This is a genomic window from Lacrimispora sp. (genome assembly GCF_036758025.1).
Lineage (GTDB): Bacteria > Bacillota > Clostridia > Lachnospirales > Lachnospiraceae > Lacrimispora.
This window is the reverse complement of sequence record NZ_DAIOXM010000002.1, coordinates 1-57671: the sequence shown is the minus strand read 5'-3', so window position 1 is coordinate 57671 and position 57671 is coordinate 1. Positions and strand designations below refer to the sequence as shown.

Annotated in this window: 45 protein-coding genes and 3 pseudogenes (1 of these 48 running past the window's edge); 41 read left to right on the top strand and 7 right to left on the bottom strand. The window is 39.6% G+C overall.

Features of this window, described 5'->3' with window-relative positions:
- From V7M78_RS02585 to V7M78_RS02505, 17 genes are all read left to right on the top strand, one after another.
- Positions 1–456, top strand: partial view of a glycosyltransferase family 2 protein gene (locus V7M78_RS02585; RefSeq protein ID WP_333646626.1) — the 3' portion only. It extends 240 nt beyond the left edge of the window; the window shows 456 of its 696 coding nt (coding positions 241–696); the start codon falls outside the window, past its left edge; its stop codon occupies positions 454–456.
- Positions 457–474: 18 nt separating this feature from the next.
- The gene (locus tag V7M78_RS02580) at positions 475–849 is read left to right on the top strand and encodes a DUF2304 domain-containing protein (protein WP_333646141.1); all 375 of its coding nucleotides are present in this window, start codon (positions 475–477) and stop codon (positions 847–849) included.
- Positions 830–2434, top strand: a complete 1605-nt coding sequence (locus V7M78_RS02575) for a DUF2142 domain-containing protein (RefSeq protein ID WP_333646139.1) — start codon at positions 830–832, stop codon at positions 2432–2434. The genes V7M78_RS02580 and V7M78_RS02575 overlap by 20 nt, the downstream gene beginning before the upstream one ends.
- 20 nt (positions 2435–2454) lie before the next feature.
- Positions 2455–3417, top strand: a complete 963-nt coding sequence (locus V7M78_RS02570) for a glycosyltransferase family 2 protein (RefSeq protein WP_333646137.1) — start codon at positions 2455–2457, stop codon at positions 3415–3417.
- 95 nt (positions 3418–3512) lie between these two features.
- Positions 3513–4067, top strand: coding sequence for a dTDP-4-dehydrorhamnose 3,5-epimerase (rfbC, locus tag V7M78_RS02565; protein ID WP_333646135.1), 555 nt, complete (start codon positions 3513–3515; stop codon positions 4065–4067).
- A gap of 23 nt (positions 4068–4090) precedes the next feature.
- Complete coding sequence (locus V7M78_RS02560; protein WP_333646133.1) at positions 4091–4903, top strand: ABC transporter permease; 813 nt, start codon at positions 4091–4093, stop codon at positions 4901–4903.
- 21 nt (positions 4904–4924) lie between these two features.
- Entirely contained in the window at positions 4925–6250 is a 1326-nt protein-coding gene (locus V7M78_RS02555) for an ABC transporter ATP-binding protein (RefSeq protein ID WP_333646131.1), read from the top strand.
- 176 nt (positions 6251–6426) lie between these two features.
- Positions 6427–7206 (top strand): class I SAM-dependent methyltransferase, encoded by a 780-nt coding sequence (locus V7M78_RS02550; RefSeq protein ID WP_333646129.1) that lies wholly within the window; start codon positions 6427–6429, stop codon positions 7204–7206.
- Complete coding sequence (locus V7M78_RS02545) at positions 7193–10306, top strand: glycosyltransferase (RefSeq protein WP_333646127.1); 3114 nt, start codon at positions 7193–7195, stop codon at positions 10304–10306. The genes V7M78_RS02550 and V7M78_RS02545 overlap by 14 nt, the downstream gene beginning before the upstream one ends.
- 141 nt (positions 10307–10447) lie before the next feature.
- Positions 10448–11155, top strand: coding sequence for a nucleotidyltransferase family protein (locus tag V7M78_RS02540; RefSeq protein ID WP_333646125.1), 708 nt, complete (start codon positions 10448–10450; stop codon positions 11153–11155).
- Positions 11152–12222 (top strand): GHMP family kinase ATP-binding protein, encoded by a 1071-nt coding sequence (locus V7M78_RS02535; RefSeq protein WP_333646123.1) that lies wholly within the window; start codon positions 11152–11154, stop codon positions 12220–12222. Before V7M78_RS02540 ends, V7M78_RS02535 begins: the two co-directional genes overlap by 4 nt.
- 61 nt (positions 12223–12283) lie before the next feature.
- Positions 12284–12862, top strand: coding sequence for a D-glycero-alpha-D-manno-heptose-1,7-bisphosphate 7-phosphatase (locus V7M78_RS02530; RefSeq protein ID WP_333646121.1), 579 nt, complete (start codon positions 12284–12286; stop codon positions 12860–12862).
- Positions 12863–12866: 4 nt separating this feature from the next.
- A complete protein-coding gene (locus V7M78_RS02525; RefSeq protein WP_333646119.1) occupies positions 12867–13502 on the top strand; it encodes a D-sedoheptulose-7-phosphate isomerase in 636 nt (211 codons plus the stop codon).
- A 35-nt stretch (positions 13503–13537) separates the two neighbouring features.
- Positions 13538–15346 carry a hypothetical protein gene (locus tag V7M78_RS02520; protein WP_333646117.1) on the top strand — a complete coding sequence of 603 codons (1809 nt, stop codon included), beginning with the start codon at positions 13538–13540 and terminating at the stop codon, positions 15344–15346.
- A gap of 17 nt (positions 15347–15363) precedes the next feature.
- The gene (locus tag V7M78_RS02515) at positions 15364–16749 is read left to right on the top strand and encodes a hypothetical protein (protein ID WP_333646115.1); all 1386 of its coding nucleotides are present in this window, start codon (positions 15364–15366) and stop codon (positions 16747–16749) included.
- A 15-nt stretch (positions 16750–16764) separates the two neighbouring features.
- Positions 16765–19041: a sodium:solute symporter gene (locus V7M78_RS02510; protein ID WP_333646114.1), complete on the top strand. Its 2277-nt coding sequence runs from the start codon at positions 16765–16767 to the stop codon at positions 19039–19041.
- Between the two features lie 19 nt (positions 19042–19060).
- Positions 19061–19996: a glycosyltransferase family 2 protein gene (locus tag V7M78_RS02505; RefSeq protein ID WP_333646112.1), complete on the top strand. Its 936-nt coding sequence runs from the start codon at positions 19061–19063 to the stop codon at positions 19994–19996.
- Positions 19997–20155: 159 nt separating this feature from the next.
- Here V7M78_RS02505 and V7M78_RS02500 read toward each other — a convergent pair whose 3' ends face one another.
- The 3 genes from V7M78_RS02500 to V7M78_RS02490 all read right to left on the bottom strand — a co-directional run bounded on the left by V7M78_RS02500 (position 20156) and on the right by V7M78_RS02490 (position 25118).
- Positions 20156–21895, bottom strand: coding sequence for a GH25 family lysozyme (locus V7M78_RS02500; protein WP_442914619.1), 1740 nt, complete (start codon positions 21893–21895; stop codon positions 20156–20158).
- 171 nt (positions 21896–22066) lie between these two features.
- Positions 22067–23173, bottom strand: a complete 1107-nt coding sequence (locus V7M78_RS02495) for a cell wall-binding protein (protein WP_333646107.1) — start codon at positions 23171–23173, stop codon at positions 22067–22069.
- 118 nt (positions 23174–23291) lie between these two features.
- Complete coding sequence (locus V7M78_RS02490) at positions 23292–25118, bottom strand: phosphotransferase (RefSeq protein WP_333646105.1); 1827 nt, start codon at positions 25116–25118, stop codon at positions 23292–23294.
- A gap of 438 nt (positions 25119–25556) precedes the next feature.
- Between V7M78_RS02490 and V7M78_RS02485 the strand changes: the two genes are divergently transcribed.
- The gene (locus V7M78_RS02485; protein WP_333646103.1) at positions 25557–27227 is read left to right on the top strand and encodes a cell wall-binding protein; all 1671 of its coding nucleotides are present in this window, start codon (positions 25557–25559) and stop codon (positions 27225–27227) included.
- A 127-nt stretch (positions 27228–27354) separates the two neighbouring features.
- A complete protein-coding gene (locus V7M78_RS02480; RefSeq protein ID WP_333646101.1) occupies positions 27355–28893 on the top strand; it encodes an O-antigen ligase family protein in 1539 nt (512 codons plus the stop codon).
- A gap of 184 nt (positions 28894–29077) precedes the next feature.
- Here V7M78_RS02480 and V7M78_RS02475 read toward each other — a convergent pair.
- A pseudogene (locus V7M78_RS02475) lies at positions 29078–30200 on the bottom strand (ISL3 family transposase).
- Positions 30201–31119: 919 nt separating this feature from the next.
- On the opposite strand from V7M78_RS02475, the gene V7M78_RS02470 reads away from it, so the two are divergent.
- The 21 genes and pseudogenes from V7M78_RS02470 to V7M78_RS02370 form a co-directional block, all read left to right on the top strand.
- A complete protein-coding gene (locus V7M78_RS02470; protein WP_333646099.1) occupies positions 31120–32535 on the top strand; it encodes a sugar transferase in 1416 nt (471 codons plus the stop codon).
- 17 nt (positions 32536–32552) lie between these two features.
- Entirely contained in the window at positions 32553–33695 is a 1143-nt protein-coding gene (locus tag V7M78_RS02465; RefSeq protein WP_333646097.1) for a hypothetical protein, read from the top strand.
- Positions 33692–34873 (top strand): glycosyltransferase family 4 protein, encoded by a 1182-nt coding sequence (locus V7M78_RS02460; protein ID WP_333646095.1) that lies wholly within the window; start codon positions 33692–33694, stop codon positions 34871–34873. The genes V7M78_RS02465 and V7M78_RS02460 overlap by 4 nt, the downstream gene beginning before the upstream one ends.
- Before the next feature lie 9 nt (positions 34874–34882).
- Positions 34883–35794: a glycosyltransferase family 2 protein gene (locus tag V7M78_RS02455; RefSeq protein ID WP_333646093.1), complete on the top strand. Its 912-nt coding sequence runs from the start codon at positions 34883–34885 to the stop codon at positions 35792–35794.
- A gap of 14 nt (positions 35795–35808) precedes the next feature.
- Positions 35809–36771 (top strand): glycosyltransferase, encoded by a 963-nt coding sequence (locus V7M78_RS02450; RefSeq protein WP_333646091.1) that lies wholly within the window; start codon positions 35809–35811, stop codon positions 36769–36771.
- Positions 36740–38194: a flippase gene (locus V7M78_RS02445; RefSeq protein ID WP_333646089.1), complete on the top strand. Its 1455-nt coding sequence runs from the start codon at positions 36740–36742 to the stop codon at positions 38192–38194. Before V7M78_RS02450 ends, V7M78_RS02445 begins: the two co-directional genes overlap by 32 nt.
- A 10-nt stretch (positions 38195–38204) precedes the next feature.
- Positions 38205–39509 carry a hypothetical protein gene (locus V7M78_RS02440; RefSeq protein WP_333646087.1) on the top strand — a complete coding sequence of 435 codons (1305 nt, stop codon included), beginning with the start codon at positions 38205–38207 and terminating at the stop codon, positions 39507–39509.
- 18 nt (positions 39510–39527) lie between these two features.
- Positions 39528–40724, top strand: a complete 1197-nt coding sequence (locus tag V7M78_RS02435) for a hypothetical protein (protein WP_333646085.1) — start codon at positions 39528–39530, stop codon at positions 40722–40724.
- Positions 40725–41063: 339 nt separating this feature from the next.
- Positions 41064–42482: a sugar transferase gene (locus tag V7M78_RS02430; RefSeq protein WP_333646083.1), complete on the top strand. Its 1419-nt coding sequence runs from the start codon at positions 41064–41066 to the stop codon at positions 42480–42482.
- Between the two features lie 62 nt (positions 42483–42544).
- Complete coding sequence (locus tag V7M78_RS02425; RefSeq protein ID WP_333646081.1) at positions 42545–43951, top strand: hypothetical protein; 1407 nt, start codon at positions 42545–42547, stop codon at positions 43949–43951.
- Positions 43952–44185: 234 nt separating this feature from the next.
- Positions 44186–44746 (top strand): dTDP-4-dehydrorhamnose 3,5-epimerase, encoded by a 561-nt coding sequence (gene rfbC / locus V7M78_RS02420; protein WP_333646079.1) that lies wholly within the window; start codon positions 44186–44188, stop codon positions 44744–44746.
- Between the two features lies 1 nt (position 44747).
- Positions 44748–45755, top strand: a complete 1008-nt coding sequence (locus tag V7M78_RS02415; RefSeq protein ID WP_333646077.1) for a glycosyltransferase family 8 protein — start codon at positions 44748–44750, stop codon at positions 45753–45755.
- 10 nt (positions 45756–45765) lie between these two features.
- Positions 45766–46731 carry a glycosyltransferase family 2 protein gene (locus V7M78_RS02410; RefSeq protein ID WP_333646075.1) on the top strand — a complete coding sequence of 322 codons (966 nt, stop codon included), beginning with the start codon at positions 45766–45768 and terminating at the stop codon, positions 46729–46731.
- 13 nt (positions 46732–46744) lie between these two features.
- Positions 46745–47890: an EpsG family protein gene (locus V7M78_RS02405; protein ID WP_333646073.1), complete on the top strand. Its 1146-nt coding sequence runs from the start codon at positions 46745–46747 to the stop codon at positions 47888–47890.
- A 9-nt stretch (positions 47891–47899) separates the two neighbouring features.
- Positions 47900–48946, top strand: coding sequence for an SGNH/GDSL hydrolase family protein (locus tag V7M78_RS02400; protein WP_333646071.1), 1047 nt, complete (start codon positions 47900–47902; stop codon positions 48944–48946).
- Positions 48947–50047 (top strand): polysaccharide pyruvyl transferase family protein, encoded by a 1101-nt coding sequence (locus V7M78_RS02395; RefSeq protein WP_333646069.1) that lies wholly within the window; start codon positions 48947–48949, stop codon positions 50045–50047. It begins immediately after the preceding gene.
- Positions 50034–51152 (top strand): radical SAM protein, encoded by a 1119-nt coding sequence (locus V7M78_RS02390; RefSeq protein ID WP_333646067.1) that lies wholly within the window; start codon positions 50034–50036, stop codon positions 51150–51152. The genes V7M78_RS02395 and V7M78_RS02390 overlap by 14 nt, the downstream gene beginning before the upstream one ends.
- A 4-nt stretch (positions 51153–51156) precedes the next feature.
- Positions 51157–52566 carry a lipopolysaccharide biosynthesis protein gene (locus V7M78_RS02385; protein WP_333646065.1) on the top strand — a complete coding sequence of 470 codons (1410 nt, stop codon included), beginning with the start codon at positions 51157–51159 and terminating at the stop codon, positions 52564–52566.
- A gap of 668 nt (positions 52567–53234) precedes the next feature.
- Entirely contained in the window at positions 53235–53609 is a 375-nt protein-coding gene (gene tnpA, locus V7M78_RS02380) for an IS66 family insertion sequence element accessory protein TnpA (protein WP_158418560.1), read from the top strand.
- Positions 53603–53959, top strand: a complete 357-nt coding sequence (gene tnpB, locus V7M78_RS02375) for an IS66 family insertion sequence element accessory protein TnpB (RefSeq protein WP_333646059.1) — start codon at positions 53603–53605, stop codon at positions 53957–53959. Before tnpA (V7M78_RS02380) ends, tnpB (V7M78_RS02375) begins: the two co-directional genes overlap by 7 nt.
- Before the next feature lie 87 nt (positions 53960–54046).
- Positions 54047–54241: pseudogene (locus tag V7M78_RS02370) on the top strand (IS66 family transposase); the annotation flags it as partial.
- Between the two features lie 56 nt (positions 54242–54297).
- Here V7M78_RS02370 and tnpC read toward each other — a convergent pair.
- From tnpC to tnpA (V7M78_RS02355), 3 genes are all read right to left on the bottom strand, one after another.
- Positions 54298–55911: an IS66 family transposase gene (gene tnpC / locus V7M78_RS02365; RefSeq protein ID WP_333646057.1), complete on the bottom strand. Its 1614-nt coding sequence runs from the start codon at positions 55909–55911 to the stop codon at positions 54298–54300.
- A gap of 270 nt (positions 55912–56181) precedes the next feature.
- Positions 56182–56541, bottom strand: coding sequence for an IS66 family insertion sequence element accessory protein TnpB (gene tnpB, locus V7M78_RS02360; protein WP_333646055.1), 360 nt, complete (start codon positions 56539–56541; stop codon positions 56182–56184).
- Positions 56531–56887, bottom strand: coding sequence for an IS66 family insertion sequence element accessory protein TnpA (gene tnpA, locus V7M78_RS02355; protein WP_333646053.1), 357 nt, complete (start codon positions 56885–56887; stop codon positions 56531–56533). Before tnpA (V7M78_RS02355) ends, tnpB (V7M78_RS02360) begins: the two co-directional genes overlap by 11 nt.
- Before the next feature lie 81 nt (positions 56888–56968).
- On the opposite strand from tnpA (V7M78_RS02355), the pseudogene V7M78_RS02350 reads away from it, so the two are divergent.
- Positions 56969–57671, top strand: a pseudogene (locus V7M78_RS02350) (IS66 family transposase); the annotation flags it as partial.

Sequence of the window (57671 nt, the reverse complement as noted above, 5' to 3'; positions counted from 1 at the left end):
CGGTATGCGGTACAGTTTGACGGAGATGGACAGCACCGCCCTGAATACATTCTCCCTATGAGGGAAAAAATGGATGAAGGATATGATATTGTCATCGGCTCCCGGTTTGTGTCTGAGAAAAAGCCGTTTTCCATGCGGATGCTGGGAAGTTCCATTTTAAGCGGTGCTATCTGGCTCACTACAGGGGTGAAGGTGAAAGACCCCACCTCCGGTATGCGCATGTTCAGTCATAAGATGATCAAGGAGTTTGCCGATGGGCTGAATTACGGGCCGGAACCGGACACCATTTCCTATCTGATCAAACAGGGGGCCAAGGTTTCTGAGATTCCAGTTACTATGGACGAGCGGATTCTGGGCGAGAGTTATTTAAATCCTGTCAATGCAGCCCGGTATATGGGAAAGATGCTGTTTTCCATTTTGCTGGTACAGAGCTTCCGCATTCGGAACCGGGGGTAGAAGAAGGGAGAACGAAAGATGACAGTTGCACTTCGAGCCGTTTTAATATGCGTTTCCATATTGCTCACATGTTATGTAATCAGGAAAATACGCCATTCCAAGATGAAAATAGAGGATTCCATCTTTTGGGTGATGTTTTCCCTGCTTTTAGTCGCATTCAGTGTATTTCCATGGGTGGCGGATATCCTTTCCCGTCTGGTTGGAACCTACTCCACCGCCAACTTTATCTTTGCCTTTATGATCTTTATTCTGCTGATCAAGGTATTTTCCCAGTCCATGAAGATATCCCAGCTGGACAGGAAGGTCACAGAGCTGGTTCAGCTTTTGGCTTTGGACCGGGAGGAGCTGGAGGCGGAAAAGGAGGGGAAAAAGCGTGAAGTCCATCATAAATAAAAAGGGATTGGCTTTAGTGGCAGGAACGCTGCTAGTTCTTGTCCTCCTGTTTTTTAAAACCTTTCCGGAAATCATTGTAAGAATACCCTCTCCGGAATATGAATCAGTACGGCGCCTTTACCGGTGGCTGCTTCTCTTTGGCAGCGGATTTCTCCTTTGCCAGGGAATCGCCTTATGGGTCCTGCCAAAGACGGGACAATGGCTGTTTCCCCTGACTGTGATTGCTCTGGGAGTGTTCTATATGTTTGTTCTTCCGCCTTTTTCTGCTCCTGATGAAGCGGTTCATTTCACCAGTGCTTACCGCCTTTCCAGCCAGCTTATGGGAAAACCGGCGGTGGCGGATGAGGAATTTCTGGCCCAGGCCAGTGAAGAGGAAAAGAAACGGATCAGCCGGGGAGCTAATGTTCTGGTCCGAAGCGGAGACGATGAATTTGAGTTTTATACCGAGGTGGGAAAAAATGCCTATAATCAGGTTTTCACCGGATTATTTTCCATGGATAAAAGCCAGGGGCTGACGGTCCGGTATGAAGTGCCGGTAAACACCATGCCTCTTGTATACCTTCCCCAGGCTGTAGGAATCAGCCTTGCCCGTCTCTTTCACTGGGGATACGTTCCCCTGATCTATATGGGAAGACTGATGAACCTGGTCTGCTTTGCGGCCATGGGCTTTTTGGCTGTCCGGATTATGCCCTTTAAAAAAGAGCTTTTTATGACAATTTCCTGTCTGCCTATGACCCTTCATCTGGCTGCTTCCTTTTCTTATGATACTGCATTTATCGGCCTTTCCATGATATTTCTGGCGTGGTGTTTCTATCTGGCATATGAAAAGAAAGAGGTAACTGTTAAGGATACCGTTATGTTAGGCCTGCTTCTCGTTCTTTTGGAGCCTGGAAAGATCGTATATCTGCCCGTGGCGGGGATTTGCCTTCTGATTCCGGCTTCTAAGTTCAGCACAAAGAAACGTTATTGGATTTCCGTGATTACGGTTGCTTCTGTTATGCTGCTGGCTGTATTTTTAGTGAACCGTCTGGTTCTTTCCGTGTGGGCTACGGAAACAGAAGGATATGTAAGCTGGAATGAGGCGGCGGGATATACCTTGCAGGATGTCTTTAATTGCCCTTATGAAATCTTTCAGATGTATTATGAAACTCTGGTCACTCAGCTTGACTACTATCTCACCACCATGGTGGGCGGCTATCTGGGGAATTTAGACAGCAGCTTGTCGGTTCCGTTCTTCTGCCTTTTGATTCTTTGGTACGGGCTGTTTGTCAGTGCCATAAGGAGGGAAGGAGAACCGGCTCCTATGACAGGAGGACAGAAGCTGTGGGTTCTGATTTTAGTATTCCTCAGTGTCTGTCTGATACTGGCCTCCATGCTGTTAGGCTGGACGCCAAGGGAGATGACATATATTACAGGCGTTCAGGGAAGGTATTTTATCCCTCTGCTGCCCCTTGTGCTGCTGGTGCTATTTGACAAGCGGCTGTCCACCAGCCTGGATTTGAGGAAAAGCGCCTGGTATCTGGAGTGCTTTGTGAGTATTTATGCCCTGATCCGCATTTGTTCGTCTGCGGTTCTGCGCTATTGATGGAAAGTAGAGGAAATGTGATGGAAGAGAAGATACAGGAAAGCCGGACAGTGGATGTGATCATCCCTGTCTATAAGCCGGGAAAGACCCTGAGACGCCTCTTAAAATGTCTGGGGGAGCAGTCCTATCCCGTAAGGCGTATCATTGTCATGAATACGGATAAATCCTATTGGAAGGAAGAGGATTACACCTGGGTTCCCAATCTGGAGGTCCATCATGTGACAAAGGCGGAATTTGACCATGGGAAGACCAGAAACCAGGGAGCCGGGTATTCGGAAGCGGATATTATGGTATTTATGACTGACGATGCGGTTCCGGCTGACAGGAATCTGATCGGTGCGCTGGTAAAGGGCTTTGATCAGACCGGAAGTCAGGGTGAAATGGTGGTCATGGCCTATGGAAGACAGCTTCCCAACCAGGATTGCGCCATGGCGGAGAAGTACACCCGGTCCTTTAATTATCCGGAAGAGAGCAGGGTTAAGACAAATGCAGATTTGACGGAACTGGGTATCAAGACCTTTTTTGCTTCCAATGTCTGCTGCGCCTATGACCGGGAGGCCTTTTTAGAGGCAGGCGGTTTTATTAACCGGACTATTTTTAACGAGGACATGATTTATGCGGGAAATGCCATAAGGCAAAGGGGACAGGCAGTTGCCTATGCGGCTGATGCAAGGGTATATCATTCTCACAATTACGGCTGTATTGCCCAGTTTAAGCGGAATTTTGACCTGGCCGTATCCCAGGCAGACCACCCTGAGGTATTTAAGGGCATCCGTTCAGAAAGCGAAGGAATCCGGCTGGTGAAAAAGACCTGTGCATGGCTTGTGGAACAGAAAAAACCATGGCTGGTGCCGGGCGTGATTGTAAAAAGCGGGTTTAAATATATGGGGTATCTGATGGGGAAGCGGTATAAAAAGCTGCCGGACTGGCTGATCTTAACATGCACCATGAATCCCATGTATTGGAAAACGGAAAATAAATAGAAATCCAAAGAAAATTGTGGTAAAATGCTACAAGTAAAAGTATGCACCAAAATATGCTGTTATTTAAAGAATGATTAAGAAAGAGGAAACTAATTATGGGAAAGATAAAAGTAACAGAATGTGGAATTGAAGGTCTTTATGTAATTGAGCCTACGGTATTCCCTGATTCCAGGGGATATTTTATGGAAACCTACAACCAGAATGACTTTAAAGAAGCCGGACTTAACATGGTCTTTGTCCAGGACAACCAGTCCATGTCAATTAAGGGCGTACTGCGGGGACTTCACTTCCAGAAGCAGTTTCCCCAGGGAAAGCTGGTGCGTGTGGTGAGAGGAGCGGTATTCGATGTAGCCGTAGATCTGCGTTCCTCTTCTGAAACCTATGGAAAGTGGTTCGGCGTGGAGCTTTCAGCAGAAAACAAGAAGCAATTTTACATTCCCGAAGGCTTTGCCCATGGATTCCTTGTATTGTCCGATGAGGCAGAATTCGCTTACAAGTGCACCGATTTCTACCATCCCGGAGATGAAGGCGGAATTTTATGGAGCGATCCTGAAATCGGAATTGAATGGCCGGTGGAGGAAGGCATGGAGCTGATTATTTCTGATAAGGACCAGAAATGGAGCGGGATCAGAGATACCTTCAAATTCTAATGAAATAGTGAGAGGAGAAAACCGTGAATTATCTGGTTTCCTTATTAAAAGAAATTATTACAAAGAGAAAATTAATACTGGATTTGTCAAAAGCTGATTTTAAGAAACGGTTCGTAGGCTCTTATTTCGGTATTGCTTGGTTATTTCTTCAGCCGTTAGCGACGATCATGGTATATTTTTGTGTGTTCCAGCTTGGATTTAAAAGTGCCCCTCCAGTACCGGGTTACCCCTATGTGCTGTGGTTGATTCCCGGTATCGTTCCATGGTTTTACTTCAGTGAATCATTGAACCTGGGAACAGGCTGCCTTCAGGAATATAATTATCTGGTGAAAAAAGTGGTGTTCCGGGTTGAAATCCTTCCGGTCATTAAGATGATTTCCTGTCTCATGGTTCATGGAATATTTGCAGTGGTAATGATTGCAATATTTCTTCTTTATGGCTTTATGCCAAGGATAAGCTGGCTGCAGATTATCTACTATTCCTTTGCATCCTCTATGCTGTCTCTGGGAATCACTTATTTCACCAGTGCCGTCAATGTCTTTTTTAAGGACATTAGTCAGATCGTAGGAATTTTTCTTCAGTTTGGCATTTGGATGGTTCCCGTTATGTGGGATCCGGATATGTTTCCGTCTGCACCGGCCTGGCTGTCTTCTGTATTGAAGATCAATCCTTTCTATTATATAGTGGCAGGATACCGCGACAGCATGCTGACCGGAAACTGGTTCATAGAAAGACCTAAGCTGGGCCTGTATTTCTGGGCCGTAACCATTGTCTTGATGCTTGCAGGATTAAAAGTATTTAAAAGGCTGCGTCCGCACTTTTCTGATGTGCTGTAATCGGCTTAAATGGAGGATTCAATGTCCGTAGGAATAAACAAGAATGTAATTTCTGTTAATAATATAACAAAGATTTATAAATTATACGACAAGCCCATTGATCGTTTAAAGGAGTCTTTAAGCCTGTCCCATAAGAATTTCCACCGTGATTTCTATGCCTTAAACGGCATATCCTTTAACGTGGAAAAAGGTCAGACCGTGGGAATCATCGGTACCAATGGTTCCGGCAAGTCCACTATATTAAAGATCATTACCGGAGTTCTGACCCCTACCACCGGGGAACTGGAGGTAAACGGAGTTATTTCTGCTCTTTTGGAGCTGGGAGCCGGGTTCAATATGGACTACACGGGAATTGAGAATATTTACATGAACGGCACCATGATGGGCTTTTCCAGAAAGGAAATGGATGAAAAGCTTCAAGATATTTTGGATTTTGCGGATATCGGAGACTTTGTCTATCAGCCTGTAAAAACATATTCCAGCGGTATGTTCGTCCGTTTGGCTTTTGCCCTTGCCATTAACGTAGAACCTGAGATTCTCATTGTAGATGAGGCTCTGTCCGTAGGAGACGTGTTCTTTCAGGCCAAATGCTACCGCCGCATGGAGGAAATTCGGAGAAACGGCACCACCATTTTAATGGTTACCCATGATATGGGAGCCATTATCAAGTACTGTGACCAGGTTGTAGTACTAAATAAGGGGAATTTCATTGCAGAGGGAGAGCCTGGAAAGATGGTGGATCTCTATAAGAAAATTCTGGCTAACCAAATGGATGATTTAGGGGAAGAACTGGAAGAAATCCGGGAAGGAACCTTAAACGATTTTTCCGGGGAACAGGCTGAACAGCGCCAGGAAGGCTTTATGAAAGACCGCCTGACCATCAATCCCACCCGTACCGAATACGGTGACAAGAGAGCAGAAATCGTGGATTTCGGGCTTTTAGATGCCAAGGGAAATGTGACCAACCTGTTGTTAAAGGGAGAACGGTTTAGTATTAAGGAACGGATTCACTTTAACACTGAGATTGAGACTCCCATTTTCACCTATACCATCAAGGATAAAAGAGGAGCCGATTTAACCGGCACCAACACTATGTACGAAGCTTCCGAGGTGAAGTCTGTGAAAAAGGGCGACGAGTATGAAGTGGAATTTAACCAGAAGATGACCCTCCAGGGAGGGGAATATCTGCTTTCCATGAGCTGTACGGGCTTTGAAAACGGAGAACATGTGGTTTACCACCGCCTTTATGATATTGCCAATATTACGGTCATTTCCAATAAAAATACGGTAGGAATTTATGATATGGAATCAAAAGTCAGTTTAAAGCTCTCCAGAGCAGGAGAGTAAAGCAAAATGCCTGCGGGTATACCATTATGTCCTGAAAATCTGGACGAGAAAGCGGAAGCACCCTGCGGGTATACCATTATGTCCTAAAAACCTGGACGAGAAAGTTGAAGCACCCTGCGGGTATACCATTATGTCCAAAAAAACTCGGACAAGAAAGTTGAAAGGAGGAAACGAACATGAATGATATCACTCCTGAAATCAGGAAACTGTTTCTTAAATATAACGGGGATATAAAAACACTGCTCCAGGAAAATCCCAATGTGGATTATTTATATGCTCTGTCAGATATCCGTGAAAATCTGCTGGAATGGTATGAATTTGACCAGAATGCCTCCCTGCTTCAGGTAGGCTCCGACTATGGCGCCTTAACCGGCTTATACAGCAGAAGGGTAAAGGAAGTGACTGTTCTTGACCCCAATGACAACGATCTTTCCTTTAACCGCTTAAGAAACCAGAAGCAGGAGAATATCCGTTATGTGGCCGGAGAGCTGGAAGCCTTTGAAGAAGAGGGCTTCGATTACGTGGTCATGGTTGGCTCCCTTAAGGCACCTTATGAGCAACAGATTCAAAAGGCAAAGTCCCTTTTAAAACCGGAAGGAAAGCTGATTCTGGCTCTCTGCAACCGTCTGGGTCTTAAATATCAGGCAGGAGCCATCCCGGATCAGGTCCGCTTATCCAGGGCAGAGGTTCTGGAGCTTTTGTGCGGTGCGGAAGGAAACAGGGGAAAGGCAGAGTTTTACTATCCTATGCCTGACTACCGCAGCGCTATGGCACTGTATTCCGACCATTATCTGCCGGGCAAGGGAGACTTGACCCACGCCATTTTAGCCTACGACTATCCCAAGTATTTGAGGTTTGATCTGGGTAAGATGTATGATGAGGTATGCGAGGGAAAACAGTTTGAAACATTTGCCAATTCATTTTTAACCATATGGAGCCGCCATGAAGAAAATTAATTTTGTAAAATACAATAAGACCCGCAGGGAAGAATTTCAGATCCGCACCAGCATTGTGGAGGCGGATGGCAGGCCCTTTGTGGAAAAAACAGCTTTAAGGGAAGAGGGAATTCCCCATATCAAATCCCTTGGAGAAAAATACATCCGTTTAAAAGACCAGAGTCAGAAGCTGAAGGTTGCGGAGGTTTCCATAAGTCCGGATGGCCGAACTGCCCGGTTTGATTTTCTCAAGGGGGAAACCTTATCGGAGCTTCTTGGAAGGGAAATCCAAGATGGAAGGGTTTCGGTTTCTCATATGGAAGACGGAATGTCCATGATTTTAAATGTCAGGGAAGATCATATGATTCCCTTTACCCTGACGCCGGAATTTGAAAAAGTGTTCGGAAATCTTGACCGGGCCGATGAGAGCGTTAAAAAAGATTGGGCTTTTCAGACTGCCAACATTGACTGTCTTTTTGAAAATATTATGAAGACCGAAGACGGATATTATTGTCTGGACTATGAATGGGTATTTACCTTTCCGGTTCCCATGACATTTATAAAATACCGTGTCCTCTATTATTTTTATGAGCAGTATAAAAGCATTTTATCCTATGATTCCATGGAAGAATTCATGGAAGAAATGGGAGTGGAGGCGGAGCGCCTGACCGTTTATGAAGATATGGAGCGCCATTTCCAGGAATACGTTCACGGTGAGAACCAGCAGATATACCTGGTCAACTACATGCACGAAACCTACGCCCTGCCAGGGGATATGTATGAGGTATCCCAGATCATCGATGATGCCAAGGAGCGTATATCCAACCTGGAACTGGAGGTACAGGAGCGGGATGTGACCATCACCAAGCAGCAGGAGGAAAAGCGGCTGACTGATAACCATGTGAGCAACCAGACTGCCATCATTGAAACCCTCCGAAAAGATTGCCAGGAAATGCAGGGGATAATGGAAACCCTTCAGGGCCATCTGTCATTTACTTACCGGGTCAGGAGAAAGCTAAAACGGATCTTTGATGAGAAGTTTCCCCAGGGAACCAGAAAACGTAAGATATTCTCCTATACAAAAGATGCAATCATTCACCCCATCCGCTCTATCCGCCTCTACACCACGGAAGAGGGGAAGAATCTGATCGAAGGAGATATGAAGATCGGAGAGATATACCGGACCCACGGAAAGCTCCGTTTTGTAAAAGAGGGAGCCCCCATGGTATCCATCATTATTCCGGTATATAATCAGATTCATTATACCTATGCCTGCCTTGTTTCTATCCTTGAGCACACAAAGGATGTATCTTATGAGGTGATCATTGCCGATGATGTTTCCACCGATGCCACAGCAGAGCTTTCCAAGTTTGCTGAAAATCTGGTGATCTGCCGCAATGAAACCAACCAGGGCTTTTTGCGCAACTGCAACCAGGCGGCTAAGGCTGCCAGGGGAAAATACATTATGTTCCTTAACAACGACACCCAGGTGACGGCTGGCTGGCTCAGCAGCCTAGTGCATTTGGTGGAATCAGACCCCACCATCGGAATGGCAGGCTCCAAGCTGGTATACCCTGATGGACGTCTCCAGGAAGCCGGAGGAATCATCTGGAGTGACGGTTCCGGCTGGAACTACGGGCGGCTGGATGATCCGGACAAGCCGGAGTATAACTATGTGAAAGATGTGGACTACATTTCCGGTGCGGCCATCCTCTTGTCCAATGATCTGTGGAAGCAGATCGGCGGCTTTGATGAGCGGTTTGCTCCTGCTTACTGCGAGGACTCTGACCTGGCTTTTGAGGTGAGAAAAGCAGGGCTTCGGGTGGTTTATCAGCCTCTTTCCAAGGTCATTCATTTTGAAGGCGTTTCCAATGGAACCGATGTTAACGGTACGGGTCTAAAGCGCTATCAGGTGGAGAATGGAAAGAAACTGAAAGAAAAATGGGCTGATGAATTTAAGAAGCAATGTGAAAACAATGGAAATCCCGATCCCTTCCGGGCAAGGGAGAGAAGCCAGGGCAAGGATATGATTCTGGTTATTGACCATTATGTGCCTACCTATGACCGGGATGCCGGTTCCAAAACCACCTTCCAGTATTTGAAAATGTTTCTGGAAAAGTGCTATGTAGTAAAGTTTCTCGGGGATAATTTCCTTCATGAAGAACCTTATTCCACCGCATTGCAGCAGTTGGGGATTGAAATTCTCTATGGCAGGGATTATGAAACCAAGATATGGGATTGGTTAAAGGACCATGGAAACGACATTAAGGTGGCTTACTTAAATCGGCCTCATATTGCGGCAAAATATGTGGACTTTATAAAAAACAACACAAACATGAAGATGATTTATTACGGCCATGATCTTCATTTCCTGCGGGAAGGCAGAGAATATGAGCTGACCGGTGACCCGGAAAAAAGGCGGTCTTCCGAGTATTGGAAGTCAGTGGAGCTTCGCATTATGAGAAAGGCGGCAGTATCCTATTACCCGTCCTATGTGGAGCGGGATGCCATTCATCAGCTTGAACCTGCCATGACCGTAAAGGCTATTGTGGCTTATGTTTTTGAACAGTTCTTAACCCGTATTTCTGATGATTTTGAGAAGAAGGAAGGGCTGCTGTTTGTAGGCGGTTTCGCCCACCCGCCTAATGCAGATGCTGTTTTATGGTTTGCAAAAGAGATATTCCCTCTCATCCGGGAAAAGCTTAAGGTTAATTTTTATATCGTAGGTTCCAAGGTGACGGAAGAAATCAGCGCTTTGGAGCAGCCGGATAACGGAATCATTGTAAAAGGCTTTGTTTCAGAAGAGGAATTGTCAAGGCTTTATGAACAATGCAGGATTGTAGTAGTTCCTCTCCGCTATGGAGCTGGAGTAAAAGGCAAGGTCATTGAAGCTCTTTATTACGGTGCTCCAGTGGTTACTACCTCCATCGGAGCAGAAGGAATTGCCGAAGCAGAAACTGTCATGGAAATCCGTGATAACCGGGAAGAATTTGCCCGGGAAGTGGTATCCCTTTACGAGGATACAGACCGGTGCAGGCAGATGTGCAGAGCGGCTCAGGATTATATCCGCAGATATCACAGCATTGATGCAGCCTGGGAAGTAATCGGAGAAGATTTTTAAGATTTGGGCAGGAAGTCAGGAAAAATGACTCCCTGCCTTTCCGATTTATGCCGAATATAGTGGATTATTGCAAAGGGTATATGTTATAATAATGACGTTTGGATTATTTACAGGAAAGACAGAACCGGGAGGACATAAAATATGCAGGCAGTTTTACTGGCAGGCGGTCTTGGAACCAGGCTTCGTTCCGTGGTAAGCGACAGGCCAAAGCCAATGGCGCTGATCCAGGACAAGCCCTTTATGGAATATGTAATTATGGAATTAATCAATCATGGAGTGAATCACGTGATTTTTGCAGTGGGATATAAAGGCTCCATGGTGGAAGAATATTTTAAAGACGGATCAGCTTGGGGAATTCAGGTTTCCTATGCTTATGAAGAAGAGCTTCTGGGAACAGCAGGAGCCATTAAAAATGCAGGAAAACAGGTGACAACGGATCGTTTTCTGGTGCTCAATGCAGATACTTTTTACCAGCTTGATTACAGCAGACTGACCGCTTTGAGCCAGGAACGGGATCTTGACATGGCCCTGGTGCTTCGGCAGGTAGAGGATGTATCCCGGTACGGACAGGCAGTCCTGGAAGACGGCTGGCTTACCTCATTTGACGAAAAGACGGAAGAAACGCAGAGAGGAACCATCAACGGAGGCGTTTATTTAATGAACCGCACCTTGTTGGAGGACATCCCCGAAGGAAAGGTGTCCTTAGAGCACGACATGATCCCTAAATGGCTTCTGGAAGGAAAAAAACTTGGCGGCTTTGTCAATGACGGATACTTTATTGATATCGGAGTTCCGGAAGATTATTACCGGTTTATAGAAGATGTGGAGAAAGGAAGGGTAGTCATATGATAATCAGAGGACGCGCACCTCTAAGGGTGAGTTTTGGCGGCGGCGGTACGGATGTGGCCCCTTTCTGCAACCAGCAGGGAGGAGCGATTATCGGCAGTACCATTAATAAATACGCCTATTGCTCCATTGTTCCCCGCGAAGATGACCATATCACCGTTCACTCCTTAGACTTTGACATGACAGTCAAATACAACACAAAGGAAAATTATGTATACGACGGACGCCTGGATCTGGTGACTGCGGCCTTAAAGGCCATGGATATCAAACAGGGCTGCGAGGTATATTTACAATGCGACGCACCTCCGGGATCGGGCCTTGGAACCTCTTCTACAGTTATGGTGGCTCTTTTAACTGCCATGGCAAAATGGAAGGGAATAGAACTGGACGCCTACGCCATGGCAGATTTGGCCTATAAGGTGGAGCGGGAGGATTTAAAAATCGACGGCGGATACCAGGACCAGTATGCCGCAACCTTCGGAGGCTTTAATTTCATCGAATTCCACGGACGCAATAACGTGGTAGTCAATCCCCTCCGGATCAAAAAAGAGATCATTCACGAGCTGCAATACAACCTGCTGCTCTGCTATACCGGAAACATCCACGTTTCCGCCAACATCATCAAGGATCAAGTGAAAAATTATGAAAAGAAAGACCCCTTTGATGCCATGTGCGAGGTAAAGGCCTTGGCCTATGCCATGAAAGATGAACTTTTAAAAGGAAACTTATACGGCTTTGGAAAGCTTCTGGACTACGGCTGGAAGAGCAAAAAGCGGATGAGCAGTAAGATCACCACTCCCCAAATTGATGAACTTTACGAAGAGGCATTGAAAGCAGGAGCCTTAGGAGGCAAGCTTTTAGGAGCCGGCGGCGGCGGATATCTTCTGATCTACTGCCCATATAACGTACGCCATAAGGTAGCGGCCCGGCTGGAAGCGGCAGGAGGCCAGCTGACAGACTGGAACTTTGAATTGCGTGGAGCCCAGGCGTGGATCACCGATGAAAAGCGGTGGGATTACCAGGAGATAAAGGTTGCTATTCCGGACGGAGAATACCGCTTTCAATTATAAAGAGGAAGCGCCCTCCGGGCATACCATTATGCCCAAGGTACAGGGCAGGAAAGTTGAAAACATGGATAAAATTGTATTTTTAGACCGGGACGGCACCATCAATGAGGAAGTGGAATACTTATACCGTCATTCAGACCTGATCCTTCTTCCCGGTGTGGCGGAGGAATTAAAGAGGCTTAAGGATCACGGCTTTAAGCTGGTGGTTGTGACCAATCAGGCAGGAGTAGCGAGAGGATATTATAAAGAAGAAGATGTCATATCCCTTCATCAATACCTAAACAGCCTTCTTTCTGAAAAAGGTGCTGAAATTGATCGCTTTTTCTACTGTCCCCATCACCCGGTCCACGGAATTGGTGAATATAAAAAAGAATGCAATTGCCGGAAACCGGAAACAGGAATGTTTGAAATGGCCGAAGGATTTTTTCAAGTGGACAAGGCTCATTCCTATATGATCGGTGACAAGGTTCTGGATACAGAAGCTGGAAGGCGTTACGGAGTAAAGGGGATTTTAGTGGGAACCGGATACGGAAGGGAACTATATGAAGCCATGACCGGGGAAGAGAGAAAAGAATCCTTAGATGCCTATGCCCCCACCATGAAAGAAGCGGTGGACTGGATACTGACAAGAGAAGGAGAATGAAAAAATGGACCCTATGAAATACTTAGATGAATTGTCAGACCGTTATCCCGTACTGGAGGAAGTAAAGCCCCAGCTACGGGCGGCCTATGAAATTTTGGAACAATGCTATGAAAACGGCGGAAAGCTTTTGGTGGCTGGAAACGGCGGAAGCTGCGCCGATGCAGAACACATTGTAGGCGAGCTGATGAAAGGCTTTGTAAAGCGCCGCCAGGTTTCAGAGGAATTTGCAAAGGCTCTTTATGAGGCCGATCCGGAGAGAGGCGAGGAGTTAGCCCAGAAGCTTCAGGGCGGACTACCTGCTATTTCCTTAAGCAACCATCCGGGCCTTTCCACCGCATATTTAAACGATGTGGACGGAAATCTGATCTATGCCCAGCAGACATATGGATACGGGAAAAAAGGAGATGTATTTTTAGGCATTTCCACCTCTGGAAATTCTAAAAATGTCATGTATGCCCTGGCAGCTGCAAAAGCTCTTGGCATGAAGACCATCGGCCTGACCGGCCAAAACGGAGGCCTTTTAAAGGCGGCCGCAGACGTGACCATCAGGGTTCCGGAAACAGAGGTGTTTAAGATACAGGAACTTCACCTCCCTGTCTACCATACCTTGTGCCTGATGCTGGAAGAACGCTTTTTTTAAGAAACAGACCACCCCGGAAAGGAGACCAAAGAGAGATGGGAGAAAAACAATGGAAAAATGAGCTGATTGCCGCCGCACTTTTGCTGGTCTTCGCTTTTTTTATAAACAGGGGAATTGAGATCAAAGGTCTTTATATGGACGACCTTTATCTCTGGTCCTGCTATGGGGAACAGTCCTTTACCCAGTTCGTATTCCCCCTGGGAAGCACCAGATTCCGCTTTGTTTATTATCTGGCGGCTTGGCTGGAGCTTATGGTAACCGGAAGTCGGATCGGCTGGTTCGTTCCCATTAATATTTTGCTTAACACCTGCATTGCCTACACAGTTTACCGTTTTGGGAAGCGTTTGTCAGACCGGTGGCTGGTGGGATTTTTATGCGGCATTTTATATTTGCTTTCCAGAATGTCTTACTACCAGATCAGCCAGGTCTATGGCCTTATGGAAAGCCTGGCCCTATGGGCTGCCATAGGAATCCTTTACTGCCTCTATCGCTATTTGTCGGGAGAAGAGACAAAGAGGCTCTTGCCCTGGGCATCGGTTCTGTATTTTTCCGTCTGCTTCATCCACGAACGGTATATGGTACTGCTGGTTCTGTTTTACGGAGCCTTTCTCATGAAAAAGGAAAAGCGCAGACAGCCCTGGCTTCATGTGACTGCTGCATTTCTGGCTGTCCAGGCTATCCGCCTTCTCACTATCGGATCCATATCTCCGGCAGGAACCGGAGGGACCAATGTGGCAGATACCTTCCGGATTTCGGATACCTTCCGTTATGCATTCAGTCAGGTGCTTTATATCTTTGGAATTAATGCAGGCCCCGATCACTTAAGCGGCTTAAGCTGGGGAGCGTCCCCTGCCTGGGTCCGGGTTTTTGTCATAGCTTCAAACCTGTTTCTGCTTGCAATGACCGTGATTTTCCTGGTCAGGCTTTTAAAAGAGAAGGAAGCATTAAAAGAACGCCTTCCCGTTATCGGCCTGTTTTTGCTGTTCATCGCCTTGTGCATCGGCTCCTCCAGTGTCACCATCCGGGTGGAAACCAGATGGATCTATGTGTCCATGACGGGAGCGTGGCTTCTGGCTGCCTATATGTGCGGGATCGCAGCCCCAAAACAGGAAACGGGAGTCCGGATTTCCTGGCCTCTTCTTTACTGCGGCCTGTTCCTGATTTACGGAATCATTATGTTTCCGGTGGAGAGCTTTTACCGGGGAAAATACGAAAACCTGTATTACTGGCCCAATCAGCTCCGGTATAATTCCCTTGCAGAAGAAACCTATGGGAAGTATAAGGATGGAATATTCGGAAAAAAGATTTATATGATCGGAAACTCCTACGAAATGAGTGATTTTACAGCCCAGACCTTCTTTAAAACCTTTGATAAGAAACGAAAGGCAGAAGGCACAGAGGTCTACTTCATCGATTCCATTCACGACATCGGACTGGTGAAACCCAACATGCTTATTTTAAGAGAAGAACCGGCCCATAACCGGTTCCAGGATATAACGGATTTTGTAAAACGGATTAAATTAGAGCCGGTTTATGGCTGCTATGAAGACGGCTGGCTGGATGAAAGCGCCAGAATGCGGGTCATGACGGGAAAAGAAGGGAAGATCGGCCTGAAATTCTATTATCCTGGAAATATTACAGGCTTGGAAACCATCACTGTAACCATAAATGGAAACAAAAAGCAGATCATTCCCATAAATTCCTCCACTGTGACCGCAGAAATCACTGGAGAGCCCTCCCAGATCAAGGAATTGGACTTTGAATGCAACTTTTATTATGAAAGTGCATCAGAACAAAGAGGAGAAAAGCACCTTGCTGTGGTTGCTGAAATAACCGCAGATTAAGTGACAGGGAGGAATTTATGAAACGCAGTTATTTATATTACTTGTTTCCTGTTTTGGGGACATTTTTCTGCCTCTGGTATATCTTTGCCTCCACCAGTGAGGGAATCTATACCGATTATATACGTCTGGTAAACAGCTACCTGCCCGACATATGGAATCCGGCCAAATTTTTTGTGCCTGATATCTTTACGAGAATTCCCGTCAATTACCTGGGAAGAATTATCAATGTTGTCCTTTTCAGCTATTCCACTATGTTTGACCGGGTTCTGGGAGTTCTGGCCCTGGGCCTTTCCGGAATCGTCCTGACGAGATACTGTCTCAGAAAAAGGCTTTCCCTCATCTGGACTGTTGTCTTAACGGCGGTGGTTTTCAGCCTCAACAAATGGGAAATGCTGACCAACGGAAGCGGCTGGGCCCATTTCCTGTCCTTTGTCTGCTTTTATTACCATTATGATTTGCTGGACAGAACATGGAACGAAGAGGAATGGCCCCGTGATCAGATAAAGCTGATTATACTCCCCTTTTTCACGACCCTTTTGGTGGCAGGCCCTTATTGCGCCATATATTCCGTAACGGTGGTTCTTGCCTGCTGCTTCCTGTTTTTCCTGGCAAAGAAGGGAGAAAGGGTGAAATATGGCGTTTATGGACTAAGTGCCCTGGTTCCATTTCTTTTATATATGTGGAGTAATTCTTATGCAATAGAGGACCACGCCGCCCCGGCAGAAGTGTCCCTGCTCACCCAGTTAAAGGATACTCCTAGCTTTTTTGTCCGTTTTTTGGTAAAATCTTTTTCTTCCATGGTCGTAGGTGGAGAAGCAGGGGAAAGTATTTTTTCCAGTAATGCCCCATTCTTCATTCTCGGCCTTCTGGTAATGGTTCTGTACCTGTTGGCGCTTTGGCTTTATATGAAATACCGTCTCTATAAAGATTCCATCCTTCCCCTTATGCTCATGGTATCAGGTGGAATGAACCATGTGCTCATACTGGTTTCCAGATGGATATTCCTTAATGAAAACTACGGAATCAGTTCCAGATATGCCCTTCAGTTTCAGACTGGAATCCTGGGAATCCTGCTCACATTTGCACTTCTGATGAAGAAAAAAAGGATAAAAAGCAGATTTTCAGTGCGTCTTGCCGCTGTCGGAGCCTGTATGCTGTTCCTGGTGGGAAATGGTTACACAACCTATGAGGAAATTAAAAAAGCCCCTAACCGAAAGGAACACTTTGAAAAACGGGTAGAAATAGCCCTTAATTTTGAACAGTACACAGACGACGAATTGAAGGATAATTTTGAATACCGCCCCTCCAGACCGGACAGCGGTGCCAAGGTGAGGAACGCCTTGACAATATTAAAAGAAAATGGATACAGTATTTTCCGAAGTGATTTTACAGAGGAAAAATGACATCCGGAGGTTTTTATGAAACAAGCACAAAAGCAGAGGTATGGGATTTGGCTGTTTTTGCTGGTTTTTGCAGCAGGAATCCTGCATTCCCTGGAAGGCATTCTCCATCAGGAGACCTTCCAGTGGATCATGAACCAAAACGAATATAGAACCATGTTGGCAGAGACAGCAGGACTGTTGGCTGCCTTCTGTGCTTTTGGCCTCCTGATTCCCGGAAGGCGGCAGAGAATAGGGGCAGCAGCCCTTCTCCTGTCAATCTTTTTATGGGCCCATCAGGTTTTCTTCCCGGTTCTGGTTTCCGGATTGTATATGGCTTACCTTGTGTTTGCAGGCAGGCTTTTAAGAAATGTTTTATGGAAGCTTCCGGAAGAAGACGGAATTGGTGCTGATTTTCTCACCGGAGCTGCCTTTCTCATTGCTGTTTTCTGCCTCATGTCCGCTCTGGGTATTGGAAGCATTCCATATCTGACTGGATTTGTTTTAATCAGCGGGGCAGCAGTATTGATTGCCTGGAAACTCCATTCCAGCCGAAATTATCCACAGAAAATGGGAGAGGCAAAAAAGCAGCCCTGGAACCGCAGGGAAGTTATCCTTCTGGCCTTTCTCATGGCAATGATATGCCTCCAAGCCGGCCGGCTTAATATCTCTGTGGATTATGACAGCCTATGGTACGGTATTAGATCAGGATACATCCTGAATAATGGCCGTGGGATCTACGAAAACATGGGTACAATCGGGATTGTCTATACCTATTCCAAAGGCTTTGAAGTCCTGACCCTGCCACTATCCCTGCTTCCATCCTACAGCTTTTTAACCTCCGTCAACTTATGGCTGGCAGGAGGTGTCCTCTATATGGGTTACCGGATAGGAGGGCTTTACATGAACCGGGAACGGTCTGTCTTCCTGGCCGCCTTGCTTTCCGCAACCCCCGGCATCATGAACATGGCGGTGACAGCTAAAAGTGATATGATGACTCTTCTTATCCAGGAGATTATGATTTACTATCTGCTTTGCTACATCAAAGCAGGCCCCCGGTCTTGGCGCCATTTGTGCTATGGAATCTCAGCCTTTTTCCTCAGCCTGACCTTAAAGCCCACGGCCCTGGTTTTTTCCACCGCTGTTTTCGGAATGACCTTTCTATACATTTTTGGAAAGGGCTTCCTTCCTCAGTTAAAATCAAGAACACAAAACACGGGCTCCCTGGCAGTCCTGGCTGCATCGGTATTGGCTCTGGCAGGAATATGGGCAAGAACCATGGTGATTACGGGCCTGCCCCTTACCTCCGTATTTTCCTCCCTGTTGACAAGACTTGGATTTCAGATGAAATACCCCTTTGAAGTCAATACCATACCCAATTCCGCTCCAACCGGGTCAATAAAAGAACAGGCCCTTCACCTGGCAAAACGGATTTATGGATTCTTTCTTTCCCCCACAGGCAGGGATATGGATCATGTAATTCTGGCCTGGGGTGGATTTGTGCTGTATTTCCTGTTCCTTTTGTGGATTATCAGCCGTTTTTACGGCAAGGATGTGGATAGAGTCAGTAACCGGAACCTATCGGCCCTGCTGGCAATGGTTTATATCCCATTTCTGCTGGTGAATCTGGTGAGTCTGGTCATGCTCCATCAGGTAGATGGAAATTACTTTATGCTTTTTTATGTGCTTACAGCGGTCTATGTACTGAAAACCGCTTCAAAAACAGGAGAAAAAGCGGTATGGAAGGCGGCCGTGGGAGCCGGAACCGGAATTTTCCTCTTTTCCCTGTTCATCACTTCCATGACAAACTGGAGCTGGAGCGTTGGATTTTCCCCTCCTTCCTTTCGTCATAAAGGGTACTATAACCACCAGGAGGCAGCCAGACAGGACATGACTTTCAAGGGAAATGAAAGGATCTGGGACATTCTGGCCTCTGATCCCCGGACCCGGCTCATTGCCGTGGGAGACCATCCGCAAGTATTGTCCTTCCCCTGCAGCGCCCAGTCATATGATGACATTACCGGGGTATGGGGAAATGTAGTTCTGGTAAAGAAAATGGATTATTTTGTGGAATTCATGGATTATGCAAAAACCGATTACGTCTACGTCCAGGCAGGCTATACAGGAGGGGAACTGCGTTCCTACACTCTGGTAAAAGATTTGATTGAATGGGGAAAGCTGGTTCCGGTATGCTACGAGAAGGGAAACCTTCTGGCGGCGGTAGATATAAACGGAGGACACAGCCAGGCATCGGTCCAGGCATCGAAAGAATTTGAGCAATATTATTTAAAAAAGGAAGCAGAGGAACAGCAATAGCATGAGGAGTACAGAACATATGGGAAAAACATTGTCAGTCGTTGTATCCTGCTACAATGAGGAAATGGCCTTGGAACAATTTTATAAGGAAACAGCCGGAATTTTAAAGAAACTCCCCTGGAGCTATGAGCTTATTTTTGTAAATGACGGAAGCCAGGATGGCACCATGAGAGTCCTTGACCTTCTGGCCAGCCGTGATGAGAAAGTAAAAGTCATCAGCTTTTCCAGAAACTTTGGTCACGAAGCTGCTATGATCGCAGGGTTGGACTACAGCAGCGGTGATGGAATCGTCTGCATGGATGCAGACCTTCAGCACCCCCCTGAGTATCTGTCCCAAATCCTTGAAAAATTCGAGGCAGGCTATGATGTCATAAATATGGTGCGGACGAAAAATGAGTCGGCCGGCTGGTTTAAGAACCTGGCTTCCTCTGCCTTTTATCATCTGATCAACCTGCTTTCCGATGTGAAATTTGAACCAAATGCTTCCGATTTCTTTGCCGTATCCGGTAGAGCCGCAAAGGTATTAAAGGAAAGTTATAGAGAAAAGGTCCGTTTTCTGCGAGGCTATGTACAAAGCATTGGATTTAACCGGACCACCATTGAATATGAAGCCCGAACCAGAGTGGCGGGAGAGAGCAAATACAGCATTAAGAAGCTGATTACCCTTTCCTTAAATACCATCATGTGTTTTTCCAACCTGCCTCTAAAGCTTGGAATTTACGCCGGAGCCGGAGCCGGACTTTTGGGCGTACTGGTGATGATCTACACCATATGGAGCTGGGCCAGAGTGGGAACGCCAAACGGCTATGCCACTACCATTGTGCTGATCTGCTTTATGTTTGCGGTTTTGTTCCTGATTGTGGGAGTGATCGGCAATTACATTGCCATATTGTTTGCAGAATTGAAAGACAGGCCCATTTATATTGTGGGAGAGACGAAAAACTTTAAAGAATAAATTTATCATAAAAAGGTACCTTGAAAGGCTTTTGCTCATGTGACCTCCAATAAGTCGGATTTTTAGTCTAACTTATTGGAGGTCAGTTCATGTAAGCCAATCGAGGTACCTTATTCAATGTTTTAAATTTCTTTTAAAGCTGTTTTGCTGAGCAGCTCATCAGCGGATTCCAGGACCGATTTCCTTTGTAGGATTTGTAGTGGATTCCTGTGTAGGAGAATCAGTAGCCGCCGGAGTGTTCTGATCTCCCTGTTGGCTCTGCTCCGTTTGCTCCGGGGCCGCTTCCGGGGTCAGGGTGCAGACACCGTTTGAATCAGCAGTATAGGAAACCCCGTCTAACGTAAATACCGTAGATGCTGCCATCTTTCCGTCAGATGGATTCAAATAATACTGCTGGCCATCAACCTGGGTCATACCAGTCACCATGGCACCGCTTTCACCGAAGTAATACCAGCTTCCGTCTACTTGTCTCCAGCCTACGGTCATTTTACCGGAGGAATTGCTTAAATAATACTTTGCTCCCCGCTCTTCCAGCCAGCCGGTCTGCATTTTTCCGTCTGTTCCTATGTAATACCAGCTTCCATCCGGATTCACCCAGCCAGATGCTGTGGCTCCGTTTGGATTAAAGAAGTACCAGTCATTGTCAAGCTGCTTCCAGCCTGTAGAAACAGCGCCGTTTTCGCCCAGATAATATCTGGAAGCACCGTCAGAATGCCAGCCCGTAGCCATGGAACCGTCATTGTTTAAATAATAGCGGGAACCGTTGTGATCCACCCAGCCCGTAGCCATGACGCCGCTGTCCTGGAGGAAATACCGTTTTCCGTTGATGTCCTTCCAGCCTGTTGCCATTTGACCGGAGGAGGGATCTAAATAGTAATACTGGCCGTTTAAGTCCTGCCAGCCTGTTGCCATGGTACCGTCAGAACTCAAATAATACTTCTGTCCGCCCTCTGAGAGCCAGCCCGTATTCATGGAGCCGCCTGCGTTGAAGAAATACCATTTTCCGTCCAACAACTTCCATCCTGTATCCATCCGTCCGGTGGTTTCATTGAGGAAATACCGGAGTCCTGACTTATCCAGCCAGCCCTTCATGGTCAGCCCTTCTTCGTTCATATAAAACCAGCCGGTACCGTCATTGATCCAGGTATCCTTTTGCATGGAATAATTCTGATAATAATAAGTCTTTCCGCCAATGGTTCTCCACATATTTCCCGGAAGTCTTGGAGTCAGGTCCTTATAGAGAAAGTCAATGTCAACATTTCCAGTGATTCCGTTAATGGAGCCGGTACTGGTAACCTGCCACATAACAGGATCAGGATAAACGTGCTTCGCCTCATATCTGGCCACCCACACATCATATTTCATGGTAGATAAATCAATTTTCTTTGACAGCCAGTAATCATTGGCATAAACAATGGGATAATACCCGGCTTCTTCCACCCGCTTGCAAAATGCATTGATCACCTCGCTGACCTGGGAGGGCGAAAGAGTACCAAGTGTGGCGTTGTCTTCCGCATCAAAGGCAATTGGGAATGAAATAGGATAATCCTTCAGCAGATTCAGCATAAAATCCGCCTCTTCCCTTGCCATATCAGGAGTGGTAGCTAAAGAATAAATATAAGCCCCCACCTTCAGTCCTGCGGCTGTTGCTCCCTGGACATTAGTATGAAAATAAGGATCAGTCACGCCCCTGGATCTGGCTCCAAGCATAACAAAGCTGACATCATCTGCCGCCACAGCCGGCCAGTTTATATTCCCCTGCCATCTGGAAACATCAATTCCCCTGGCAATGGCTTCCTTGATCACAGTGCCGTCCCTCATCTGATAATACCCGTTTACTTTTTCATACCCCGCCGCCTGGGAAGTCATGACCGGGTAAAGCCCTGAGGTCATACCCATAACGGCACATAATACCGCTGCAGCCAACTGCCTGCAAACCTTTTTGTGTCTCAAAATCGTTTCCTCCTTGTCCTTCATGGTTTATAGAATCATGAGTATCTCTTATGTCTGCGTAAAAAATGGACATCCGCAACCAGGTGCGGATGCCCACACAGATACAAAATAACCTTATCAGCCAGGTCCCGTTGTAAGTCCGGGCTCCAATTGGTATACTCCGCTGCCGGAAGAACCGGAAGATCCCGAAGGACTGCCAGGAGTATCATTGGAAGAACTGCCAGGAGCGCCGCTTAAATCATTTCCACCGGAGGAGGAGCCTCCTGGCCCGCTGGAGCCTGATGGGGTAGAGCTGCCGCTTCCGCCGGGAGTTGTAGTTCCTGAAGATGACCCTCCCGGAGCGCTGACGTCCGTATTTGCAGAAGGAGTGCCAGAGCCATTTTCCTGATAAGCCCCGTTGGAGGCAAACGTATAATTCTTTCCGTCAATGGTAAGAGTGGTGTTGGCCGCCATCTTGCCGGTAGAAGGATCAAGATAGTAATAAACTCCGGAAAGCTGTATCCAGCCTGTCATCATATGCCCGGATTCATTGAAATAATGCCATGAGCCTTCGATCTGCTTCCAGCCATGAGCCATTTTACCGCTGCTTTCCATGTAATATTTGTTGGTTCCGTCACTGAGCCAGCCCGTCATCATTCGTCCCAGAACAGAGTTGGAATCAGCATTTAAATAGTAATAGGCGTTGTCCACCTGTTTCCATCCAGTAGCCATCTTTCCGTCGGAGTTGAAATAAAACCAGTCATTTCCAACCTGTCCCCAGCCAAGGGTGCACTTTCCGTTTTCCTTAAAATAATACCAGCCGCCGTCCATCTCCCGCCAACCGGTAGACATGGAGCCGTCGCCCTTCATATAATAATAATCGTTTCCGATCTTTAACCATCCATTTACGAGAACACCGGTATCATCCATGAGGTAATAATACTTTCCCCCAACCTGGACCCATTTGGTAGCCATGGCGCCGTTGGAATGAAAATAATACCACTTTCCATTAATCTGTTTCCAGCCTGTTGCCATATAGCCGGTGGAAAGATCCAGAAAGTAAAATGTTCCGTCAGAAGTTTTTACCCAGCCCTTATGCACTGAGCCATCCTGATCTATGTATTTCCAACTGGATCCCTCCGAAACCCAGCCCGTAGCTGCCCAGGCCGTGTGGGTTGGTATCAGAGTGGCGGTCCCGATCAGTCCTGTCAGCAGCAGCGCAGCCGCTTTTTTTCCGTATCGCATGCAGTTTTTCTCCTCCTGTTCCAGCTAAGCTTTATTCATATATATGGTAATTATAGCATAGTACGGGTAGGAATGCATAAATAATTTATTACGATTTGCGGACATTTTTCCAAAGAAATCATATATTGGAAATTTCAAGGCACTTTTTGTAGTAATTCTTTGCATAGCGGTACATGATGATGGTGTATTCTCCAAACTCCTCACCCAGGGAAGCCTTGTAAACGGCCCAGAGAGCCCATAAAAATCCGCCGAGAGCCATATAGGCGTAAACGGTAAACCGTTCTTCATCGGTAGATTTTCTCTCCAGGTAGATTTCTATAAGGTCGTCTGTCTCCTCCTGAGTGTAGTAGGAATAAATTGCGCACATGGAAATATCAACCAAAGGATCACACATGCCTGCATATTCCCAGTCAATCAGGCGGGTATCACCTGAGGGAAGAATTAAAAAGTTATCCACGTTGGGATCGATGTGGGAGAGTACTTTTTCGTGGTTTAAGGAGTCCAGTTTGTTTATAAGATCGTCCATCTGTTTACGGATGTGGTGATAATCTTCAAATAAGGTGTCTCCGTAAGTTTTGCAGAGATTTTCATGGAAATCAATCCGTTCTTTGAGATCAAAAGTATGGTCTACCTTAAGCCCGGATTGGTGGAATCTGCGAACGACATCCATGCAACGTGCGATTTCTTCACGGTTATGTGGATCTGCATTGTGAGCACCTTCGTAAAACTCTGAGATTTTATATCCTGTTTCCCCGTCAAAGTAGATTACATTTTCTGAAATATCGTATCCGGACAGGGCATCGTAAACGGACTTCTCCTGCTTTCTGTCGATCAAAAGTTCTGTCCCCGGCCCGGGGATGCGGCAGATGTAGTGGCGGTCTTTTATTTTAAATAGGAAAGACTTGTTGGTCATCCCGGATTTTAGGCAGCGGATTTCTGTGATTTCAGACTCTTTTACCTGGAAGATCTGGGAAATCAGCTTCATGGCCTGATTGTCAGAGGTGTGCTGGTATTTTATATCAAAACGGCGCAGTTCTTCAAGGTTTTCGAATTCATATACCTCGTGAGGTGGCCTGCGGTTTATGAACATCTCAAGTTCAAGATTGGCCTCCGGTAGTTGAGGAAGCTTTTTGGTGGCTTCGCCTGATAACATCTCCATAAAAACATTTTCCCAGTAAAAAGGTTCGGTTCCGGGGAGATTATAATATGCCTCCAGGACCGGGAGGAATTGTTCTGAAAAGGATTTGGAGAAAAACACGGGTCCGTACATAACCCATTGGTCGCAGCCACCTACGGATACATTGAGGATACGGCCCTTTTTATTATAGTCCAGACACCATTCAGAAGTTTCCCCTTCCATATAAGAAGAAGAATACCAGGCACCGCCTTCATAGGCGTGGTACATATTGTGGCGCATCCAGTTGTCGGAGGAGAGTACGTACATGTTCCGGCCTTGAAGGACTTCCTTGGCGTGGTAGATGGTAGCCAGGGTGTTTTTGTGGGAGTATTCCGGGTTGTAGAGGAGTTTTACATGGTATTTGTCGATGAGGTATTCAAATTTTTCTTTTAAATAGCCTACTACGATGGTGATGTCTGTGATTCCGACTTCATGAAGCTGACGGATCTGACGCTCGATCATGCGCTCTCCTAATACTTCTAAAAGGCCTTTGGGAGTTTCAAAGGTGAGGGGGACGAAACGGGAGCCAAAGCCTGCGGCTATGATGAGGGCTCCATCAACCTTGTGCTGGTCCAGCAGGGCTTGGCCTGCTGGGAGAAGAGTGTAGGAGTCGTTTTTATTTTCAACTTCAAAATAACTTTTTTCTATGCATTCTTTCATTAAGTTATTAACGGTTCCTAAGGAAACGTTGAGTTCCTTTGATAAATCTCTTTGTGTTACAGCCGGGTTTTCCAGAATGGAACGGCAGATAATGACGTTACGATCCATAATTTTATGACCTCCGTGTGGTTTTTGGATGATAGAAAGATGTTCAAAAATACCAATATTTAATATGTTGTGAACATTATATCATTAAAATGGTGGGGATGCAATGTGGAGATTATGTGTTTAAGGAGGTTTGAGAAGAATTTTTTAAATATGTTACTATATAAATAGGGAAAGAAGAGTCTTTCGTAATAATTCTGTAAGAAAATGAACAGATAAATGTTATAGCATTTTGCTAAAAAATGTATTATACTGTTCCATGTGATGGAGGAGTTGAGAGCTTCTTCCGGAAATGTAAATATTTTTTGTTTTTTGAAGAATATTCAAAAAAAGTAAAAAAAGTATTGATTATTTCCAATATAGGAAGTATAATTACCTCGTAATGCAATTAGGAATTTCAGAAAAAATATTTCAAAAAGAAAAAAGGAGAGTGCATTAATTATGAGAAAGCAGACAAAGTTAGTTGCTGTATTATCTACAGCAGCACTGCTGGCATTAGGTGCTTCCATGTCTTCTTTCGCAGCAGTAGGCTGGGCGGAAGAAAATGGTACATGGGTGTATTATGACAAGGGCGGCGACGCAGTAACAGAAACATGGGCAAAATCTGGAGATAACTGGTTTTACCTGAATGATGATGGCGAAATGGCTACAGATGCTATTGTTGAGTACAGAGATAATTTCTACTATGTAGATGTTAATGGTGCTATGGTATCTAATACATGGGTTTCCATCGAAAATGAAGATTATGATGGTGAAGATGAGCCGACAACACTTTGGTATTATTTCGGTTCTAACGGTAAAGCTTATACCGGCAGCAGCGATAAAGCTACTTTCAAGACCATTAATGGTAAGAAATATACCTTTGATGAGGACGGCCGTATGCAGTTTGGCTGGCTTGATGAAAACGGCAAGAGAAGTACTGCTGATGATGCTTGGAAGACTGCTGACTATTACTGTGGAGATGAGAACGATGGTGCACAGTCTGTAGGTTGGAAATTCCTTGAAGTCGTTGATGAAGATTTCGATACAGATGACATGCTTCCTAACTGGTCCAGCAACAATGTGTTTGATGATGAAGACCAGACTCGTTGGTTCTACTTTAAGGCTAACGGAAAGAAGGTTTGGGGCAAAGATGGAGAAACCATCAACGGAGCTAAATATAGCTTTGATGATTTTGGTAGAATGAATGCAGAATGGATTACCAAGAAAGATGCAACACCAGGTGAAGCATCTGCCAGTGATTGGAGATATTTCCGTTCTCCTGAGGAAGGTGCCAGAGTAACTAAGGGATGGTTTAAGGTAACTCCTGATGAGAGACTTGATCCCGAGGACTATGATGATGATGCAGACTCCTGGTTCTATGCAGATGGCAAGGGAGCTCTCTATGCTGATAAGATTAAAGAAATCAACGGAAAGAGATATGCATTTGATTCTGTAGGCAGAATGAAGAGTGGATTTAGACTTATTAAAATAGGTAATAGCTCCAGTGATATTGCAGACATCCGTGGCCTTGATGGAAAGATTAACGGTGTAGGTGATAAAATTTTAGTTGACACAGAAGAAGATTTCCTGAATAACATCAATACTTGGCTGCAGGCTGGATATAAGCTGTATAATTTCGGCGGTGGCGAGGATGGATCTATGAAGACTGGAAAACAGACTCTGTCTCTTGATGGCGAAAACTTCACCTTTAGCTTCGGAAAATCTGGTGCTACTAGAGGAGCTGGTAAGAACGAGATTGATAGTGATAAAGTTTATCAGGGTGGTATGCTGTTAAAGGCTGACAAGGATGAAAAATATGCAGTTGTTATGATTGAAACTGTAGCTGATGATGAAGATGAAGATATCGTTGGTGGTAAGTACTACACCCTTTTAGATTCAGAAACCTTTATTAAGAACTACACTGATGAAATAACTGATCCTGAAAAATTGCTTAAGAATGAAGAAACAGCATATGTTCTTAAGTCTGCTACTGATCTTGCAGGTAAAGAATTCAAGTTGATTAATACTTCTGGTGCAATTCAGTCTACTAAGTCATCTGCAAAAGATGGTGAAGACAACGTTTACACAGTAAAATCAGAAAAGATCGAAAGAATTTCTATTAAGAAATAATTTTTGAATCAGCTTAATATGGTTTTATAATGAGATTAAGGTGAGATTCTTAGGAATCTCACCTTAACTTTATATAAATAAAAGTTTGATTATTGGAAAGAATAATGAGGGGAGGAAGAGATAAAAGATGAATGGAAAAAAGACTGGAGAAAGTACTCCTTTTTTATCAATAATTTTGGGGATATATGTGTTACTAATTGGACTGGGACTTCCAATTATTATTAGAAATCAATATTTTGATATACTTTTTACCAAGTACTATTTTTATTGGATTTGTACAACTATTATGATTGTCTTATCAATTATCTATATTTCTGTAAAAGATATGACTGCACTAATTGAAAGTATTTGGAATAAACTGACGGTGCAAGACTATGCAGTTCTCATCTTTATTCTAACAGTATTTGTATCCACTTTATCATCGGATTACTTGTATGAGTCTTTTTGGGGAAATGAGGGACGGTACACAGGACTTTTTTTACTGAGTTTATATGTATTATCTTACTTTTTTGTAAGCAGATTCTTTGTATATCAAAATTATTATATTGATGCTATGCTTATTGTTGGAATGCTGGTATGTGTATTCGGTATTACTGATTATTTTCAAATGGATATTTTCCATTTTAGGGTTGGTGTTTTGATTGAACAACAACATATATTTACATCCACAATAGGGAATATTAATACCTATACTGCTTATGTAGGGATGATAGTGGCTATGAGTTCTGTTCTTTTTGCTGTAAGTGCTGGAAAGAAAAAGATTTATTATTATTTTTGTATGATTATTAGTTTCTTTGCTATTATTATGGGAGTTAGTGATAATGCATACATTTCTCTTGCAGCTTTATTTGGGTTTTTGCCTTTGTATTTATTTTCTAATAAAAATGGGATCAGAAGATATTTGGTGATTTTGACCACCTTTTTCTCTGTAATTCAAATAACTACATGGATTAATATTTGTTTTAGAGATATTGTATTGGGAATTGATAGTGCATTTAATATTATTGCAAATTCTGAGATGTTGTTTTATATGATTGTTGGACTTTGGCTTCTGGTTGGCGTGTGGTATATGATAGATCATAAGAGAGGTTTGGAATCAGAATCAAAAGAATATGGAAAAAGGCTTCAGTACATGTGGTTGGTACTGATTTTGTTGATAGTTTTTTTGTTGATATATATTCTGTATGACTGTAATGTGTCAGGTAATGTACAAAGGTATGGTTCGTTTAGCAATTATCTTGTATTCAATGACGAATGGGGAACTCATAGAGGATATATTTGGAGAAATGCAATTGAACGGTTTTCTGAGTTTTCTCTATGGAAGAAACTGGTGGGATTTGGTCCAGAAACCATTAAGATGTTGTTAATGCATAAAACCTATAATAACCCCTATAATGAAGTTTTTGATGCTGCCCATAATGAGTATCTACAGTTTTTGCTTACGACCGGAATTGTTGGGGTAACTGCCTATGTAACGTTTATATTGGCTTATATAAAGAGATGCTTTAGTTGTGAGAATAAAAATCCATATATGATTGCAATGGTTTTTGCAGTAATCTGCTACAGTATCCAGGCTTTGGTGAATCTCAATGTGCCTACAGTTACTCCATTTTTCTGGCTGTTGCTGGGTATGAGTTCTGCTTTATCGTTAAAAAGGGTTAATTAGAGTGAAAAGCCAGTGGATTCTATATGATTTCGTTGGCTTTTTAAATTTTTGGCTCTTTGCCAATAGTTGGGGGGATTCTCTGAATCCTGCTTCTTTCTTGCGTTTAGAGCTGTTTCAATGGTTCCTTCTACTGTGTGCTGTTTTAGGGGATGCCAAATAAGCCTCAATATCCCGACCATTTTTCCTATGATGTACAATGAAGTATCCGTGTCCGGAACCAGTTAAAATTCCGAATTCTATAAGAACTTCGTTTTAATACCTTAATCTTATTATTGAATCCTTCTGTAACACCGCTTGTAATGCCATACTTAAAAGCATTTAAGATTTCTTTTTTCCAGGACCGGAACGTTTTTGTGCATTTTTCGAATTCTAAAATACCGCATCCTTTGGCATTGGAAATCCAATCATCGAATTCCTGTTGCTGGCTGCAATAGGACTCCATCTGGCAGATGCCATAAAACCATTCTTTCATTATATGGGCCAAACGCAGATCATCATTATACTGGAGCATTAAATCACAGGCCTGCTTGTTCTCATCTTTCAGCTTTTTATAGCGGGTCAGAATCAGCTTCCGGCTCCGCTTATAGTATTTTCGGAGAGAAACCGGCATATATTTTTGGAACTGTTTACGGATGTTTTCAATAGCCCCAGGTGACTTGACGAATGAAATTATACTTGTTTACGATGATTTTTGCATTCGGAAAGAAAGTCCTGACCAGTTCTATATAAGGAAGCCACATGTCACATATAAAAAACTTTACTTTCAGCCTTTCCTTTCTGGGAATGATTCTCCAGTAATCAGCCAAATGGCTCTGAGTGCGGTCCGGTAGTATATCTAAAATCCTGTGCTTTTTGAGATCAACGAGGATACACTGATATTTCCCAGTAGAAGCATCACCTTTAAATTCGTCAATAGAAATAGCCTCAGGCAGTTTGTCCGGTGCTGCATAATGGAGGGTATCCAAAAGTCTACAGATCGTTGGGACAGAAACACCAGTAAGGAGCGAAACCTGCTTGAGAGAGAATGTCTGGCGAAGGAGTGAAATAACATAAAAAGCTAGTCTCCTAGTTCTACGGTGATAGGAAGGAAGAAAAGATTAGAGTTCCAAAAACCTTTTTCCGCAGGAGGTACATAGATAACGTCGTTTCCGAAAGACCAGTGTGACTGATTTTCCCTGAAAAGGGAGGTCGTTAATTTACTGGTTTTGGTAATCATGGACTCTTTTTGTTTTGCGGCCACAACAAGGACAGACTTGTTCAGAAGGCCTGGTTTCAATGAAAACCTTGAGGAAAAAATCTGCCTGAATTACTTTTTTTACAAAAACATCTTAAAAGTCTAAGAAAGCCTTACTATAATTAGGGTACATTTATGAGAGGTCACCTCCGCTAACATCGAACTTTGGTCGGGGATATGTATTTAGGAGACTTCTTATAAATGTATTTTATTACAACAAAAAGAATGTTGGAAGTGTGCTTTTCAAGCTCCCCCCAACATTCAGTATAGAACCTTTTTTTAATCAGGTTGATAAAAAATTAAAGTTTTGACAATAGAATTTTAAGGTTATCAAGTTGCTTAACTTTTTATTCAATGATATACTAGGAAATGTAATTGGACTTTAAGATCGTTGTTGCAAACTGAAATATAGAATGAAGAGGGCATACAGACAGACTTTATTTTTTGTTGTATATTTGGTATAATTGCAATACAGAGTAAGGTGTTTGAATTTGAATCGTGAATTATTGAATTGTTTCTGACCTCAGAAATAGAAAAGTATATCAGTTACCAACCCTGTTGTATTTACTTTATTAGTGGCAAGACTTGTAGTAGCAAGAAATGCATCTGATGAATCAACTCAAAATTATTAGTACGCTTAATAAAGAGGAGTGTGCATTTGCTGACTTGTAGCGTTATCTTTTTCGCTCTATCTAAGATAAGGATGATTTAGCAAAATCATAGAAAATTTCAGCTTCTAAAATATGAAAAATGATAAACAAGAAGGTCAAAATTCTTATAAAACATATATTATAAGATTTTGGCCTTCTTAAATATTAAAAGATTTTTAGTGACTTTTGTTTCTTGGAAAGTGTTGGTTTATTTTCCAACCTCGTAAAGTTGCGTTATTGGATAGCAAATGTTATACTGTATAAGACATTAGATAAATATTGGTATCTTGATAGCGACTCCGGTTTTATCGCAAGAATAGTGATTGGAGCAATTGCAGTTATATGATTAAGACGAATAATTATGAACAGTATAAGAGAGTAGTGCGTTTTACAGCAGGGTTGATTTTAATGATCATAGAAACCTTGTTTTTTGCCTATGTTTGGATAACGATGTATAATCCTAAAATGGAATGGCCATATATACGTATGGGACATTATTTTATTGCGGCTGTATATGCTTTTGCTCTTTTTGTATTCAGTAATATGTATGGAGCACTGAAACTTGGTTATATGAAAACTTATGAAGCGGTTTATGCACAAACGCTGGCATCAATATGCACCAATGCTTTGATGTATATCCCCATTGTTCTGCTGACTAAACACTTTCAGTCAATAGTACCGCTTCTTTGGATGACGGTTGCTGATTTTTTTGTTATTGCAGTGTGGAGTTTTTTTGCCATAAAGCTGTATCGAAAAATTTACCCTCCCAGGAATGTGCTTTTAGTATATGGAGAGCGTCCGATATCTGTATTTATGGACAAAATTAACGATAGGACAGATCGGTTTGTTATTGGTGAAGCATTGCATATATCAGCAGGAGAAGACGCAATTTGTAAGAAAATAAAAGAATACGAAGGCGTTGTAATTTGTGATATTCCATCGCATATACGTAATTCTATTCTCAAGTTTTGTTATGGGGAATCTATAAGAGTATATGCCACCCCTAAGATATCCGACATTATAATCCGTAGTGCAGAAAATTTGCATTTTTTTGATACACCGTTGATATTAGCGAGAAATGATGGATTAACCTTTGAACAAAGATTCGTAAAACGAATGATGGATTTGCTAATATCAGTTGCTGCTTTGATTTTTTTATCACCTGTCATGATAATAACTGCCTTAGCGATTAAACTATATGACAAAGGGCCGGTATTTTTCTTTCAGGACCGCTGTACCAAAAATGGAAAGGTTTTTTCTATTTGTAAATTTAGAAGCATGATTGTTGATGCAGAAAAAAATGGAGTATCCATTCCAGCTACAGATAGAGACCCCAGAATTACCCCTATAGGCGTGTTTATTCGAAAGTATCGTATTGATGAGCTTCCGCAGTTGTTCAACATTATTACAGGAAATATGAGCCTTGTAGGCCCTAGACCGGAGCGCATTGAGCATGTAAAGCTTTATACAGAGGAAATTCCGGAATTTGGCTACCGAATGAAAATAAAAGGGGGACTGACAGGACTTGCTCAAGTATATGGTAAATATAACACATCTGCATATGATAAGCTGAAACTGGATTTGATGTACATACAAAACTACTCCCTCCTGCAGGATATAGAAATTATATTTAAGACCATTAAAATTTTATTTATAAAAGAAAGTACAGAAGGTTTTTCAGCAGAGGCAGCAACCAGGATCATTTGTGAAACAAATGATTTAATCCCCTCAAATGAAGATAATGATATTAATGAATAGGTTAGAAAAGAGAATATATGAGGATAGCAATTGTCACCAATTCTTCAAGTTATGAGCCTCGTGTTTATATGGCAGCCGATTTCTTTGTGAGGCAGGGGCATCAGGTTTTTATGATTTTATCGGATTTTATTCATAGGGAAAAGATTAAGGGCAGACCTGCAAAAGAAAATGCAGTGTTTATAGATACAATTCCCTACAAGCGTAATATATCATGGAAAAGGCTGTACTCGCATTATGACTTTTCAAAAAAGGTTTATGATTACATACAGAATGAAGATTTTGATCTGCTCTATGTTCTGATACCAGCCAATTCATTGGCAAAGTATGCGGCGTTGTACAAAAGGCATTATAAAAAATTGCTGATCATAGATATTCTTGATTTATGGCCGGAGTCCCTTCCGATTGATTTTTTGAAAAATGTTTGGCCTATCAGTATTTGGTCTGCAATTCGAAATAATAACTTGAAATATGCAGATTTAGTTATAACAGAATGCAATTTATATCAAAAGAAGTTGGAATGTTATTTAAAGCATTCCCAAGTAATAAATGTGTACTGGCCTCGGGAAACAGAGAAAAAGGTTGTTCTGAATGCAAGGGATAATGATGGTCGGATTCATATATGCTATTTGGGATCAATCAATCATATTATTGATATTGATTTTATAATCAAGCTGCTCAGTTGCATTCAAAATCATAAAATGATAGATCTTCATATTATAGGCGATGGAGAAAGTAGAGAAGAGTTACTTAAAAGGTTGGATATGGCAGGTATTAAAACAACTTTTTATGGTTCTGTTTACGGTGAATCTGAAAAAATGAAAATACTCTCTTCCTGCGATTATGGATTAAATATTATGAAGAATTCTGTCTGCGTTGGTGTTACGATGAAGTCTGTGGACTACTTATACGCCGGGTTAAAGCTACTTAACAATATTAAAGGTGATACTTGGCGGTTGATTGAGAATAATGGTGTTGGATATAATTGCAGCTATGAGAATATGAGTATTATTACACAGAAAATTGTACAGGAGACAATAACGGAAGAAGATAAACTTACTGCCCATCAATGTTACCTGCATAACTTTTCCAGAGGTTCTTATATAGATTCAATGGAAAGATGTTTGAAAATGATTGAAAAAATACAGGAGAGATTAGAATGAATATACTGCATGTCTCGCCCTATTATCCTTCTTTGGAAACAAACCATGCAGGTGGAGTATGTATGGGCAAGGAAATAGAAAGTCTTGAAAAAAAAAATAAAGTTTATGTGTTGACATTTGTTGCTTCGGATTACGATAAAAAGCTGGCAGTCTCTGAGGAGAAAGCGCATCGCAGATACGTTGTTATTCATAAATGGAATAGGATTGCACACGTACTTTTAGAACCATTTCTTCCTGCTTATTTTGCAGCCAGGACCTCGTTTCGATATGCAGCCATGCTGATCTATTATTTGAAAAAGTATGATATTGAAGCAGTACACATGGAATATTCCTCCATGGGCCAATATATATGGCTGATCAAAAAAATATTTCCTAATGTAATAATTCATTTGGTAGAACATGATGTTACTATTCAATCTTACGAGAGAAAAAAAGAAAGCAGTAAGGGAATCACACGCTGGTACTATGGGCGGGAATGCAAGAAGATAAGGAAACAGGAAGGGTATTACTGCAGAAAAGCAGATCAAATTCTGACTTTTAATCAAAAGGATTGTCGATTGCTAAAAGAAATTTATAAGGTTCAAAATGTACAGGTGATAAATCCTTATTATGGAATTGATGATATTTATTATGAGATACCAGATAATAAAAGAAAAGCGGAATATGCCAATATATGTTTTTTAGGGCAAATGGGAAGGGAAGAAAACCATCTGGCAGCTCAAAGATTGATAAGGATTGGATATAAAGTTAAAAAGATAATTCCTGAGTTAAACATATATATTATTGGCAACCAACCTTCTGAAGAACTAAAAAAGGAACAAAATGAATTTATTCATATAACAGGATTTGTCGAGGATGTAGATGAGTATTTACAGAAAGCCCAGATAGCAGTATTTCCATTGACATTAGGAGCAGGGATTAAAGTAAAGGTATTAAGAAGTATGGCTCTTGGAATTCCCGTTATTACAGGCAGTGTGGGGGCGGAAGGTATTGATGAGAGTGGAGAGGTAATTCAGCTTACAGAGAGTGATGAGGATTATATCAGTAATATATCAGAACTGGTAAGAAATGAGGAAAGATGTCTGGAATTATCTTATTTAAGCCAGGAATATGTGAGAAGAAACTTTAGCTGGAGAAAAAGCGAGGAAGTTCTGCAGCGCCTATATGAAAGAAAATGAGTTGTGTAAATGATGGAAGAGGCATTCATAGGGATTGTATTAGTTAATTATAATGGTGTAAAAGATACTATAGAGTGTATTGACAGCCTAAAGAAAATGACGTATAGCAATTATAGAATTATAGTAGTTGATAATAATAGCTCAGATAATTCTTTGAAAATATTGCATGAGAAAAAGGAAGAAATCGATTTTGAACTTCTAGAGTTAAATGAGAACAAGGGATTTTCGGCAGGGAACAATGCTGGCATTCGTTTGGCCTTTGAATTAGGAGTCAAATATATTCTCCTTCTCAATAATGATACATTGGTGGAACCTGATTTTCTGAAAAAGCTTATGGTGGCAGAAAAGAATATCCTGGTGAATTCCGTAATGACTAGTACGATTCTTTATGCAGATAATAAAGAAAAGATATGGTATGCAGGTGGTTCTTATGATTTAAAGACTTCAAAGGTATCGCAGTGGGGAATGGGAAAGCAGTGGTTTCCAATGCGGGATAAATGGGTGGAAGTCACATTCATAAGCGGTTGTTGTATGTGCATTCCGGTTTCTATTATCCCCAATATAGGGTTTCTTGATGAAGACTATTTCCTATATGAAGAGGATACGGATTACTGTATTCGCATACGGCAGAAAGGGATAAAACTCTATTACGTGCCGAATGCTGTTATCTATCATAAAGTAAGCAGCAGTACGTCAAAAGCGGAGAAAATGTCAGGTACTACCCAATATTATATGGTAAGAAATAAATATTTTCTTATTAAAAAGTATTATAAAGGCCGCTATAGAATAATCCCTTATATCCATTCTTTTATGATGTATTCTTATTACTGCCTTAGATATGGCATGGAAATGAAGTATATTATGTGGGGGATTTATGACTTTTGGCGGGGAAAGATGCATAAGACAAACAGAAAGCTATAATTTTTGAGGTGATTATGGACATTGGGGTTATTATTGTAACGTATAATAGAATAGAAAAATTGATGGAGACTTTGGAACAGTTTTCCAAGCAGACAAAAAGTCCGTTATATGTAGCGGTGGTCAATAATGCCAGCACTGATCAAACAGAAGTGTTTTTGGAATCCTGGCAAAATGAGCATGAAGGTTTTGAGAAAGTTATATTGAACTTGAGTGAGAATACTGGTGGGAGCGGAGGCTTTTATGAAGGACTTAAAAAGAGCCTGACTCTAGCGGCAGAGTGGGTCTGGGTATCTGACGACGATGCGATGCCGGAGGTTGATGCACTGGAAAATGCCTATAGATACTTGGAGAAGAATATGGAGCATTTGGATAGTATATCTGCTATTTGTGGTCAAGTGATAAATGGTGGAAAAATAGACACAAATCACAGGAAAAATTATATTAGCAGGGGAATTCGTATTTTGGAGCAGCCCATTCCGGAAGAAGAATATTTAAAGGAAGAATTTGAAATAAATGCATTTTCCTATGTGGGGACAATCATCAGCCGTGATAAAATGAAAGAAGTTGGTTTAACTTTAAAAGAGTACTTTATCTGGTGGGATGATACAGAACATAGTCTTCGTTTAAGTAAGGCAGGGCGGATCATATGCGTTCCTGCTATTCGGATTCATCATGATGTTGGCTGGAGTGAATTTGAGGTGAGCTGGAAAACATATTATGGTTTTCGTAACATGATTGATATGTATAAGAGGCACATGCCTGGACCGTGTTTTATATATTTTTCTTTGAAGATCGTTGTAAAAATCATACTTTTTTCAATTTTAAGAAAAAATGTAATGGAGATTACTATACTGAAAAAGGCATTTTTAGATGCTATAAATGGAAGATTCGGATTAAATTTGGTGTACCGTCCGGGTTGGAAATATAATAAAGAAAGCGAGTTTTATGGAAATAAAGGTAAAATCAATAAAGTATAACTTTATAATGAATGTAATTCTGACGCTGTCTTCTCTCGTATTTCCACTTATAACATTTCCATATATTACCAGGGTACTATTGCCAGAAGGTATAGGAAGGATTGCGTTTGCTAATTCTGTAGTCTCGTATTTTTCCATGTTTTCTATGCTGGGGATTCCTATTTATGGAATCAGAGCATGTGCAAAAGTAAGAGATGATAGGGATGAGCTTGCCAGAACTGTGCAGGAAATATGGTTTATAAATGTTGTTATTACAATAATTGTTTGCTTTGTGTTCGTGATAGCAGTTTTGAGGGTTCAAGTGCTGAGACAGGATATGTATTTGATGCTAATCAGTGGGTTATCCATAATTATGAACACATTTGGAATGGAATGGCTGTATAAAGGTATGGAGCGCTATACTTATATCACTATTCGATCTATTCTATTTAAGGCAGCCGGAACTATTTTTATGTTCTTAATGGTACATAAAAGTTCGGATTATTTGATTTATGCTTTTATAGCAGTGCTGGCGAACACAGGGTATGGAATCCTGAACTTTTTTCATGCAAGTTCCTATTTATTTGGAAAAAAAAATAGAAAATATAATTTTAGACGCCATCTTAGGCCAATTATCATCTTTTTTACTATGTCAGTTGCAGTTGTTATTTATACAAACCTTGACATAGTTATGCTTGGGGTTTTGAAAGATTCGGAAGAGGTAGGGTATTATGATATTGCTGTAAAGATAAAAGTGATTTTGGTTAATATAGTGACAGCATTAGGAACTGTTGTTTTACCTAGAGTTTCTTACTATATAGAGAAAAAAAGGTGGGAAGATTTTTATGATATAATATCTAAGGCTTTTGAACTGGTAGCTGTAATTGCTATTCCTCTCACAGTATATTTTACTATTATGGCAAAAAGCAGCATATTAGTTTTAGCTGGAAATGGATATTTATCTGCAGTCCCAGCAATGAAGATGATAATGCCTACCCTTATACTTATCGGCTTTTCCAATCTTCTGGGAATTCAGATATTGATTCCAATGGGAAGAGAAAAGGCGGTTGTTCTCTCCGAAGTAATTGGTGCGATTGTGAATGTAATGATGAATTTAATGATGGTCCCTCAATTTGGAGCACTAGGAGCTGCCATCGGAACTTTGTTAGCAGAGGGGGTGGTGCTGTTTGTACAATACAGGTATCTAAAGGATATAGTTAAACTTGCTTATAGGAATATTAAGATAAAGAAAATTTTTATAGGACTGTTTGTAGGAATAGCGGCATTGAATATGATGAGAGAATTACAAATTTCCCGACCATTTATAGAATTATTAACGACAGCATCTGTTTTTTTTATTTCTTATGGGGGAGCCCTAATTCTTTTAAGGGAGCCCTTGATGATTATGGTGCTGGACACATTTACTAAGAGAATTAGAAAATAGGAGGCTTAGTATGGAGACTGTTAAATCCATTTACCTTAGAAATATATATGAAGAAATAATGAAGAGAAAAACGTTTTTTTTGATTTTTGTGTTGATATTTACTGCCCTCTTTGCTGTCGTTGGTTATAAAAATGGGATAAATGCAAATCAGAATTCCGAGGAGCAACAGAAAAGTGTACAGGCTTATCAGAAAAATATCACTGATTATGAAGATACTATATCTGAGATGAATAAAAGCTTGATTTTAGCTCAAGAGCAAATTGATCAATTGCAAAGTTATGTAGATAAGTCTATTTATATGCATTTGGATTCCCAGAATATTCGTGCGGCATCAGCCCAATTCGCTGTACTGAACAGCGGAAATGCGGGGAACGTATTAACCTCACTTTCGTATTATGTCAATGAGGGAGGCCTGTTGGAGGAGTTATCCGATAAGTACGGCAGTGAGCATATTCAATATCTAAAAGAGGTAATTATGAGCTCAATCGGAGGTAATATATTAAATATTACGGTTTATCATTATGATGCAGAGCAGGCTCAAAAGCTTCTGGAGTTAATTGAAAATGGTATTAATAAGCAAGCAACCCAAATTGCAAAGGTACAAGGTGATTTTACAATTCAGAAGATAAGTTCTTCTAATTATTTGAAAGCAGATATCGCTGTTTCCAATACTCAAAATAGTCATTTAAATAATTTGAAAAATTTCTTATCTAATAAAGTTGACCTGGAAAATAAGCGCATTGCCCAAGAAAATGGTAAGAACTCTTATATTGAAAAAAATGCATCAAAGATGGCAGCAATAATACAGGTGAATCCATTAAAAATGGGAATAAAATTTGCTGCAGTGGGTTCAGTCTTTGGATTTTTGCTTCTTTGGTTATACCATTCAATGAGATATATTTTAGGAGATAAATTGAAATCAAAAGAAGATTTAATCAGCTCTAATCTTTTGGTTATTGGCAATTATAATGTGAAAAAAGGGCACCTGCCGGCTTTGGACAAGAGCATCATGGATATACAGCTATGGGTAGAACAGTATCAAATGGCTAAGATTTTTATTAATGTCTTAAGTGAGGATGAAATAGCAAAAAGTGTTGTTAAGGATTATATTGAGGAGATAGATCAGATCAATTTGCCTTTAAATGTAGGATATCATGTAAGCAATGATGTAGAAGAATTGAGGAGTATGATCTCTGCGAAATACTGTATTATGATTGTGCAGGTGGGAAAAACGTCGTATTCGGATATAAATGAGCAGATTGCTACGTGTAAGAAGTTTGGATTGAAAGTCCTTGGATATGTAGTTGTAGACTGATGTAATGGGGAGATGATAATGGAATTTAAAGTAAAAGTTTTAAAGCGATATTTTGATATGCTTTATTCAAGAGAAGGTCTTTTTTTTACTGGATTTATCATTTTTCTTGGAAGGTCCATGTGGGAAACAACTATGTTGCCTCTTAGTGGCTATATCAGTCAGACATGTTTACTGCTTTCAATATTGTTTATTGGATTAAGAATTATTTTTTTTGATGGATATTCCGTTAAGGCCTATTTACTTTTAATCGGTGGAGTAGCAGGAACCATTTTGATATATTTGAATAGTGGATATCTAAATCCTTTTTTGTGGCTTTTAGTTCTTCTGGGAAGTAAAGATATTTCATTTGAAAAGATTCTTAAAATCTATCTTTTAATTACAGTATCGATTATGATGTTTTCTATGTGTGCAGCTCTTTTAGGAATCATAGAAAATTTGATTTATGAAACTGAAGGGCGTGGAAGGCGGATTGCTTTTGGCAGTGTATATGTAACAGATTTTGCTTCTCACATTTTTTATATGATTTTAACTTATTGCTATCTAAAAGCTGAGCAATTAAAAACATATCATTTTGTTGGTATTATTGCCATAATGTCTATTGTTTACTATTTTTGTAAAACACGCTTAGATTGCGCAAGCATGTTCTTGACTATTGTTGTTTTTGGTACTAATCAATGGTTACGGCAGTCTCAGTATGATGGGAAGAGACTGGTTAGAAAGTGGCAAAAGTTTTGGCGCTTTTTTGGAGTAGTAAGTATGCCTTTAATGACTGCCATTTCTTTTGCAATGACTGTATTTTATAAGGAAAATAATAAGTTTTTAAATTTAGTTGATAAGATAATAACGAATCGATTACGTTTTGGAAAAGAAGGATTGGACATGTACCCTATTAAATTATTGGGACAGCCAGTTGATATGGTAGGAGCGGGAGGAACAACCCAAAAGATAACGGATTATTTTTTTATCGATAGTTCTTATGTACATGTACTTCTTAGATATGGGGCAATGTTTATGATAGCATTATTACTGATTTACGTTTTATGTTGTTATAAAAATAATAATGATATATATTTTCTTTTTGTTATTGCTTTAATTGCTTTAAATTGTATAATTGCACATCATATTTTAGATACAGCTTATAATCCATTTGCTAGCGCTTTTTTAGCTTATAATGTGAGGCGAGATCCAAAGTGTTATCTAAGGAAGTTGGTATAATTCTATACGGATTTTTAAGCATATTAAGTGAAAAAGTTTCATAATATTTAATTTTCAAATGATATAAAAGATGAAAGTAACTATTTCCTTAATTTAATCTTAAGCAGTTGAGATTTGATTATATTAATGCTAGTATAATTATAGTATTGAAGGCATGGAAAAAATTAAAACTTGATTGTATTTTTTAATAAAAGATATAAATTGTAAATAATCAAGAGAAGTATGCAAATGTTCAAATTTAAGATATGTGTTAAAGGAGTATTAGTTGTTTAAAGGGGGACTAATGTTAGTATCTCCGATTAAGTGTAATAATAATTATTTAGAAAGAGGGCGAGAATTGTGTATCAAAAGAGAAAAGCAATGGAGAAGTTTTTTGTCCTAATGGTTGATATTCTTGCTATATGGATTAGCATTGGTATAGCATTTGGTATTAGATATGGAATTATTTATGGAAGGTATAATCATACTGATCAATTATGGCAAATTATACTTATTAGTCTATTGTATAGTTTTATTAGTCTTCTCTTTGATTTTAATCGCCATTTTTTCAGAAGGAGATATTTTGATGAGTTCGTAGCTGTAATCCGAAATCAAACACTATTCTCTATATTATGGGTTCTTATTTTGTTTTTAGTGCACCGAACTAGTGATTTATCTCGATTGGTTTTTGGGTATTTTATTTTGATAAATACAATTTTAACATTCGGTTTGAGAACGATATTTAAGCAATTTATGATAAAGATCTATAAAACTAGCAAGTATAGTAGTCGGTTACTAATAGTAACAACATCCTATCAGATTAAGACGATAATGGAAACTTTGATGGGATATAATGAATGGAATCATATCTTGGTTGGAATTGCTTTAATAGATAAGTCACAAATAGGAGAAGTTATCTGTGACTTACCTATTGTAGCAGATCGCAGTTCCCTTCTTGACTATGTAGTTCATCATAATGTTGATGAGGTGTTTATAAATGACAACGATATTATGCAAGATCCAGTTTTACTTAATTGGATTTCAGAGCTTGTGGATATGGGAGTTATTGTAGACTTAAATATTGAAATTTTTAATATTTCCTCAAATGGAATAAAAACACTGAATCGTGTTGGAAAATATGCAGTAGTTACATTTGCAAGAAATATTTTTTCTACAAGGCAAATAGTGGCAAAGAGGGCACTGGATATTTTGGGAAGTTTGATTGGAATGATAATATTGGGTATAGCAACCATTTTTGTGGCTCCTGCTATTAAGTTAGACTCCTCTGGCCCAGTTTTCTTTGGGCAGACTCGAATCGGTAAAAATGGTAGAAAATTTACTTTTTATAAATTCCGTTCCATGTATCAAGATGCGGAACAAAGAAAAAAGGAACTAATGAAGAAAAATGAAATAAAAGGCCTTATGTTCAAAATGGAGGATGATCCAAGAATCACAAAGGTTGGTAAATTTCTACGTAATAGCAGTATAGATGAACTCCCCCAGTTTTGGAATGTTTTACGGGGAGATATGAGTTTGGTTGGAACTAGACCTCCGACGGTTGATGAGTTTGAACGCTATGAGGCAAAACATAAATGTCGTTTAAGTATGACTCCAGGTCTTACCGGTTTATGGCAGATTAGTGGACGAAGTAATATTAAGGATTTTGATGAAGTTGTAAAATTGGATATGCAGTATATCGATAACTGGTCAATTTTAAAAGATATTAAAATCCTAATTTTAACCGTTTGGGTTGTTTTTATGGGAAAAGGATCCAGGTGACATTTGATCTTTGGACTGTTACGTGGTAAAATCAATTAATTACAGTTAAAAAGGGGAATTATATGGAAAGCAATACATATGAGCAGGAGATTGACTTAAAGGATTTGATATTTTTTATTTGTAGAAAATGGCGTACTATTTTATTAGTGGCATTTATATTCACTATCTTGTTGGGAGGATATAAAGCTGGCAAGATGCTCATCAATCAAAGAAATGAAGAACTTATACTAAATTTAAAGGAAGAGTACGAAGATAATTTAGAAAAGTATTATCAGGAAAAAGATGGATACCAGCGTGATATTGAAAGCCTCACTGCAAGTATAACATATCAAGAGATATATAAAGAGAATTCTTTGCTTTTAAAGATAGACCCTTATCATAAGGGGGTCGCAACGATAGATATCTTTGTTAAAATGCCAGAAGATATCCGGACGGAAGGAATGACAGTGACAACTGTGGACCCTGCTGATGGAATAGTAAGGGCATATTCTTCTGCTATTAAGAAAGGAACTTTTCTTGAAGGTTTGTCAAAGCAGAAGGCAATTGATTTGATTTATTTAAATGAACTAATTACTGTTAAGGAAGATTACAATAGTAATATGGTTAGTATAAGTATCGCTTCTATAGAGGAAGCGGAAGCGGAAGAAATATTGAATAAAATCTTAGATAGCATGGAATCTATATCTGCCCCAATTCAGGAAAAACTTGGGCAACATAGCATTGCAATTATGAATGAGGATATACACTCTGTTACAGACTCTGCTTTGGTAGATTATCAAAAGCAGAAGATAAAGAGTCTGACTGATACGAATAAAAGCTTGAAAGATGCTGAAAGTGCGCTAAAAGATTTGAAAAAGCCAGAACAGCCAGTTGTTTTATCTAGAAGCTCCATATTGAAGGAAGGAGTAAAGTATGGTATTTTAGGAGGGGGAGTAGGAGCATTTTTAATAGCCTTTGGAGCATTTTTAATTTTCCTGATGGATGGAAAATTAAAAATAGATAGTGATTTAAAAAAAAGATTTGGCATAAAGATTTTAGGAAGTTTTACAGAAGTGAAGAAGAAAAAAGCATTTTTAGGTATTGATTTGTGGTTAGACCGATTAGAGGGAAAAGACGATATGTCGGATGACCTTGTCTATGATATGATTGCTGTAAATATTAAAAACTTTATAAATGAGGGAAGATCTGTATTTCTGACAGGAACAGTAGAGGAAGAAGTTTTACGGAAAATAGCGAAGCAACTGAAGGATAGGCTTCCTCAATTAAGTATAGAATATGGTTCTTACATAGCTGAAAATATAATGACTCTGCAACAACTTCCCCAATATGATGAAGTTGTTTTGGTTGAAACTAGGAATAAATCACAATATAGAATTATTGAAAAGGAAATTGAAATGGTCGTAAATCTCAAAAAGGATATTATAGGTTATATTATTCTTAATTCTGATGAAAGTTGTATAATGAGTTAGAAAAGCAGTCTTTGGAATATTAACGATATATCATGAGCGGGTTTAATACGAATAACAAGCTATATGAGTACGGAGACTCCTGAAAGATCATATTTTCTTATGTGGTAAAGTGTGAAAAAGTCTGGAGATATAGCCAACTCGAGATATGTGGTGGAGAAGGTGTACCAACAGCGGATAGAGTAACTGTCCGCTGATTGTTGTTTATAATAAAATCTAATTAGTGGTGAGGGAATAATGAGTATAAATGTTGAAAAAAATATTGGGGATATATTGGGCTTATGTATAATCACTCCTAGTATAATTGAAGATAATAGAGGCTTCTTTATGGAGACATTTAATGAAAGAGATTTGCGTGCGAAAGGGTTGAATATGAAATTTATTCAGGATAACCAAGTTTTTAATTATCAGGGTGTTTTACGTGGGCTTCATGTAAACATTAATTCGCCACAAGGAAAACTAGTAAGAGTAATCAGAGGTAAGATTTTTGATGTAGTTGTTGATTTGAGAAGAGATAGCATCACATATATGAAGTGGTTTTCAGTTGAATTATCAAGTGATAATAGAAAGCAATTATATATTCCTGAAGGTTTTGCTCATGGATATTATGTCTTGTCTAATCAAGCTGAGGTATTATTCAAAGCTACATCACATTGGATTCCTAATGATGAAGTTGGTATTTCTTGGAACTCCAAGGAGTTAGGTATTGAGTGGCCGATAATAAATGGTTCTAGATTGATTTTAAATGAAAAAGATTCCAATAATAAAACCTTTTCGGAAGTGTGGGAGGGTAAATAAAATGAATGTTCTTTATACTTGTGATAATAATTACATATGGATTATGGGAATTTCTTTGATTTCATTATATGAGAATAATAGAGATATAGAGGTGCTTTCGGTTTTTCTATTAGGTGATAATATATCAGAAGAAAATAAAAAGGTTCTACATAATATTGCTTATTCTTATCAAAGAGAAACTTTCATTATCGATGTACCTAAGTTAGAAATTCCTGAAGCGTTAGTATCAAAGAGATGGCCTATTAGTGCTTTTACAAGGCTGTTTTCAGCAGATTTACTACCTAATTCTATTGATAAAGTTTTGTATTTAGATTGTGATACTATTGTTAATAGTAGTTTATATCAGCTACAGGATATTGATATGGGATTGAACTGTTTTTATGGTGTAAAAGATTGTATAGGCTATGCATATAAGAAAAACATAGGTATTCCAGGTGATTCAACATATTTTAATGCAGGAGTACTTTTAATTAACTTGGATAAGTTAAGAGATATTAATATATCAAAATATTTGGAGACATACCTAAATAAGTATACGCATTTTATAACTTATGCAGATCAAGATTTATTAAATGGTGCTTTTAATGGATTGATAGGAATATTAAATGCAGAATATGATGTGATGACTATTACTGCTACAAATTGCTATGAAGAGCTATTGACATTAAGAAGACCTACAAATTATTATACGAAGAGTGAATTAGATTATGCAATTAAGAACCCTAAAATAATACATTATACAACTAATATGTTAGTTATTAGACCGTGGTATAATAATACGAATCATCCTTTTGCATTAAACTTTAAAAGATATTTAGAAATTAGTCCATGGAAAGATAAGAAACTACAAGATTATAATTTTAAAACGAAAGAAGCAAAGATTATAAAGATTATAAATTTACTACCTGAATCTTTTGCTATTCAAGTTTTAGGGCTAATTCATTCTGAGTTAAAACCCCGATTTACTAAGGTTAAAGCGTATTTAAAAAAATATTTAATTAAGGAGTAAGGTAGTTAAAATGGTTACGGTTATAATTCCGGTTTATAATCAAAAAAAGTATATTCAAAGATGCTTAGATAGTGTTATTAGTCAAACATTTAATGATCTGGAGATCTTAATTATTGATGATGGATCTTCAGATGGATCAGAGATAATTTGTGATAAATATGCGAGAAAAGATTGCCGTATAAGAGTTATACATAAAATGAATGGCGGATTATCATCAGCTCGTAATGCTGGGTTAGACATTTGCAGGGGTGAATATATTTCCTTCTTAGATAGTGACGACTATCTTGCTCTGGATTATATTGAACAATCCTTAAGATTGTGCAAGCAATATAGTGCAGAGATTACTATTATGAATATGGTTTATATATCAGAAAATGAAAATGAAGAACAGAGGAACAATATTTCAGAAACAGTTAGTATTTTTACAGCAGAGCAAGCTATTGAAAATTCATTATATCAAACAAAATTTAGTTGTTGTGCACCAGGGAAGCTATATAAGAATAATGTTTTGAAAAATATTAGGTTTCCTTTAGATAAGCTTTCAGAGGATCTGGCCGTCTGTCATGAAATACTAGATAACGCATCGAAGATTGTTTATTCGAATATGAATGGATATTATTACAGGCAACAAAAAGCCAGTATTATGCATGTCTTTAACTCTAGAAGGTTGGATGCATTACAATGGACAGATAAAATAGAAGAATTTTGCAAACATAAATATCCCAATATTATAATTGCATCAAAATGTAGAACTTTTAATGTTGCAGTACATCTATTACTTGATATTCCCGACACGGATGAGATGAAGCATATATACTTAGAAAAAATATGGTATGAAATTAAGAGAACAAGATTGGATGTATTAAAATGTAAAAAAGCTAGACTTAGGGAGAAAGCAGCAGCTATTCTTTCTTATGGCGGAGAAAAATTATTGAAATTAGTTTGGAATAGTAAGTTTGCAATAAAGCAGAGTTAAAGAGTTTGATTTTGTGGAGGTGATATATATTATTATATATGTTGTTATGACCCTGACTATTTTAGCAGCGAATGTTTTTTGTAAAATAAAAGTTTCTTATGGCTGTTCAAGAAAGATTGAAGGGAATAAGCTGTATTTATTTTTTGCATTAATATTATTTTCTGTAATTATGGCCTTTAGATCAAATACTGTTGGTGTAGACACTGCACCTTATTCACGCATATATGGTATTATTGTAAATGCTAAATCAATTAATGAAGCAATAAAAAATGCTCCACTTTCGGCGCCTATATATGTTTTAATATGTTGGTTTTTAGGTAAAATTTCTAAAGATCCTCAATACATGATTATTGTTTCTTCCCTCTTTGTAAACTTAGGTTTAATTATATATATAAAAAGAACTTCTTGTGATGTTTGCTTATCCGCATTTTGTTGGATTGGTTTGACGTTATTTTACTGCAGTATGAATGGTAATCGACAATGTATGGCATTAGTATTGGTTTTAAATGCTTTAGTTTATTTTACAAAAAATATTAAAGAAATTAAAGGTTGGTTTTTAATTATTTTAGCTGTGGGTATTCATTCAACTTGTTTAATTATAGTTATTGCTATTATGGGAATTCAATTAGCAAATATTTTGCGAGAAAATCGATTGATTTTCATGATTACATTTATTGGAAGCATTATCATATCGCTGCTGTTTAAAGGAATGGTTCAAATGTTTATTCATTTATTTCCAAGGTACGCCATATATAGTGACGGTACATCACCATATTCAATTTTTGGGAATAGTGGAGGTGGTAGAATTGCAATTCTGTATCTTTTTTTATTTTGTATTTGTATGTTATGGATATATAAAAATAAAAAAAGTAGTATTGTAAATTCTCCGATTTATAGCAAGTTATTTCCTGCTTTGATTTTTGGTACAGTGTTCGGTGTTTTTAATTGCAGGAATGAGTTAATTAATAGAATGCTGTGGTTTTATATTTCAATATTTACTAGTTTTATCCCTGATGCAATAAAGGGATATTCGAAATATACAAGGATTTTTTTAAAATTTGGTATTATTTTTGTTTTATTTATTTATAGTATGTTATCATTACTGGAAAATCAAAATGGAGTTGTCCCGTATTCCTTTATGAATATAAATGGGGGATAAAAGTTAGTTATGAAAATAATAACAAAGTTTATCGAGAGAGTGCAGCAAAAGGGTTCGTATTATATGGGGCGTATGAATTTTTGTAAAAGTCGTGCATGGAAATATATCGATTTATTGAACAATCAAGATTTACATAGAATTCCAGAGGAGTTGGCAAAAACAATAAGTAGGGGTGTGGCTGCAAATAATTGTTTTTTTGCTGGAGGAAAAAGTAGATTTAGTACAGATTCTTCATTTTTAGAAATTAACGTTCTTTATAAAAAAAGAGTCAACTTAAAGCATATGTCGCATCAAGCTTCGAGTGGAATTGATATATATATCAGTGATGGTATGAAAAATATTTGGTATGGTTGTATTGCACCTGAAAATAATATACAGATGTCTGTTAAGGCAGAAGTACCACTAAAAGATGGAGAGAAATTAGTGACTTTATATTTCCCGCCATTTGCAGAAATAGATAGGATATTTGTAGGAATAGACAATCAATATAATGTTTGGTTTCCTGAAGTTATAGGAAAGGAAAGGATTGTTGTGTATGGTTCGAGTATAACTCAAGGTTGTGCTGCGTCTCGACCAGCACTATCGTATGTAAATATTCTAGAACGTAAAACAGGTATGAAGGTTTTTAATTTTGGGTTTTCAGAATCTGCAAAGGGAGAGCAAAACTTGATTGAATATATTTCAAACTTAAATGCAGATATTTTTGTAGTAGAATACGATCATAATGCATCTGTTGAAGAATTACATAATTCACATTACAAAGTTTACCAAACTATACGTAATCAAAATAAGCAATCATTGATTATTTTGATGAGCCGTTTTTCGGGTGGAATTTCAATAAGCTCTGATGAGGAAAAGGAAAGAATAAAGATAATTGAGAATACTTATCTGCAGGCTTTGTCATTAGGTGATTCTAATGTTGAATTTGTTAAAGGTAATGTTTTGGAAAAAAATCACAAAGATTTATTTTTTACCGATGATCGCCATCCAAATGATTATGGTATGTTATTAATAGCTAATAGGATACATCAGGTGATAGAGAAAAGAGGATTTTAAATGAAGGAACAGTTGAAAAATATATTGAAAAAAATGATTCCTAATGAATTGATTCAATATATGAGGATGGGAAAAGATATTATATATTATTCAGGGTTAATCAAAAAAATTGAAATGGATCCCGAAAGATATGATTATCTTCTTGGAACACCAATACATACTAATTTAGGAGATCATTTGATAACCTTATCTGAAAGATATTTTTTAAATAATATAAGCTATACAAAAGAAATAATTGAAATTCCTATAGAAGTGTTTCAAGTTTATAAATTAAGATTAAGCCAGGCAATTCCAGTAAATTCAACAATCTTTATTAATGGAGGTGGTTGGATGGGAAATTTATGGCCTAAAGAAGAATTAATAATTCAAGAAATGGTTAAGACTTTCATAAACAACAAGATCATAATTTTTCCTCAAACTATTTTTTATGATAGTAATAAGGCACTGTACGAAGAATTGATTATTTCTGGAAAACAAATTTTTGAAAATTGTACTAAGCTTTTGCTTTGTGTTAGAGATCAACAATCTTACGATTTTGCAAAAAAACATTATAATAATATTAAAATTGTATTGGTACCTGATATGGCATTAATATACTTTGATGAAATGATTAATATAAGAAGTTTGGAAAGAAAGCCCATAGTCAAGTTTTGTTTAAGATCTGACCGGGAGCTATGCCGTGATGAGTTGTTTGATAAAAAAATAAGAGAATTGATAATTAAACAGGGTTATCAAATTGGTGAGATAGACACGATGGCTAAACGGAGAGTTAGCGGTGATGAGAGAGAGAAAATTGTTAAGCAGCGATTAAGAGAATTTTCTTCTTGCCAAATGGTTGTTACAGATAGACTTCATGGAATGATTTTTTCTTACCTAGCAGGAACCCCCTGTATTGTTATGGATAACAAGACTAAAAAGGTATTTGGTGTTTATAATACTTGGTTAAAGAATTGCAAAGATATCTTACCTTTATATGATGGCATTGAATTATCAGAAGTCATTTCTTTCATTAATAGAAGACAAGTAAATGAATTAGCTGGAGTTAGTTATAATTCCTATTTTGAGCGGCTAAAGGAGGACATTATTGATGACCAAGATTAAGAGACTAGTATTAGGAATGCTCCCTAATCAAAAATGCAATTTAAAATGTGAGTATTGCTATATTTCGCAAGTGGAGGCTTGGGATGAGCCAACACCATTACAGTATTCCCCAGAGTATATTGCAAAATGTTTGTCAAAGGAAAGGCTTGGGGGTGTTTCTCTCATAAATTTGACCGGTAATGGTGAGACAATGCTTCAGCCAGATATTGACAGCCTAATTAAGGCTTTATTGGAGGAAGGACATTTTGTTGAAGTTGTAACAAATGGAACTATAACTAAGGCAATAAATGCGGTGCTTCAATTGCCTCCCGATTTATTGAGTCGGTTATTTTTTAAAATATCTTTTCACTACAAGGAATTATTAAGGCTTAATATTCTAGATAAATTTTTTGCTAATGTTAGAGCAATTCATGAAGCAGGGGCATCTTTTACTTTAGAGTTATTGGCTCATGATGAACTTGAGGAAGATATTGAAACAATAAAAAAGGCATGCATTGAACATGTTGGTGCAGTATGTCATGCAACCATTGGAAGGAATGACCTGAGAAAAGATAAAGCATTGTTATCGAAATATGATATTGAGGAGTTCCGCAACATATGGAAGCCCTTGAATTCTGATATGACGGAATTTAAGCTAGATGTTATTGGAGTAAAAAGAAAGGAATTTTGCTATGCTGGTTCTTGGAGTCTATTTGTAAACATGTATACTGGAGAATCGCAGCCGTGCTATTGGCAGCCATATAATCAGAATTTATTTAAAGATCCAAGTAAGCCGATTAAGTTTATTCCTGTTGGACATACATGCACTCAACCATATTGTACAAATGCACATTCTCATATGACATGGGGGATTATCCCTAAATTAAAAACACCGAATTATTCTCGTATGAGGAATCGAGAATGTAGTAATGGTGAAGAGTGGTTAACGCCAGAATGTAAGGCTTTTTTTAATACTAAATTAGTAGAGTCAAATCAAGAATTAAATTTGCTTCAGAAAGCTATTCATAATATAATGTATCCTTTTAGGTTTGTTAAGTGGTTTTTAAGGGACTACAAAAATAATATTATACGTGTAAAAAATTACCTACGAAGAATAGGAAAATAAATTAATGATAGAGAATAAATATGGTAGGTTAGTAGTAGATATGGCGGTATTTACAATCGGAACTGTGTTAACAAAGTTAGTGCAATTCCTTCTATTGCCTCTTTACACTACTTATATGACTACTGAGACCTATGGAGTTGCGGAATTAACAAATAATATGTCAGAGTTACTATTCCCAATAGTAACTCTATGTATATATGAAGCGGCATTTCGATATGCAGTAGGTTCAAAACACTCAAAAGAAGAAATAATATCGGCAAGTATTAAAGTGTTATTTTTGTCTGCACTAGCTGGAGCAGTTTTAGCAGTGTGTGCAAAACATATAATTGGGTATGAGTATGCTTTTTATCTTTACTTTATTCTTTTCGCATATTCATTTAGAATGCTTATTGCATACTATGTGAGGGGAAAAGGCTTGAGTAAATTATTTGCTGTTAGTGGAATAATAAATGCGATATTTCTAGCTATATTTAGTATTGTTTTTTTAATATTGTTAAAATGGGGAGTTAAGGGATATTTACTTGCTATTGCTTTTTCATATTTGTTTTCTATGTTATTTTTGTTTTTTGGAGCTTGCATATATAAAGAGGTAAGAGTTGTATCTTCTAATAAAGGAGTGACAAAAGAGCTACTTAATTATAGCATGCCATTAATATTTTATAATATTGGTTACTGGCTTACTACGATGTCCGGGCGTTATATATTATTGTGGAATACTAATTCTTCGACGGCGGGGGTATATGCTGCTGTAATTAAAATGGCTGCTGTAATTAATATGCTACAACAAGCATTTTATGCAGCTTTTCAATTAAATACTTCAAGAGAATATGAGAGTGATGATAAGGAACAATACTTTACAAATATATTTAAATTATATGCAGCTTGTATTCTAATCTTTGGTTCGATAATATTATGTTTATCGCCTATCCTGGCCAAACTCACTTTAAAGAATGAATTTTATTCTGCAAAGGTATATTTGCCATTAATTTTATTTGTTGCAATTATTGACTGTCTTTTTTGCTTTTTTAAAACAATGTATACTACATATAAATTAACTAAAAGAGCCGTTCCTAGTATGATTATCGGTACTGTTGTAAATATTATAATATGTTTTGCCACAGTTACTAGTTTTGGCATATGGGGTATATGTATAGCAAGTCTTTTTTGTTATGTTTCACAAGCTATTTATAGGATATTTGATGTTAGAAAGTTTGTTACTATACATTGTAATTGGATAGTAATAATTCCTTGTGTTTTATTGCTTGTTATACAGGTCTTATGTTTAACAACGTATAGTTTGCCTGGCTTACTGGTATCATGTTTGATTACCATTATAGTAGTATTGTATAATTTGATCTTTTATAAAAAAGAATTGTTACAGATTATGAAAAGGTTATCTTTGAAAAATAAATAGTTTGAGAAAAATTATAGGGGTGATTTAGAGAGAGGGTATTGCTATTATCATGAGTAATCAAAGATGAAATCTGTTGCCTGCTTGAGAGATGAAAATAGCCCTATTATTTTCAGAAAAACACCTATTTAATTGGATATCTTAATAGAATAGTTGATATCAACGGGAAAGCTATTTCAAAAATTAGTATGAAGGATTTATATTCTAAAGTTGTTGACTTTTCTTCCAATTTTGTCGGCAAAGCCATTTTTACAGGAATAACACTATTCATAGCATGCATATTCTATCAACTGGGATATTCATTCTTATATGGTTATTATTTTGGTGGGAATGAAAGTGAAATTGTACCGATAAATATAATGATTAATCAAATCCCCCTTGATATTAAATATATAGCTGTTTTAGGTTGATAGTGTCAAGATTTTTTTGCAAATTGCATTTCGGCCGTTAGGCAGCCGATAGTCAACCGGCTATGATATCAGACTGGCTCTGGAGATCCAATTCTTTCAGATGCTCCATATTCATGTACCGCTTAGTACCCCATTGGGTTCCAGCTACGGTAAGCGTCAAATATATCAGTGTATATTTTTTAACTTTTAATTGTGAGATAATGTCTCTAATTCTAAAAGTCTTAAGGAACTTAAGTACCTTAAGGGATTGGAGATTTATCTATGGATCACTTAACCGTAGCAACTGATTCCCAGAAACTCGGCCTTTGGATTGAACGGATTGGGGAATGCAGGGCAAGCAATCAGAAAGTATCTGATTGGTGCACCGCTCATGATGTCAGTATAAAGTCCTATTATTACTGGCTTCGCAAGATCAAGCGCGAAGCGTTTGATGCAATTCCTGCTGAAAGAAAACCTAAAGTTCCAACTGTTGCTTCCCAGCCCTCTATGTTTGCTGAAGTTCCGCACACAACTGCCAATTTCAGCTCATCAACCGCTGTCATCATCAGACTTGGAAATACAACTCTGGAAATACAGAATGGTGCGGACCAGGAAACAATCGAAAATACCCTTCGTACCATCAGGCATCTATGTTAGGCGATATTTCAAAGGCAGAACATATCTACCTTGCCTGCGGTTATACGGATATGCGCAAATCCATTGATGGCCTATCCGCCATTGTACAGCAAAACTTCAGACTTGATCCTTTTTCCAACAGCCTGTTTTTGTTTTGTGGACGCAAATGTAACCGCATCAAAGCTCTCTTCTGGGAAGGTGATGGCTTTGTCTTACTTTATAAGAGGCTTGAGGATGGAACGTTCCAGTGGCCAAGGACACAGGCTGAAGTACGGCTGATTTCAGCACAGGAGTTTCGGTGGCTCATGGAAGGACTGTCCATTAACCAGCCCAAAGCAGTGAAGAAATCTCAGCCGGAAAGGATTATATAAAAGTCCTCCAAATGCCGTATTTACTGGATTTTACCGCATTTTTATGGTATAATTATGACAGTTAAAAAGCAAAGGGACTGTCGTCAAATGGAGCATAACAATCAGATTAAAAATCTCGAAAACCGCATTGCTGAATTGGAAAAAGAGAACCTTCTTCTTCATGAAAAGGTTGCTTTTCTGACTAGAAAACTTTATGGCAGGACTACGGAGCAGACATCATCTCTCGGACTTGAGGGACAGATGTCTCTTTTTGATGAAGCAGAAGTCTCTGCAGATCCTAAGTATACGGTAAACCATGAGTACGGCCTTAAATGATGACCGCCAATCGGCGGTCTGGTTTACGCTTTTGTTTTTATTTTACAGATTTCAGGGATCTGATTCGACCAAGGAAGTAGATCCTTTAGGAAATCCTGACTGGTATCTTCTTGGTGTTCCATTAACTCTGTCAGTAGAAACTCCAGATAACGGAACGGGTTTAGATTGTTTGCCTTTGCTGTTTCAGTAAGGCTGTATACGATGGCACTGGCTTTGGCTCCATCAATCGTATCGATCAGGCGCCATGTATGTTTGTGAACACAGAATGTGCGAAGCGCTGCTTCTGTTGCATTGTTATCCAGTGGTAAGTCGCCATCATTTAAGAACTCTTTCAGGTTTTTCTCATGATTGATGCAATAGTTTATGCCTTCGAGAGTTTTACTCTTTGAAAGACTGTTTTTTTGCTGGACGTCTTTCGCCCACACAAAGAAGGCCTCTACCAGCGGCTTTACGGTGAGTTGCCTTTCTTGTTTTCTCTGGTCAGGCGATAACTCTGATAATTCATTATCCAGATGATATATGGCTGCGATCTTCTTTAATGCCTGATATGCGATCGTATCCTTTGTACTTTCCCGTTTATCCTTGGGAATTGCTTTGACCGCTTCGGTAAAACGACGCCTGCCATGGGCCCAGCATCCAGCAAATGTAATATCCGGATTTTTTCGATCCAAGGAATCATACGCTGCGTATGCATCCGTCACCAGGGTTCCATGAAAGTTCTTTAAGAACTCTCTTGGATGTTCCGTCTTTCGAGTCTTTTGATACTCGTAAAGAATGATTGGTGTCTCTTTATAGCATTTGCCGGTGCGGTACACCCACATGAAACTCTTGCTGTTTGCAGGACGCCCATCCTTTGTCACAAACACTGGAGTCTCATCGGCCTGAAGGATACGAAATGTAAGTAGTTCTTTCTGCAGATAATCAAACATGATTCCCAGGTACCGCTCCGCACACTGGATGACCCAGTTTGCAAGAACCTGTTTGGATATATGAATATCGTTCCGTAAATACTCTTTATTGATACGGTCTAACGGCATGCCGTTGACGTATTTTGCGTTATAAATGCTTGCAACAAGTGATGGGGTTGCAATGCTGTTGCGCAGAAGACTCTTTGGACGGTCAGCTTTTACAATTGTTTGATTGTCCCTGCCTGCATAAACTGCCACATGATGTTCCTCGACCGTATAAACAGCTGGCTCAACCCTGACTCTTTTGTATACTTCGTCAGGTAATCGTTTCCAGCCATTGGCACCAAAGATTTCTGTCAGTTTTTCTTCCGATAGTACATGTGGGATTTCCACAACAGGAAGACCTTCTAAATCTTTTTCCCGTTTGCCAGTCTGTTTTTTCTTCTTTGGAGGAAGTACATCTTCCCCGGCCGGCTCAACAACATAAAGTGTTTCAGTAAGGGCCTCAGCTTCATTGAAAATAAAATCCAGATTCAGCTGTCCGTCAATTACCTCTAGTTTTTCAGAGGAGCGGCCAAAACGCTGGTTGTTTGCAGCTGCGATCTGCTCAATGAGGCGCTCCATGTTCTGGTTCAATTGTTCCAATTGATCCTGCATGGATAAAATGATGATCTTCATAGAGTCTGCACTTAAGTGATTCAATTCATCAACCGTATATTTTTTCGCCATTTTGCCGCTCCTTTTCTGTCATCTATTATACGATAAATGCAGATAAAAAGCGAACACAAACACATGTTGCAATGGGCATTTTGACGGTGTATAACTCCTTTTAAAATGGCTGGTTTTCTTAGTTTTTCAAACCTTTATCCACTTGAATTAGTTTTTCTGGTTTTTGGGATAGAACTAATTCACTTTACTAGCTGACACTGGTGGATAACTGCTTTTATCATAGGATTCTTGCAGAATTTCATTTTTTTATTTTCTGCGAAATGCACAAAACTAAAGCAGTTCTGTGCGGTGTACCTCTTTGATTGGCTTCTTGGCAATGATTTCGATCCCTTCCATTAGCCGCTGGTATTGCTCCTGAGAAATTAAAAGTGCTTCCTCTGAAGTTCTGGGCCAATTGAAACCACCAATTTCAAGCCGCTTATAAAGTAAGAGGAAACCATCACCTTCCCAAAGAAGTCCCTTCACCCGGTCTGTTCTTTTTCCGCAAAAGAGAAATAAGATATTCTTCTGAAACGGATCAAGATTAAAATTGTATTTCACAATGGATGCCAACCCATCAATTCCACGGCGTAAGTCAGTATAGCCGGTGGCAAGATATATTTTTTGAAATCCAGATGCATCATTGAACATAGGATAATGCTAAAAGCAACCGATGAAGAAATTCATCCGATGCAGAGTCTGCGATTTCAATTGTACATCCGTTTACATGGATTTGAGCCGAAACATTTGTAGACTTGGGTTCTTTAACTTTTGACAATGAAGGTACTTCGACGAAACTCGTTGAAAGTTCCACCGGCGCAGCACTGACTTGTTCTGCATATATTTCTTCACGCACCCTGCGCTGCCAATAATAAAACTGCTTTTCATCAATCTGGTTTTGTAAGCACCATTGTTTCTTGGATAAACCGCTTGATAAGCATTCCTGGATGAGCTTGGTCCAATTGGTCAGCCTGACCTCGTGTGTGATCTTGTCCATTTGATAAATCTCCTTTGATCTTTGGAGGTATTATCTCATGGCTGCAACTAACTTGCACGGTACTAGCTATTTACCGTATACGATCCTAAGGCTGCAGAACCAGATTTAAAAGACGTTGCCTCCTACCGCCGCCGGAAGCATAAAGGGCAAAAGGAAGAACTGTTAAAGGATCTCCCTCATGAAAAGAAACTTTGTACTCTTGCAGAAGAGGACCGCTTCTGCGAGACCTGTGGCACTCCCCTTGTATCGGTTGGGGAAGAATTCGTCCGCACAGAGATTGAATTTATTCCTGCCAAAGTACGCGTCATTGATTATTACCGTGAGACCTTTGAATGCAGAAAGTGCCGTAAGGAAGGAAAAGAATATATGGAGAAGTCTCCAATGCCTTATCCAGTTATCCAGCACTCTTATGCCTCCCCTGGAGCGGTTGCGTGGGTCATTCATCAAAAGTATGAACTGGCTGTTCCTTTATACCGTCAGGAAAAGGAATGGGGAAACCTGGGGGTAGCCTTAAGCCGTGCAACGATGTCAAACTGGATCCTTACCAGTTACCGGAACTGGCTTTCCCCGGTGGTTGGGCTTCTTCATAAAAAACTGTTAGAGCAGCAATACCTTCATATCGATGAAACTCCCGTACAGGTCATGAATGAACCGGACCGGAAGAATACAACGGATTCTTATATGTGGGTATACTGCTCCATCAAAGACGCTGGGCAGCCAGTCCACCAGTTCGTTTATCAGCCAGGGCGGAGCGGAACATATCCCCAGAAATATTTAAAGGGAT

Bases quoted from the DNA above. Each gene is read 5' to 3' on its own strand.
- V7M78_RS02580 (WP_333646141.1), top strand. From the start codon at position 475: ATGACAGTTGCACTTCGAGCCGTTTTAATATGCGTTTCCATATTGCTC.
- V7M78_RS02520 (WP_333646117.1), top strand. From the start codon at position 13,538: ATGGGAGAAAAACAATGGAAAAATGAGCTGATTGCCGCCGCACTTTTG.
- V7M78_RS02390 (WP_333646067.1), top strand. From the start codon at position 50,034: ATGACCAAGATTAAGAGACTAGTATTAGGAATGCTCCCTAATCAAAAA.
- V7M78_RS02395 (WP_333646069.1), top strand. From the start codon at position 48,947: ATGAAGGAACAGTTGAAAAATATATTGAAAAAAATGATTCCTAATGAA.
- V7M78_RS02485 (WP_333646103.1), top strand. From the start codon at position 25,557: ATGAGAAAGCAGACAAAGTTAGTTGCTGTATTATCTACAGCAGCACTG.
- tnpA (WP_333646053.1), bottom strand. From the start codon at position 56,887: ATGGACAAGATCACACACGAGGTCAGGCTGACCAATTGGACCAAGCTC.
- tnpA (WP_158418560.1), top strand. From the start codon at position 53,235: ATGGATCACTTAACCGTAGCAACTGATTCCCAGAAACTCGGCCTTTGG.
- V7M78_RS02530 (WP_333646121.1), top strand. From the start codon at position 12,284: ATGGATAAAATTGTATTTTTAGACCGGGACGGCACCATCAATGAGGAA.
- V7M78_RS02495 (WP_333646107.1), bottom strand. From the start codon at position 23,173: ATGCGATACGGAAAAAAAGCGGCTGCGCTGCTGCTGACAGGACTGATC.
- V7M78_RS02440 (WP_333646087.1), top strand. From the start codon at position 38,205: ATGGAGACTGTTAAATCCATTTACCTTAGAAATATATATGAAGAAATA.
- V7M78_RS02545 (WP_333646127.1), top strand. From the start codon at position 7,193: ATGAAGAAAATTAATTTTGTAAAATACAATAAGACCCGCAGGGAAGAA.
- V7M78_RS02505 (WP_333646112.1), top strand. From the start codon at position 19,061: ATGGGAAAAACATTGTCAGTCGTTGTATCCTGCTACAATGAGGAAATG.
- rfbC (WP_333646079.1), top strand. From the start codon at position 44,186: ATGAGTATAAATGTTGAAAAAAATATTGGGGATATATTGGGCTTATGT.
- V7M78_RS02410 (WP_333646075.1), top strand. From the start codon at position 45,766: ATGGTTACGGTTATAATTCCGGTTTATAATCAAAAAAAGTATATTCAA.
- V7M78_RS02465 (WP_333646097.1), top strand. From the start codon at position 32,553: ATGAGGATAGCAATTGTCACCAATTCTTCAAGTTATGAGCCTCGTGTT.
- V7M78_RS02510 (WP_333646114.1), top strand. From the start codon at position 16,765: ATGAAACAAGCACAAAAGCAGAGGTATGGGATTTGGCTGTTTTTGCTG.
- V7M78_RS02400 (WP_333646071.1), top strand. From the start codon at position 47,900: ATGAAAATAATAACAAAGTTTATCGAGAGAGTGCAGCAAAAGGGTTCG.
- V7M78_RS02385 (WP_333646065.1), top strand. From the start codon at position 51,157: ATGATAGAGAATAAATATGGTAGGTTAGTAGTAGATATGGCGGTATTT.
- V7M78_RS02570 (WP_333646137.1), top strand. From the start codon at position 2,455: ATGGAAGAGAAGATACAGGAAAGCCGGACAGTGGATGTGATCATCCCT.
- V7M78_RS02480 (WP_333646101.1), top strand. From the start codon at position 27,355: ATGAATGGAAAAAAGACTGGAGAAAGTACTCCTTTTTTATCAATAATT.
- V7M78_RS02535 (WP_333646123.1), top strand. From the start codon at position 11,152: ATGATAATCAGAGGACGCGCACCTCTAAGGGTGAGTTTTGGCGGCGGC.
- V7M78_RS02470 (WP_333646099.1), top strand. From the start codon at position 31,120: ATGATTAAGACGAATAATTATGAACAGTATAAGAGAGTAGTGCGTTTT.
- V7M78_RS02460 (WP_333646095.1), top strand. From the start codon at position 33,692: ATGAATATACTGCATGTCTCGCCCTATTATCCTTCTTTGGAAACAAAC.
- V7M78_RS02515 (WP_333646115.1), top strand. From the start codon at position 15,364: ATGAAACGCAGTTATTTATATTACTTGTTTCCTGTTTTGGGGACATTT.
- V7M78_RS02450 (WP_333646091.1), top strand. From the start codon at position 35,809: ATGGACATTGGGGTTATTATTGTAACGTATAATAGAATAGAAAAATTG.
- V7M78_RS02490 (WP_333646105.1), bottom strand. From the start codon at position 25,118: ATGGATCGTAACGTCATTATCTGCCGTTCCATTCTGGAAAACCCGGCT.
- V7M78_RS02540 (WP_333646125.1), top strand. From the start codon at position 10,448: ATGCAGGCAGTTTTACTGGCAGGCGGTCTTGGAACCAGGCTTCGTTCC.
- V7M78_RS02435 (WP_333646085.1), top strand. From the start codon at position 39,528: ATGGAATTTAAAGTAAAAGTTTTAAAGCGATATTTTGATATGCTTTAT.
- tnpC (WP_333646057.1), bottom strand. From the start codon at position 55,911: ATGGCGAAAAAATATACGGTTGATGAATTGAATCACTTAAGTGCAGAC.
- V7M78_RS02455 (WP_333646093.1), top strand. From the start codon at position 34,883: ATGATGGAAGAGGCATTCATAGGGATTGTATTAGTTAATTATAATGGT.
- tnpB (WP_333646055.1), bottom strand. From the start codon at position 56,541: ATGTTCAATGATGCATCTGGATTTCAAAAAATATATCTTGCCACCGGC.
- V7M78_RS02500 (WP_442914619.1), bottom strand. From the start codon at position 21,895: ATGGGTATGACCTCAGGGCTTTACCCGGTCATGACTTCCCAGGCGGCG.
- V7M78_RS02425 (WP_333646081.1), top strand. From the start codon at position 42,545: ATGGAAAGCAATACATATGAGCAGGAGATTGACTTAAAGGATTTGATA.
- V7M78_RS02415 (WP_333646077.1), top strand. From the start codon at position 44,748: ATGAATGTTCTTTATACTTGTGATAATAATTACATATGGATTATGGGA.
- tnpB (WP_333646059.1), top strand. From the start codon at position 53,603: ATGTTAGGCGATATTTCAAAGGCAGAACATATCTACCTTGCCTGCGGT.
- V7M78_RS02550 (WP_333646129.1), top strand. From the start codon at position 6,427: ATGAATGATATCACTCCTGAAATCAGGAAACTGTTTCTTAAATATAAC.
- V7M78_RS02445 (WP_333646089.1), top strand. From the start codon at position 36,740: ATGGAAATAAAGGTAAAATCAATAAAGTATAACTTTATAATGAATGTA.
- rfbC (WP_333646135.1), top strand. From the start codon at position 3,513: ATGGGAAAGATAAAAGTAACAGAATGTGGAATTGAAGGTCTTTATGTA.
- V7M78_RS02555 (WP_333646131.1), top strand. From the start codon at position 4,925: ATGTCCGTAGGAATAAACAAGAATGTAATTTCTGTTAATAATATAACA.
- V7M78_RS02525 (WP_333646119.1), top strand. From the start codon at position 12,867: ATGGACCCTATGAAATACTTAGATGAATTGTCAGACCGTTATCCCGTA.